Genomic DNA, 57,671 nt, shown 5'->3' with positions numbered 1-57,671 from the left:
TGGCCCAATTCGTGGGCAACTACCGATGCAAACTGGTCTTCACGCTCTGCAAACAGAAACAGGCCGGTATGGACCCCCATGACTCCACCGGGGACTGCAAAGGCGTTCATGGTTTTGTTGTTTACTACAACAACATCAATTTCTTTGTCTTCCAGTGGGCTGTACTCGGCCAATTCCTTGACCATGCCCTCGACAAATTGCTGGATCAGGGCATCACTGGAGGTGCGAACCTGACTGCGAAAAATACGCAGCCACATCTGCCCCAGTTCTTTTTCCTGGGTGTGGGATACGACACCGCTGGTTCTGTCACCGAGCTCCGGGAGGCGGATTTCATCACTGTCCGCTATGGCAGCAAACGGGACTGCGCCGAGTAACAACCCCATACCCAGGCTTCGCAGTCCTGCGCGAAGTCGGTGGAGGATAGCTGGGGGGCGCGTTCGGTGAAGCAGGCTGTTTTTGGAATCAGTCATCTTGATTACTGCTCGGTCTGTCCATGAAGGATCTATAGTCCAACTCTATACGCTACCCCGTTGGACTGTCGAGGGTTGGACTTAGTGGACCATAAAAGGTTCACGCTTGCGCCAGGCGGAAAGTTAAAAAGCGTAAAGCCTGTGCGGGTTATGGCGTCTGGTTCGCGCTATAATCCCCGGCAATTCTGGTTTGTGACTAAAAAGGCAATGTCAGTAACTTCTTCTACCAATCAGCCCGATACCCAGATACCGAACTGGGACGCGGCCACTATTGTGGATGCAAGAAATCTGCCCTGCCCACAACCGTTACTGACCATGCGCCGGGCATTGCGGGAATACCCAGAGGGAACGCTGCTTTGTGTGCTGGCCACTGATGAAGGGTCCTGGCGAGACTTCCACAGTTTTGCGTCTTTAAGTGGCCGGTCCCTGCTCCGCGCTGAGCGACGTAATAATACCTTTCAATATTGGCTGTACGCTGGCAAATGAATAAAGATAAATCCCGAGAGTCTATGTTATCGATTGTAAAAGGCTGGGTGAACCGCTACTTCAGTCAGGAAGAAGTGGTGCTTCTGGTTTTAATATTGACCCTGGCCCTGGTGGTCCTGGCGACTCTGGGCGCTGTGCTGGCCCCGGTATTCACCGCGCTGGTGATCGCCTTCCTGATGCAGGGTATGGTGCAAAAGCTGAAGTCTTGGCGTGTGCCACACTGGCTGGCGGTTACCCTGTCCTGCTTGGTGTTGGTGGGTACTATTGTGGCTCTGTTATTTGTGGTACTACCTATTATCTGGCGTCAGTTGGTGCGGCTTGGGGCAGAGTTGCCCAATATGGTGCAGCGCGGCCAAGAACTATTATTGTTACTCCCTGAGCGCTACCCACGATTAATTTCAGCCGGACAGATCGATGAAATCTTCAATACCCTTGGCAGCGAATTGGGCGGCCTGGGACAGACACTGCTGGCCTTCTCCCTTACCAATCTACCCATTTTTGCCGGCTTGCTGATTTACGTTGTAGTGGTGCCGATCCTGGTGTTCTTCTTCCTTAAGGATGCGGAACAGTTGATCCGCTGGTGCACCTCTTTCCTGCCCAAAGAGCGGCCCATGCTCCACCAGATTTGGCATGAGATGAATGATCAGGTGGCCAATTATGTACGCGGTAAGGTAATAGAAATTGGCATTGTGGCTGCTGTCAGTTATGCCGCCTTCCTGTTACTGGGGGTGAACTACGCCCTGTTGCTGGCGGTAGCTGTGGGTTTCAGTGTGTTGATTCCTTATATCGGTGCAGCGGTTGTCACTATCCCCGTTGCGGCTATTGGGCTTTTCCAGTGGGGGTGGAGTAATGAGTTTCTCTACCTGATGGTGACTTACGGCATCATCCAACTGCTCGATGGCAACGTACTGGTACCACTGCTGTTTTCTGAGGCAGTTAACCTGCACCCGGTTGCTATTATCCTCGCGGTATTGTTCTTTGGCGGCATCTGGGGCTTCTGGGGCGTCTTCTTTGCAATTCCCCTGGCGACCTTGCTCAAGGCCATTATGAGTGCCTGGCCCACCCATGAGCACCAGGTGGAATGGGAGGCCCGGCGAAGCTCGGAGTAATTGCCCGATATCTTTCTTTGTCTGTAGGCTGCGGCATTTGCTAGAATGCCGCGCTTTCTTTTATTTGGTCCCTTCAAATAGGTGAGAGCTCATGAGCCTGGCTGACAAAGTTCTAGCGGTCAATAATGACCTGCCGATCCGCACCGACAAGCCAATCCACAGTGGCAAGGTCCGCTCCGTATACTGGCTGAGCGAAGAAGACAGCCGCCGCCTGATTGAGGAGAAGGGCTACCCCGTTTCTCCTGACACCCCACTTGCGGTAATGGTGATTTCCGACCGTATCTCCGCGTTTGACTGTATCTGGACTGGTGAAGGCGGCATGCGTGGCGTACCTGGCAAGGGCGCAGCACTAAATGCTATTTCCAATCACTGGTTCAAGCTGTTTAAAGAGCAGGGCCTCGCCGATAGCCATATTCTGGATATCCCCCATCCGTTGGTGTGGATCGTGCAGAAGGCGCGCCCGGTTATGATCGAAGCGATCGCCCGTCAGTACATCACCGGCTCCATGTGGCGTTCCTATGAGAAGGGTGAGCGGGAGTTCTGCGGTATCGAGATTGCCGATGGCTTGCAGAAAGACCAGAAGCTGCCTGAATTGCTCATTACCCCCTCCAGCAAAGGTATTCTCAAGGGTATCCCTGGTGTGCCAGAAGCGGACGATGTCAATGTCACCCGCAAGAATATCGAAGACAATTTCGGAGCCTTCGGCTTTCGCAATGCTGGCGATATCGACCTGTACGAGAAGTTGCTGAAGGAAGGTTTCGATTTGATTTCCGCAGAGCTGGAAAAGCTCGACCAGGTCTTTGTCGATACCAAGTTTGAATTTGGCTACGTCACCTCTGCCAATGGTGAAGAAAAGCTGATTTATATGGATGAGGTGGGCACCCCGGACTCCTCCCGTATCTGGGACGGCGAACAGTATCGCGCAGGTAAGGTTGTGGAGAAATCCAAAGAAGGTTTCCGCCAGGCCCTGCTCAACTACTTCCCCGATGCAGATATCCTGTTGAACAAAGATCGCATGAATGAGCGCTCGGCTCTGGCTCGTGATAACGAGCTGCCAGAATCTATGCTGATGGATCTCTCTAATACTTATATTGGTATTGCTGAGAAGATTATTGGTACGAATCTTGAGATATCTGATAATCCCAAAGCGGAATTGCTTGAAGTTCTCCGCAAGGATTACGGTCTGGTCGACTAACCTGGATCGAACTGCAAAAAACCGGCGTTTTCGCCGGTTTTTTTATGCCTGCCATAATTCGCCACAATTCCTCCTGTTTTGTGCTCGTATTCCTGCCGCCTTTCGCCCGCTTCCCTCTGTTTAATGACTTCAACATCCAATTTAAAAGTGGAGGTAAGTGAGTGAACAGGGTGATGTTATTCGGGCAGCGGTTCCATAAAGACGATCTGATGTTGCCGACAGAGGAATACTATCGTCGCCGCCAGAGGACCGGTGGTGCTGGGCGCTGGCTGTTATTTATTGTGGTGGTATTGGCGGTAGTCATTGCGGCAATCGGGGCAGAGGTCAATGCCCAGGAGCTTCCCTCTGTGAGTGATGCGATCCAGCAGGAGTTCACCGAGGCAGTTACTCTGGACGATGTAAAGGGCGGGGACTTACTTTTTACTGGCAATGAGTCCGGAAAGTATATTCCAGCGGTGCACCTGAAAAGTCAGGTCAGTATTTCCGTGCGGGGTCTGGTAGCGGAAGTAGAGCTTCAGCAGCAATTCAAGAATACTACCGACGGCTGGCAGGAAGCGGTGTACGCATTACCACTGCCTGAGCAAGCTGCGGTGGCGGGGCTTGAAATTCAGGTGGGCGAGCGCCGCATTGTCGGTAAGGTGCGCGAGCGGAAAGAGGCCTCCAAGATTTATAAGGCTGCTCGTGCGGCGGGTAAGCGTGCAGCTCTTCTAGAGCAGCAGAGCCCAAATCTGTTCACTAATAAAGTGGCCAATATTGCCCCCGATGAGATGGTGCAAATTAATATCCGCTTTTTGCAGCCAGTGAATTATGACGGTGGCGTTTTTTCACTGCGCATGCCCACGACATTGACCCCACGCTATATCCCTGGCAAGCCAATACCCTCCCAGGCATTGAACGGCGATCAGCAGGAGTTGGTGGCAGAGAGTAGTGGCTGGGCACTGCCCACTAATCAAGTGCCGGGTGCTGCGTCGATAACTCCGTTTATGCAGCCAGCGCAGGAGCTAGAGGCACTGGGTAGTCATAATATTTCTATCGAGGTGGATCTGCATGGCGGACTGCCGCTAGCAAAAATCGATAGCCCCTATCACCAGATTGATATTGATAACCGAGGTGACGGTCGCTATCGGATTCAGTTGCGAGATGAAACAGCTGCAATGGATCGGGATTTCTTATTGAATTGGCAGCCGCGCGCTTCTGCTATGCCGCGGGCGGCATTGTTTAGCGAGAAAATCACAGCGCAAGAGGGGGTAGAAGAGCAGGCTGGTGCTTATCTGCAGGTCATGCTGCTGCCACCCAGCGACGGTACCTCTGCGCAGCGTTTACCGAGGGAAGTGATTTATGTGATCGATACTTCCGGCTCCATGTCTGGCAATTCTATTCGTCAGGCAAAGGAGAGTCTTACCCTGGCACTGTCTCGCCTGCACAGCAATGATCGCTTTAACGTTATTGAATTTAACAGTACAACCCGCGCATTTTTCCTGCGCCCGATAGCCGCGAGCGCGGAGAATATCCGCCGTGCGCGTCAGGAAATCGAAAACCTGAATGCCGAGGGAGGTACAGAAATGGCGCCGGCCTTGCGAATGGCACTCGGTCAGCAAATGCAGGACGACACCAGTACCGTTCAGCAAGTCGTATTTATTACAGATGGTGCGGTGGGCAATGAGCGGGCCCTGTTCGAGTTAATTAGCCAGTCCTTGCATAACGCCCGGTTGTTTACTGTGGGTATTGGTTCGGCTCCCAATAGCCACTTTATGCGCAAAGCTGCTCAGTTTGGACGGGGTACTTTCGTCACCATCGGTGATATTTCCGAAGTTCGCGAGCGTATGCAGGCTCTGTTCGCCAAGTTGGAAAATCCTATGGCTACAGACCTGCAACTCAGTTGGCCCCAGGGAGTCGTCGCGGATGCCTACCCCAAGCGTATCCCGGATCTCTATAACGGTGAGCCTATGCAGTTGGTGGCCAAGGTGCAGGGTGACCTCTTGCAGGGAGATATCCAGCTGCGGGGCCGAATGGCGGGTAAACAGTTTGTGCGCAAACTAGCTCTGAAAGTAGAGAGTGATAGCGATACTTCAGGCATCGGCAGTGTCTGGGCGCGCAGCAAGATAGATTCTCTGCGGGACCGGCAGCTTCAGTCTGGAGAGCAGTCGGATGCGGGCTTGGCTCTGCGCGAACAGATTTTACAGATTGCCCTGAGGCATCAACTTGCCAGCCCCTATACCAGTTTTGTTGCAGTTGAAGAGGAAGTTGTACGCAGCGCTGAAGAGAAGTTATCTCGCAGCTCGGTCACCAATATGATGGCTAAAGGGCAAGTGCTACAGCGCCAGGCCTATCCGCAAACTGCTACAGGTCTCTACGGGCAGTTATTGGCAGCGGCGGTATTGTTGATGTTTGCGGCGATCTTCCAGCGCGGTCGGGCCTTGCGCAGCAACTTGACCCGAGCCCTGCGCTCCTTCCTGCGCAGGGTTTTACCGGACCCCCGTCAACCCAGCGGCGCTAATCCTCTGCAACGGGGAGGTGTGTAAGCGTGGCTCGCTCACTGCTCTTTATGCTTTGCTTGGGAACGGGCTTGTGGCAGCTGGGTTCCGCCAGCTGGCTCCTGGCCAAGGCAGAATTGGCCCAAGTGTTGATTAATAGTGCTTGGGAAGAACAGCTACAGGGCGGGGCTCTGCAAAAGCCCTGGCCCTGGGCGGACACCTGGCCAGTGGCCAAGTTAAAGTTGGAAGGACAGTCGCCATTAATTGTTCTCAGCGGCGGTAGTGGCCAGGCGTTGGCTTTCGGCCCTGGTCTCTTAGCTGGGTCCGGCAATCCTGGCGAGCCTCGCACCACGGTTATTGCCGCACACCGGGATACTCACTTTGCGGGATTAGAGCGTGTCAGGCGGGGTACCTCCATTTACCTGCAGGATAAACGCGGACGCTGGCATACTTATCGGGTTGCGGAAATGCGAATTGTGGACAGTGAGAGAGAGCGTTTGCCGATCTTTGCCGAGCGGGGTTTATTGCTGGTGACTTGTTACCCCTTTAATGCCCTGGCGGCTGGTGGCCCGCTGCGTTACTTGGTCTACGCTGAATATCAACCCGGTGGGGAGCTGGTTCAGCTGTGACTGATGTCTTTGTTTGAGACTCGATTTTGTAGTTCATTTTCTCAAAAATTCCACTAAATGTTCCGGTGAAACGGCCAAACGGCAAATAATTGTTTTGCTCTTTTGTTTTATTTGTTACTAACCGTCCTATCTGGAAAATTTTTTGTAGTAATACTACAATTCCCTCCGCTAACAACCGGGGATGGGGTTTTGTCCGCCAGTCTGCGCGGGCCCCGGAACAAATAATCACAGTCAAACTAGGCACTTGCGGCAATTAATTGCGCCGCTTTCCTCACCGTCATATTCGAGTAAAGATTCACAAACTTTGCATTTACGCCAACAAAGTTGGTGAATTGGCGGAACCAAGAAAAAAAGGAAGCTTTTTTTTGCTCGCGCTGTAGTTTGCCCGCGTACCGATTTTTGAGAAATAGACCGACTCGACGTCGCCTAATTCGCCGAGGAGCACTTGATGCACGAAGATACCGATAACCTCGAAACGCAGGAGTGGCTGGACGCGCTGCAAGCGGTTATCCGCTATAGCGGCAAAGAACGCGCAGCCTTCCTCCTGAAGCAGCTGTCTGACCGCGCTACCGATGTAGGCGTACAATTGCCTGCGGCAATCACCACTCCCTATCGCAACTCCATTCCGCCCAATGCGGAAAAGCGTATGCCTGGCGACTTATTTATGGAGCGCCGCATTCGCTCCCTGATTCGCTGGAATGCCCTGGCGATGGTGGTACGTGCCAACCAGAATGACGATGGCCTCGGCGGCCATATCTCCAGTTTCTCCTCTGCGGCCACACTCTACGATGTGGGCTTCAACTACTTCTTCCGTGGCAATGAAGGTGAAGAGCGCGGCGACCTGATTTTCTTCCAGGGTCACAGTGCACCGGGTATTTATGCCCGCTCCTACCTGGAAGGGCGTTTCGATGAAGAGCAGCTGGACAACTTCCGCCGCGAAGTGAACGGCAATGGCCTTTCCTCTTACCCGCACCCCTGGCTGATGCCGGAGTACTGGCAGTTCCCCACGGTCTCCATGGGATTGGGGCCGATTCAGGCGATTTACCAAGCGCACATTATGCGCTACCTGTCTGCCCGCGGCCTGTCCCCGCGCGGCGATCGCAAGGTGTGGGCTTTCCTTGGTGACGGTGAGTGTGACGAGCCGGAAACCCTGGGCGCAATTTCCCTGGCCGGCCGCGAGCAACTGGAAAATCTGGTGTTCGTGGTTAACTGTAACCTGCAGCGTCTGGACGGCCCGGTACGCGGCAACGGTAAGATCGTGCAGGAGCTGGAAGGCGTATTCCGCGGTGCCGGTTGGAATGTTGTCAAAGTACTCTGGGGCCGCCTGTGGGATCCGCTGCTAGAGAAAGATGACAAAGGCCTGTTGCAGAAAGTCATGGACGAAGTGGTCGATGGCGAGATGCAGAACTTCAAGGCCAACGGCGGTGCTTATACCCGCGAGCACTTCTTCGGCAAATACCCGGAGTTGCTGGAGCTGGTTAAGGATATGTCCGACGATGAGATTATGAAGCTCAATCGCGGCGGCCACGATCCTTACAAGGTATACGCAGCTTACGCAGCGGCGATGGCCCACAAAGGCCAGCCCACCGTGATCCTGGCCCAGACCGTTAAAGGTTACGGCTTAGGCTCCGCCGGTGAAGCGGCGATGGATACCCATTCTGTGAAGAAGCTGGATCTGGATTCCCTCAAGCGTTTCCGCGATCGCTTTGCCATTCCGCTCACCGATAAAGAGCTGGAAGAGGTCCCTTACTACCGCCCATCTCCGGACAGCCCGGAAATGAAATATATGGCGGAACGCCGCAAGGCCCTGGGCGGTCCGGTTCCCCGTCGCCCGGTTGAGTGCCCGAAACTGGAAGTTCCCGGTCTCGATGCCTTCAGCGCACTGACCAAAGGCTCCGGTGAGCGCGAAATCTCCACCACCATGGCATTTGTCCGCGCTATCGCGGCCTTGGTAAAAGACAAGAATATCGGCAAGAACATTGCGCCGATCGTTCCCGATGAAGCCCGTACCTTTGGTATGGAAGGCCTGTTCCGCCAGCTGGGTATCTATTCCTCCCAGGGGCAGCGCTACACCCCGGTGGATCACGGCCAGATCATGTATTACAAGGAAGATAAGAAAGGCCAGGTGCTGGAAGAGGGCATCAACGAAGCCGGTGCTATGTCCACCTGGATGGCGCTGGCCACGGCCTACAGCAACCACGGCGTGCCGATGGTGCCTTTCTATATCTACTACTCCATGTTCGGTTTCCAGCGTATCGGCGACCTGGCCTGGGCCGCTGGCGATATGCAGGCGCGCGGCTTCCTGATCGGTGCTACTGCTGGCCGTACCACTTTGAACGGTGAGGGTCTGCAGCACCAGGATGGCCACAGCCACGTACTGTCCTCCACTATCCCCAACTGCCGCAGTTACGACCCGGCTTACGGTTATGAGCTGGCGGTGGTTATGCAGCGCGGCTTGAAAGAGATGTACGAAGAGCAGAAGAACCTCTTCTACTACATCACTATCGAGAACGAAAACTACCTGCAGCCGGAAATGCCTCAGGGCGTGGAAGAGGGCATTATTCGCGGTATCTACAAGCTGCAGTCCAACGTCAAGAAAGGGGCCAAGGGCAAAGCGGCGAAGAAACATGTACAGCTGATTGGTGGCGGTACTATTTTGCGCGAAGTACTGGCAGCGGCGAATATCCTCGCCGACCAGTTCGGTGTGACCTCCGATGTCTGGAGCCTCACCTCCGCTGTGGAATCGGCCCGTGAAGGCCAGGATGTGGCGCGCTGGAATATGCTGCACCCGGAAGCCGAGCCGCGCAAAGCCTGGATCACCGAGCAGTTCGAAGGCAATACCTCTCCGGTTATCGCCTCCACCGACTACATCCGTTCCTATGTGGAGCCACTGCGCGAATTTATCGACGGTGAACTGACCACCCTGGGTACCGATGGTTTCGGCCGCAGTGACAGCCGCGAGCAGCTGCGTCGCTTCTTCGAAGTGGATCGCAACTACGTGGTAATTGCCGCACTGAATGGCTTGGCCAAGCAGGGCGTTATTGATGCGAAAGAGGTTGCGGAAGCAATCGTGAAGCTCAATATCGACGCCGAAAAAGTTAACCCGCGCATCAGCTAAGAGAAGGCAGAACTCCTATGGCAAAAAAAGTCATTAAAGTGCCTGATCTCGGTGGTGCCGATCAGGTGGATGTGATTGAAATTTCTGTTGCTGTCGGCGATACCGTCGCGCAAGAGGATTCACTGATTGTGGTGGAGGGCGATAAAGCCTCCATGGATGTGCCAGCCCCAGTGGCTGGCAAAATCCTCAGCATCAGCGTGAAAGAGGGCGATAAGGTCTCTGAAGGCGACGTGATTGGGGAAATCGAAACCGATGTGGCGGAAGCGCCGGCAGAGGAGCCCGCTGCGGCCCCCGCCAAGCAAGAAGCTGCACCAGTTGCAGAGCCTGTGGCTGAAGCTCCTGCGGCAGCGGCGAGCGGCGAGCCGAAAGAGGAAACGATCCAGATCCCGGATCTGGGCGGTGCCGATGCGGTTGATGTGATCGAGATCAGTGTACAGCCCGGTGATGTGGTTGAAGAGGGGGACTCCCTGATTGTGGTGGAAGGCGATAAAGCCTCTATGGATGTGCCTTCCCCCAGCGCCGGTACCGTGGTTTCTATCGCGGTTAAAGAAGGCGACAAGGTTTCCACAGGTGACACCTTGGGCGTGTTGAAAGTAGTTACTGCAGGCGCCGCCGAGTCTGCGGCTACAGCTGCAGCCCCTGCAGCGACAGCGCCTGCCGAGAGCGCGCCACAGCAGGCAGCTGCGTCTGTTGAGCCCCCGGCAGTGCCGCAGAAAGACTATCAGCTGGAGCGCAACCTCACCGCAGCAGCCCAGGTTTACGCCGGCCCCGCCGTGCGCAAACTGGCCCGCGAGTTGGGTGTTACCTTGAATAAGGTGAAGCCTACCGGCCCGCGCAACCGGGTCTCCAAGGACGATCTGCACAATTACATCCGCGAGCAGGTGAAGAAAGCTGAGAGCGGCGCGGTTGGTGTCGGCGGTGGAATTGGCATCGCCAAGATGCCGGATATCGACTTCAGCCAGTTTGGCCCGGTGAATGTGGAGCCGATGAGCAAGATCCACAAGATTACCGCAGCCAACATGTCACGCAACTGGCTCAACGTGCCTCACGTCACCCAGTTTGACGATGCGGATATCACAGAGCTGGAAACCTTCCGCAAGTCCATGAAGGTCGAGGCGGAGAAGCGCGGAGTGAAGCTCACTCCAGTGCCTTTCCTGCTGAAAGCGGTAGCTGCGGCCCTGCGTGCAGAGCCGAGCTTTAATGTGTCCCTGCACAACGATGGCGAGCACATTGTGCGCAAGGACTATGTGCATGTGGGTATGGCAGTAGATACTCCAAAAGGCTTAATGGTGCCGGTTATCCGCGATGTGGATAAGAAAGGCCTGTACGAGCTGGCGGCAGAGGCCACTGAAATGGCCCTGAAAGCCCGCGATGGCAAGCTGAAGCCCAACGAGATGCAGGGTGCCTGCTTTACCATTTCCAGTTTGGGGGCTATCGGCGGCACCGGATTCACCCCGATCGTCAATTCTCCGGAAGTTGGTATCCTCGGTGTTTCCAAGCTGGCGATGAAGCCGGTGTGGAACGGTAAGGACTTTGAGCCTAGGCAGATGTTGCCCTTGGCGCTCTCCTACGATCACCGCGCGGTAAATGGCGGAGATGCCGGACGCTTTATGACTTACTTGGTCAGCGTGCTGGCGGATGTGCGCAGACTGTTGCTGTAATTGCCAGCGAGTTAAAGCCAGTAAAAAAAGCGGCCAATCGGCCGCTTTTTTTATAGTCAGGACTAAGGAGCCTTTAAGTGGAAATGAAATATTCGCCGCGTAAAACAACAATAAGATGATTTACGCGCAAATCGATTCTGGGTTGCTGGCTGCTAATGCCTCGGCAGCTAGACTCACAGAGAGGCTACTATCATCGCAGCACTGAAAATGTGAGGTGTCGGATTATGGGACCTACAAGGAAATTCGCGTTGCCGCTTGTGGCGGTATTTGCGATGCAGGGCTGCTTGTTTTTGCCTGCGGACGAAGTGGAGGGTGAAGACCCTTTCTTTTATGAGGCAGAGGCTGCCGGACAAAGCGCCAGCTTTGTGGAAGTCGGCAGTAACCACACAAAATACCCACAACCCCTTACCGCCAAAAGCGAATGCGAGGCGGCGGATTGCGTAGATAGCTTGCAGGACTCCATGGCCTGGTTTTTCCCTATATTGCGGGTTTACTAACGATAGTAGCCGAGCCCAGTGTGGAGCTGTTGCGAAATAGCCGGATCTAAAAGTGCGTGGACTCTGTCCGCGCGGTGCTGATACGGAGCGCTACCATGCAAAAGTTTGCGATATTTATTTCTGCATTGTCGATGGGTGTATTCCTTGAGGGTTGTGGAACCCCCGATACGCGCAATCAAGTGGTTTATCCCGTAAGCCCGCCAATTCCCCGCCATGCGGAATACCGGGGTTATCCCTCTTCTCACTCTTCTCATTCCTCCCATGTGCCAGATGCGCCTGCATCTCCAACAAGCTGCCCGGGGGATTCTGAGGAGCTGGCGCCGGGTTCTATTTGCCCACCCAGTGCCCGTTGTTTTGACATTTCCGGTGGAAGGCGTTGTATTTCCTATGAAAATTAGCGTTGTTTTTATTCTTATTCTTGTAGCGCAGTCCCTGGCGGGCTGCGTGGCTGACGGTTTCGGTTATGACTTAACCGGCACGGCAACTTACTACACCTACAAAACCACTCCGGTGCCACCGGATGAACTTACTGCATTCCCGCGTTTTTGCCTGGCCGGTGATCCCTATATGGGAAGTCTCGATAACTGTATTGCCGAGGGTGTGCACTGCTATCAATTGGATACCGGTGATTGGTGTGAAGGGCCTTATTCACCGTTTGAATTAAGTTATAGCTTTTATTGATCGATATAAAGGTTATCTGCGATTGAAGGGAGTATTGGCTGGGTGATTTGGGGCTATTTTAATAGTGTTTTGATACTCTCTTTAATCGAGGTGCCAATATAGTACTTCAGGCCATGGAAAGTACCTTTGATGTTAATTCCTGGGTTGTATTCGTACCCGAGTTTTTCCAGAAGCACATTGAGTTTTTTCTTGATGCCAATAGCAAACCAGCTGCAAGGGAATGAAATAATACTCGGAGTTTCTCCATTGTGTAGGTATATTTCTTCGTTGTGAATTTTGCTTACTTGGCTTAGTAGATTGAAACTTGGATTGGCGGCATCAAAGTTAAAAAAAAGTTGGCTTTCGCCGTCGATACCTATTTGTGTGCAGTTTTGGTGTGCATAATAGTGCCTAAGAATTTTTTGGTCATCAGAGTAATTGGGGTACATCTTACGAGCGGTCTGGAAAAGGTTTTGTAGCGCTATATTTTTGCCTATAAAGACACCTGTAGAAAAAACACACTCGCTGGGGAAAAATTTTCTTTCAAAAAATCCTTGTATACCGCTATGTTCGTAATCATTGGAAAAAATAATTTCCTTGCCAAAGGTGAGAAATTTTTTTTCTAAGTGTTTGATTGATGGCAGTATTAGTGAATCGAAACCATCCAGGTAGCAGACGATATCCTCTTCCGGTAGGGATCTAAAGAAAGGCATTAAGATGTCTATTTTGGAAGAGAAATCTTTCCAAGGATAATTGTGCCCAAGGATAGATAATGACACGCCGTTGCGGTTGGCGGATTCCAGCAGGACAGGAAGCATCCTTTCCGAGTGGGTGGCAATCGTGGCGACATGCAACATCTTTTAGGAAGAGATCTCGATAATCTGAAGTATTTTTTAACGGCATGGATTTATTGCCGTTCGGAGAAAGTCTAGACGAACGCGGCTTTTGCCACTGAAGTTCGGCGGAACTTGATTTTCTTACGAAAAAGCGTTTGTGTGCACGCTCGTGTTTTTATGGATTATTCTTTCATTGGTGATTGTTTTACTGTGGATGCCAAACCCTAGGGCTGGGGGTATTAGGGAGGAGGGTTATCCGTCAATAAATAGGCTGGTAATGAAAGGTGCCAATAAAAGCTGGCTTTGGAATGTTATTGTTGCGGTGGATCAATTGGGCAATGCCATTGCTGGCGGCAATCCTGATGCAACTATATCTGCGCGCTGTGGCTATTTCTCAAGGGTGACAGAAACACGTTTTCGGCGTTACTGGAGGTTTCTGGAGCGGGTAATTAACTATACCCTGAAGCCGATTGATGGGCCCGATCACTGTTACCAATCCTACCTGTGGGATCACGCTGAGAAACACGAAGAAGGCAGTGATTATATGCGTGCTGTTTTAGGAGTTATTGTGATTTTGATTTGTGTGCCAATGGGCTTGTTGATCCGCTTGTATGTGATTGTTTTTCCTGGAGCCCGCTGGAAAAAGGAGAAGCGCAAGTAGAAAAAGCCCGGGCGCATAGTGTTGGTGCGCCCGGGATAAGCGGGGTTAAGTATTAGTCGCGTGCTCTAAGGGTAAATTGCTTTCTTGACTATCTGCGTGACGGGCAGCTGATAGTTTGCCGCCGGCAATCTTGCGCAGGGCAACATAAAATACCGGAGTGAGGAACAGGCCAAACAGGGTTACACCGATCATGCCGGTAAATACGGTAATGCCCATGGCATTGCGCACCTCAGCGCCAGCGCCGCCGGCCAATACCAGTGGAACAACACCGGCAATAAAGGCGACTGAAGTCATAATGATCGGGCGCAGACGCAGGCGGCAGGCTTCCAGTGCAGCCTCGACAGTGCCTTTGCCTTCCATTTCCAGTTCGCGAGCAAATTCCACGATTAAAATAGCGTTCTTACAAGCCAGCCCCATCAGTACAACCAGCCCGACTTGAACAAATACATTGTTGTCGCCGCCAGTAGCCCAGACACCGAATAGTGCAGCCAGCAGACACATGGGCACGATCAGGATCACCGCCAGTGGCATTACCCAGCTTTCATAGAGGGCGGCCAACACCAGGAATACCAGTAGTACTGCGAGAGGGAAAACCACCATGGCGGCATTGCCCTGGTTGACCTGCTGGAAGCTGAGGTCGGTCCACTGGATTTGCATGCCCGGTGGCAGGGCTTGGCTGGCAACCTGCTCAACCGCTGCCAGTGCCTCGGAAGAGGACAACATGCTGGGATCGGACTGCCCCATCAGGTCGGCTGCCGGATAGCCGTTGTATCGGATCACCGGGTCTGGTCCGTAACTCTGGCGCAGGGTCACCATGGTGCTGATGGGCACCATCTCCCCATTCATATTGCGGGTGTAGAGATTATCGAGATCCTGCACTTCATCGCGGAAGGGTGCATCAGCCTGGGCAACGACCTGGTAGGTGCGGCCGAAAAGGTTGAAGTCGTTGATATACATAGAGCCGAAGTAGAGCTGCAGGGTGCCGAACAAGTCGTCCATGCGCACACCTTGAGCCTTGGCCTGTAGTCGATCCACTTCCGCGTCCATCTGCGGCACATTGGCCTGGTAGGAGCTGAAGGGGTAGCTGAGGCCGCTGGCTTGGCTCAGGGCGCCAGCCAACATATTGGTGGCGTTTTGCAACTCACCGTAGCCAGCACCGCGACGGTCCTGAACATAGAGGGAGTAGCCGGAACCGGCACCCAGTCCGAAGATGGGCGGCGGCATAAAGGTCATGGCAAAGCCTTCCTTGATCTGTGAGATCTTGCCATTTAGCTCCGCAGCGATTTCCTGGGCACTGCGCTCACGTTCATCGAAATCGTCGAACAGGATAAATACCGTGCCCACGTTGGGAGTGTTGGTACCTTGCAGGGCATTGAAGCCGACAAAGGCCGCGGCGTTGGCAACACCTTCTGTTTCCAGGGCCAATTCACTCACGCGGCGAGCAACTTCCTCGGTGCGATCCAGGGAGGCACCTTCCGGCAGGCGGATACTACCCACCAGGTAAGTCTTATCCTGAACCGGAATAAAGCCGCCGGGGACCTGTTGGAACAGGGCGAAAGTACCGCCGAGCAATATCAGGTAAACACCAAATACGATACCGCGACGCTTGAGGCTACCACCAACGATCCGCTGGTAACGCTCGGAATTGCGCTGGAAGAAGCGGTTGAACGGGCGGAATATCCAGCCGAACAAACGCTCAATAATCCGCGCGGGCATATCCGGTTTGGCGCCGTGAGGCTTCAACAGAGTTGCCGCCAGAGCCGGAGATAGAGTCAGAGAGTTGATCGCGGAGATAATGGTGGCGATGGCAATAGTGGTGGCAAACTGGCGGTAGAACTGGCCGGTGATGCCGTCCAGGAATGCCATGGGCACAAACACCGCGCAGAGCACCAGGCTGATCGCGACAATTGGACCGCTCACCTCTCGCATGGCCTGGTGGGCAGCGGCTAAAGGTGTCAGTCCCTCCTCGATATTCCGCTCGACGTTTTCCACCACCACAATGGCGTCATCCACCACAATACCGATGGCCAGCACCATAGCGAACAAGGTCAGGGTGTTGATTGAGAAGCCCAACATCAACAGCACCGCAAAGGTGCCGACAATAGATACCGGCACGGCCAACAGTGGGATCAATGAGGCGCGCCAGGTTTGCAGGAACAGGATAACTACCAGAACCACGAGCAGCACGGCTTCCAGTAGGGTCTTGATCACTGAGCTGATGGAGGTGCTAACAAAAACCGTGGGGTCGTAAGCGACTTCCCACTTGAGGCCTTCCGGGAACTGATCATCCAGTTCAGCCATTTTCTCCCGTACCGCCGCAGAAACCTCCAGTGAGTTGGAGCCGGGGGATTGGAAAATAGGGATGGCGACAGCCTGGCGGCCGTTGAGCAGGGCGCGCAGGGAGTCCTGGGAAGAGGCCAGCTCTACACGGGCCACATCTCTCAGGCGGGTGATCTCACCATTATTGCCGGTCTTGAGTACAACATCGCCAAACTCCTCTTCACTTTCCAGGCGGCCTTTGGCGTTAATGGAAATCAGGAAGTCGGAGCCGTTCGGCATGGGGGAGGCGCCGATCTGGCCGGCGGAAACCTGTACGTTCTGCTCACGCACGGCACTGACAATATCGGCAGCAGTAATGCCTACGGCGGCGGCTTTCTGCGGGTCCACCCACAAGCGCATGGCGTAGTCACCGGAACCGAATACGGCGGCAAGACCCACGCCGGGAATGCGCGATAGCTCATCGCGAATATGCAGTACGGCGTAGTTGCGAATATAGGTAGCGTCGAGGCTGTCGTCCGGTGAAATCAGGTGCACCGCCATCATCAGGTTTGGCGACTGCTTCTGGGTAGTAACACCTTGCAGGCGGACATCTTCAGGCAGGCGCGGCAGGGCCTGGGATACCCGGTTTTGCACCTGTACCTGGGCTTGGTCCGGGTCGGTGCCCAACTCAAAGGTCACGTTCAAAGTCAGGGTGCCATCACTGCCAGCCACTGACTTCATGTAGATCATATTTTCCACGCCGTTAATCGCTTCTTCCAGCGGCGTGGCCACAGTTTCTGAGATCGTCTTAGGGTTAGCGCCAGGATAGCGAGCACTCACTTGCACGCTGGGGGGTACAACTTCGGGATATTCGCTGACCGGCAGTGAGGGAATACTGATCAGGCCGACGACGAAAATAATGATCGACAACACGGATGCAAATATCGGTCTGTCGACAAAGAAACGGGAAAAATTCATATACTGCTACTCCGAGAGCGACTCAGTCAGCCGCTCGGATTCCATTGATAGGATTAGCTGAATGTATGGGCTCACTTCGGCAAGCCCCTTGCTCTTTGTTTAGTGGCCAGCGACTTGGGTCGCCTTTACCTGCTCCTGCATGGCCACCATTTCCGGTGCGACGGGCATGCCCGGGAAGAAAATCTTTTGCAGGCCATTCACCACAATTTTCTCGCCGGGCTCCAGGCCGCTGCGGATAACCACAAGGTCACCTTGGCGTTGGCCAGCGACCACGGGGCGCTTTTCGGTGACATTACTGTCGTTGACGATGTAGACATAGCGGCGGTCCTGATCGGTAAGAACCGCTTTGCTATTGATTAAAACTGCCTGTGAAACCTCTTCAATTGGCATTTCCACCCGGGCAAATTGCCCCGGTCTGAAAAAGCCGTCCCTGTTGTTAACCACAGCGCGGAACTGAATAGTGCCGGTATGGCTGTTCAAGCGGTTATCAATAAAGTCCAACTCTCCACTGTGTGGATAGCCCTGCTCACCGGCGAGACCTACGCGCACAGCAGGTTTTTGCCCGCTATTAAGTAAGTCGCGGCCCTTAGCAAAAGTCTGTTCGTCACTTTCGAAATACACGTACATTGGGTCGACAGAGACCAGCGTTGTCAGCAGGGTGCTGTCGGCATTGGCGAGATTGCCTTGAGTAACCAGGGCGCGGCTTACTCGGCCACTTATTGGTGCTTTAACTTCAGTGTATTGAAGGTCCAAGTGGGCATTTTCCAGTGCTGCTTCGGCGGCGCTGAGAGCCGCTCGGGCCGAATCTCGCGAAGCGATACGCCGGTCGTATTCCTCGCGGGAGATGGCTTTGCTGTTGAGTAGCTGTTTTGCCCGGCCGGCTTGCTTCTCGCTATAGGAGAGGTCGCTGCGAACCCGAGCCAGGTCTGCGCGGGCGGCGCGTTCGCGGGCCTGGTAAGGGCGGGGGTCAATGGTGAACAGGATATCGCCCTGCTTGACCAGAGTTCCCTCGGCAAATGAAACCTTGTCGATATAACCGCTAACCCGTGGGCGCAGTTCAACGGTTTCTGGGGCTGCCACACGGCCGGTAAAGCTGCGCCACAATGTCGTATTTCCTGCAGATACCTGGGCGACCTCCACGGCTGGGGGAGGCGGTTGTTGACCGCTGGGTGCGTCACTGTTGCAGCCGGCGAGTACCAGTGCGGATACGCCGAATAAAACCGTCGTTAATTTTCTTACCATTACGCGTGTACTCCCTTTGCTACGGAGGGGGAAGGGCTATTGGGTGCTTCTCCCAGTAAGGGTGTAACTCTAGCGGTGGCCAAGTTGGTTGCGGTATCCGGGAACTGTTAATTGATTGCCTATTTCTACTTAAGACGTGCTTTTGGGTTGGAAGGATCACATTCTGTTGGATGTGTAAAGAACTGGATATATAACTAGTTATCGCAAAAAGTGATTAAGATATTACAGTGACTGTAGGGCTATTAATCGGTTATAGTTACCTATTACTGCACAGTGATTGCCCAATCCTGCAAAACTACACGGAAATTGCCTAAAACTCCGTATACTCTGTGCCACTTCGTGTTGAGTCGTGGAATTGTTAGCGGGCACAAGGGGAGCATATGAGCATTGAAAAAAGAGCGGAATTTAACTCTGTCGCCATGGATATGGAGTCGATACGGCAGAAGCTGATTGCCTCCCTGATGCGTCAGGCACCGGAACAGGGATTAAATGAAACGGTACTGGGTGGTCTCTCCCTGATTCGCTGCAATGAGCCGGGAGCCTGTGCGGCATCGGTGTATACACCGTCCCTGAATTTTATTATTCAAGGCCGCAAGACCTTGGAGCTGGGAGACCGGGAAATTTCCTATATGCCGCTGAGCTATGTGGCAACCTCAGTGCACTTACCGATCCTGGGGCGTGTTGAAGATGCTTCCCTGGATACACCGTTCCTCGGGGTAAAGATAACGATCGACCCGCAAGAGGTGGCAGACCTGGTTATGGAGCTGGGTGATAAGGCGCCGGGTGTGGAGGCTGGCTACGACTGTCCCGAAGTCAGCTGCGGCCTGTGCCTGACCAAAATGGATTACGGTATGCTTGATGCGCTAAACCGGCTGGTCTCCTTGCTGGATAGCCCTAAAGATGTCCCGATACTGGCGCCATTAGCCCGGCGTGAGATTATCTATCGCGCCCTGATGGGGGAGATTGGCGCGCGGATGCGCAAGTTTGCCATGGTAGATAGCCAGGCGAACCGGGTATCCCGCGTGATTGAGGTGCTAAAAGACCGTTTCTCAGAACCGCTGCGTATCAGTGACTTGGCCGACCAGGCCAATATGAGTGAGTCATCTCTGTATCACAGCTTTAAGCAGATCACGCGCATGTCCCCGTTGCAGTTCCAGAAAAAGCTGCGTTTACATGAGGCGCGACGCCTAATGTTGACTGAGGGACTGGAAGCGGCTTCCGCCAGCTATCGGGTTGGCTATGAGAGCCCCTCTCATTTCAGTCGTGAATACAGCCGTATGTTTGGTCTTCCGCCCCGCGCGGACGTGATTAAATTGCGCGGTGAACAGCGGGTCCCAGCTTAATTTGAAACTGGGTTGCCCTGCTTCAAAACAAATAAGCTACACCACCCTTCGGGACTGATATCGCCCTCCACAACCAGGCAGGCATTGGGGGGCTCAAATAGCTGACAGTCCACGCACTTTTTCCCATCCTTGGGAGTATCCTGGTAATTTACTTTGTCTTTTTGCGCTTTGATTTGGGCCTGAGCTGAGGGTGCTGCGATAAATGTGGCAGGAATTAAAAGTAGCGATGTTCCTGAAAGCTTAAGAAAGTGGCGGCGGGAGTTGTCTAGAGGCTTTTCCATAAATGAACGCCTGAATGATGAAAATAAGTTTCTGGCATTCAGGTTAGCTGGAGAGGGGAGTTTTGCTCAAATTAAAGGCTTTGTTTTAAGCGGGAATCTTATTCTATTTGTTAAATTGGAGACGGCGCCATGTAGGCGCCGTCTGTTTTTACTTCTTTACTTGGTTACGCGTATTTTAGCTACAGATTTATCTCCGCTGCGAGATACGACCCGAACCTTTAAGCCGTAAGGTGTGATAGCGCGGCCGGCATCTGGTATTTCTTCGCTGCTATAGCTCCGGGTGTCATTAAACAATGGGTAGCGGCGGTTGTGAGTGTCACTTAAGAGTATGCCGTAGTCCTCGAGTAAATCCAGAACCATGTCGTCGGCTCTTTCGATGTTAAATGTGGCATCGTGAACCTGATAGCGGGTACTGGCAACGGAATCATCACTCCATCTCAATACATTTTGGTCGGCATCAACAACTCCGAGGAAGCCGTTTCCTGGGTGTACGCCAACCCAGTTATTATCGTAGCTGGAATCTACGTACCAAACCAAGAGGCCTTCTGTGAAAGTGAGCATCTCGCCGGCTACATTCACATGTGCCAATCCGGCATCAACGCCGCGATGCGTACGCCATTCGAGTAAGTAGTAGTGATCGTGCTCGAGATAGCCTGGGTTTCGGCTAAAGCCTGCAAGGCTAAAGTTGCCATCAGTTTCAGCATCATCGAAAAGGAATGTTGTGTCATCAATTTCGATGCTGATGTCATCGGCAAAAAGACCTGAATTCGCTACGGCGCCATCAGTAATATAGGCAAGTGAAAGGCTAATTTCTTGCCCGGCGTAAGCGCCTAGATCGAATGCAACGTCAATCCAGCCCTCGGAGCTACCAGTAATACCATTACCTGGGTTGGTGCCGTTGGGGTTGGTATCTGTAGTTGCTGAACCAGGAATGGAGACAAAGCCATCACCGGAATCTACCATGATCGCGGCGTAATCCCAATCCAGCTCAATGTCGTACCAAGCTTTGAAAGAGAGGCTTGCTGTTTCTGCATTGCTCAGATCAACAGATATTGTCATAGAGTTTTGCAGGTTGTTGCCGCTACCGCTGAAGTAGGCGTATTCTCCACTGCTGGGTTCGGTAACTATTTCTTGTTTTGCCGGTAGGTCAATTCGGACTGCATCGTTATTGGTCCCCTTATTAACCGCTTCATCGAGTAGCAACTCGATACCGCGGCGAGGAATTTCATCTAGTGCAATAGTTTCACCATGAAGCCAGTTCCCACCATGGTTGTGTTGCAGGTATTCCTTGGCATAGGCAGAGAAGCCGGTGGGCTCTGAACCCGGAATAATACCGGCCCAGCTACCACTGGACATAATGGACCAGGAGGAGACGGGTTCACCGCGACCGCTACCATCGGTATCGTATTCATCGGGCAAGCCCAAATCATGGCCATATTCATGGCTGACAACCCCTGCAGCGGCGTCCGCCGGCTGAATGGTGTAATCATAAGCAGCCATAGTGCCGCCCCAGTAATCTACCTCCGCAGTAGTTCCTTCAAGTGAATAGACTCCGCCAAGGTTCCAACGGTGAGACCAAATGGCGTCTTCACCCAGTTGCCCGCCACCTGCTTCTTCACCAACCGAGGAGTGGAAGATCATGATGTGGTCTACCAAACCATCTGCTTCCCAAAAATCGCCATCACCATCCAAGTCGTAACGGTCTTCAATATCAAAATCTGACAGGTTTACTGTGGGGTCGGCAGCTGCAGCTTCCAGGGCCTCACGTATTAGGGAGCGAGCATCACCATCAGTGTTATTGCCGTAAAAAGCTGCAGGTTGGCTGGCCATATACCAACCTGCTACAGAGCCTTCAACTGAGTAGCTGTTACCGGATTGCTGCCAGTAAAACTGTTGCATGGATAGCATGTTTTCCCCATTGGGGCCTTCAAAGCCGTTTTGGGAGAAAAGTAAGTCAGCGTAATGTTCAGCGGCGTAATCCGCGTAGTACATATCACTTTCCCCGGGCTCGATGCTGTTATGGGGAAAATCGGGGAACTCCATCAATATAGCGAGAACCCGTGCAGTTTGGGCTTCACCGTCGTAGCTCTCTAGTTGAATGTTTCTAGGGTGGCGGCTGCCATGGTTGCGGTGAAGGGGGCCTTTGCCCCTTTTAAGCCGGGGGTGATGTCCTCCTCGGGCATCGCGCATCATCGTTACGGTATCGCTGGAAAGATCTTGAGCCCCATTAATGCTATGGGTGGCCCGCTCTTTTAAGTAAACCTTTAAAGTGCGTTCAGCTTCTGCAATAGAGGCATCTTGGCTGATGCGCCCAGAGCGCTTGAGCATATCAATTAATTTGGCTTCATTGGCAATAACCAAGTCGACTTGATCACCACCCTTTTGAGATGAGTTAACGGCGTGGGCATTGACTGTCATCAGGCTCAGTGCAAGCGTGCCGACGGAGAGCAAACTGTTTATTTTTAGCATGATCCCTTCTTGTGCGTTCCGAGATAATTATAAGTTCCGAAATCAGACATAAATAAAACTTACTAAAATAGTCAGATTTCGAGTTGTGGCAGCTCAGTTTTTTTATTATTAGCTACAGAGGGATGACGTTTTAAGATGATTAGGCCGCAATAAAATTATAGAGATTTGGCATAATTTTAAACTAAAGTGTGACGTTCATTTGATCACTGAGAAATTTTCCCGTTGACACTGTTTGAAAATATTTCCCCGTCTGGATGGCTTTTGTAGCATAACTTGTTGCACATTTAATTTTTATTGTTTTTCCATGGTAGCCAGAGGCAAATTTGTAACCCTCCACCGGGGCGGTTCAAGAGTTGTATGTACCCATCGTGTGCATCAATGATTTCTCGGCAGAGAGCTAAGCCCAGGCCGACACCTTGCTCTTTAGTTGAGAAAAAGGGGAGCAAAGCCTGCTCGAGCACTTTCTCACTCATGCCACAGCCACGATCGGAGAGTACTAACTTTTGCCCAAGGATATCGGTGCTGACTTCAAGCTCAATATTCTCACTATCACTACCAGCTTCTCGTGAATTTTTAATCAAATTTAACAGGGCCTGTTCAATTTGAATGGGGTCAAAATAACCGGGTTCATCCGGTAAGGCGCCCTTAATTGAGAAGGCCTGAATTGGCATTATACGATCGACTAGATCTTGCCAAGTTATGGCCTCGCAGCTAGGGGGAGGGAGTTTTGCAAAAGAGGCATATCCTTGGGTGAACTCTGTTAGATGCTTACAGCGATCTGCAATAATATCGAATACTTTTTCCAGGGCTTTCTCTTTGCCGGGCTTTGTTACCAGCATTTTTCCTGAGTGGGCGAGAGACGAGATCGGGGCAAGGGAGTTGTTCAGTTCATGGCTTATCAGGCGAATAACTTTTTTCCAAACTTCTACTTCCGCACGAGTTAGTTCGCGGGTCATTTCCCGCAAGACGATTAAGCGATGCTTTTGGGTATTCAATATAAATGTATTGTTCCCGATATGCATGGAGTGCGGTCCATTACTATCAGTGTAATTAAATAGTCCATTTTTCCAGCTATTAATGGCGCTAGCTATTTCTTTAGGGCTTTTGGGTAGGAGGTTTTGTAACATTAACCCTTGTATAGGCTTACCATTATTGAGTAGTTGTTTGGCACTACTGTTTGAGTAAATAATACGATCGCTTTGATCGACCAGTAAAAGAGCTTGGGGAGATGTCTGGATAACGGTGTCTAAAAGGAGTTCCCGTTGATAAATATGAGCGCGCTCTTTACGTAAATGTTCGCCAATTTCATTGTAAAGCAGTGTTATTTTTCTGAGCTCGCTATCCTTTGGATGTACAAGGGAAATTGAGAAGTCGCCGTCACGAAAATTTAGCAGGCCATTTTGTAGTGATTTTAGGGTGCTAGTTAGGGGGGTAATTATAAGGCGAACCAGTATAATTAATAACGGCAATGAAATGATAAGCCCCACTGCCCAGGATAGCGAGGGGTTAAAGCCAGCCCGAGTGCCGAGCCAGGATATGGTAATACCAGCGACTAAGGGAATGGCCGCTGTTGTAATAAGGCGGCCTTCAAGTGAAAAATATTTCGACATCAATAGGGTATACCGTGTTTTTCCAGGCGGCGGTATAGCGCTTGGCGGCTCATACCGAGTTCTCGTGCAGCCTGGGCAATAATGCCATTGCAGTTGGATAGTGTCTCTTGTAGCAACTCGCGGCTGGGCTCAAAACTCACTTCCACTTTATCGGTTGTCATTTGCTCAGGAAGTGCCAGGACGGCTTCATCGATAGTATCCTCCTGACTTAGGACGGCCGCTCGCTGCATAACATTTTGCAGCTCCCGTACATTGCCGGGCCAATGATAGCGAGTAAGGGCATTTAATGCTTGAGGAGATAGTTTTTTGGAGTTACCACTTTCTGCGAGGAAGCTCATTGCGAGGGGGGCGATGTCCTCAGGGCGCTCATGCAGTGGCGGAAGGCGCAGCTCTATAACATTGAGTCGATAAAATAAATCCTGGCGAAACTTGCCTTCCTCGATAGCCTTGTGGAGATCCCTATTGGTAGCACTGATTACCCGAACTTTGGTTTTGCGGGTTTGGCTGCTGCCTAAACGCTGGAATTCCCCGGTTTGTAGTACGCGCAGTAATTTCACCTGGCCACTGGGTGACAGCTCGCCAATCTCATCGAGAAACAGGGTGCCGCCATCGGCAGCTTCAAACCTGCCTTCCCGTGCCCGATTGCCGGCGCCGGTATAGGCTCCAGGTTCGGCCCCGAACAGCTCTGCTTCCATCAGATCTTCTGGCAGTGCACCTACGTTAACTTTAATAAAAGGCCCTTCTCTAGATGAAGAGTTCGCCTGGACAATCTCAGCAATCTTTTCTTTGCCTGCCCCATTTGGCCCTGTGATCAGGATGGGAACTTCAGATTTCGCTACTTGAGTGGCCATCTCCAACAGCTTTTGCATTTTATCGCTGCGGTAAATTATGTCTTGTAGTAAAAAGTCCTCCCGTAATTGGCTGCGAGCATTCAAAGCTTGTTGCTGGGATGCCTGCTGGCGCTTTTGTAATTCTCCCAACTCCAATAAATTGTTAATTGTGGATATTAGCTTATTATCATCCCAGGGCTTACCCAGGTAATCAGCAGCACCAGCTCTGACTAACTCAACGGCCATTTCCAGTTGAGTCCAAGCGGTCAGCAGGATAATCGGAAGGTCCGGATTTATTTCCCGAATCGCAAAGAACAGTTCTTTGCCTTCTTCTCCAGAAGTTGTGTCAGCGGTGAAATTCATATCCTGGATAACCAGGTTGATATCGCTATTCTCTCGTAGTAGCTGTAAGCCGGCTTGAGGAGTAATCGCACAAAGTGGCTGCAAGTCATGCAGAGACAACAGGATCTCCAGGGCAGAAACGATACTGCTGTTGTCGTCAATAATAAGTACTTTGTCCATAGTTTCTAAGACACGCTATTAAGGCGCCTATTATGCAATGTGTTGATGGCGAGGGGGAGTGCTTGTGGCAGGTTTTCCCTGCCACAAATAGATTAGGGAGAGTTAGTGGGCGATATGTTGCTCAGCAGGTTTATGGTCGAAGCTGAGTACCCTCGCGAGCTGCCACTTTCCGTCTACCTGTTTCCAGAGATGAGTAAACTGTGAACTTTCCCGTAAGATCTCAGATTTGTCGTCATTGATGCCATAAAATCGATGGGTGCCTGACTGAATAGCACCGTAATGGTTAACAGGGTAGATTTTAGTACTCTCGATTACCAGTTCACGACGTGCACGAATACCATTTCCATTCTCACGCTGTTTACACATATTGGTAATGGCATTGACAAACTCCTCTCCAGACTTTGCTGTTTGACCCCACTTGTCATGGTACATTTCAAAGTCATCGGTAACCAAGTTTTGTGCTTCTCTTAGATCACAATTATTGAATAATGCATCAAATAAACGTTGGTCGGCTCTAGTAATTTGTTGTACTAGTTCTTCAGTTACTAGTGGGCCAGCAATAACCGGATGTTTTTCAGCTTGTGAGTTTGGGCTAATGAAGGTTAGCCCCACAAAAAATAAAGAAGATATTTTTTTTAACAAGATCAATGTCCTTATTGTTTATTTTCTGTAGTCTGGGCATGTCCGCCGGATGTGACAAATAAATCATGCGAAGTGAATAAAAAATTTTGACCTTTATTTGGGGGTGAGTATGTAGTTCACCCCCTCAAGGTTGTTGTTTAAATACTTCGAGTGGCTGTTGCCGGTGATATATTCGCTGCTCGCAAAGCTGGGGCAAGTGCAGCAGCAAGGCTGACCAAAAGGACAAGTAGTGCACAAACAACTAGGGGAACAATCGTTAAAGCAGGCTGTGAGTAATCGCGAACCATATATTGATTGGCAATCAGTGCCGCTGCACTTCCCACTGCGATACCCAGACTCGCTATCATTCCATTCTCAATAAGGAAATATCGGCTGATATTAGTACGGGTGGCCCCTAATGCACGTCTAACACCAATTTGCTTGGCCCTTTGATTAATCCAGAAAATGGTTAGACCTACAATGCCAAGAGCTACAATAAAGCTCAACATGGCTGCAACAATAGAAAGTACTTTAACCATCATATTGTCGATAGCATAGCTGCGCTTGACATACTTAGAGAGTGGTTCAACAGAGATTACTCGCTGAGGGTCCCGTTCAGACAGCTTGTCAGCTAACACCTTCATTACCTCATCGCGTTTGCCCGGCTCTGTACGTACTATATATTTTGCATAACGCCTATTTTTTATTTCTGGGTAAAACATCACATTGCCAGCTTTGGACCATCCAACCCAGGCTCCCAAGTGCCGTTCTACAACTCCGACTATTTCCATCGGTTCAGAGCTACCACCGGAGAAAATTGGCCGCCCTATAGGATCCTGATTGGGGTAGAACTTGTCAGCAAGTTGCTGGGTGATAATGACAACAGGTTTTTTTGTAGCCTCGTGAGAGTTGCTGGCCTGCATATCTGCCTCGGTAAAGTTGCGACCTGCGACTAACTCTAAATTTAGGGTGTTAATAAAGTGTGGATCAACCTGATAGTAGTTGGCTCCCTCACCGCCGATCTCCTGATTGGCTTTATTGTGATATACCGAAGACGATCCTGATTGCGATAGAGGGATTTGTTGAGTGATCGAAGCATCGACAACATTTGGAAGTTGGCGGAGAATCCCCAAATCGGCTCTTACCGCCCCAATTGTGTCGTAGTCTTTTGGTATTGCCATGAACCCAATAGTAATAATGTTGTCGACATCGATTCCTGTGGGCCGGTTTATCTTTTCTACTCTATCTTGGATTATTATTGCTGTGTTGCTGATAATTGCCAGGGTTAAGCCAAGCTGAAGGGCAATCAGCAGTGCAGAAACTTTGTTGCGCCAGAGGGCGGACAGCATCGGTTTTAATTCAAGCATGGTCAGGCCTTACTGGGTTTTCAGGTAGATAGAAGGGTTGGTTTGACTGATCTTCAATGCTGGATAGAAACCTGCCAATAGGCTTGCGACAATAGCCAGGCCAATAGCCGCAACCATCATGACCCAATCCATAGTTGGGAGTGTGTCGATTTGGCCCATGGCCAGGTAGCGAATGCCGCTAAGGCCGAGTATGGCGAGAAAAATACCTGCTACTCCGCCGATGATTCCTATGGTTGCGCTTTCAATTAAGTGCTGGGTGAAAATCGCACTTCTACTTGCTCCCAAGGCGCGACGTACACCAGCTTCTGGTGCTTTGCGTAGAAATTTTGCCAACAATAATGCAACGGCATTGATAATACATACCAAGAGAAACGCCAAAGAAACCCACCCAAGAATGCGGTTGTCATCGCTGAGTACCTCATTGAGAACCAACCACTCAGATGGCTTACTCAAGGCAAACTTTAGTGGTCGCTCGAAACGTCCTTGAGCTTTCTCTTGCTGAATATAAGCGTGAAGAAAATTTTCGTACTGTGCTTTTTGTTCGCTAGTTGTAAGTTCAACCCAGTATTGAACCCAGAGATATTCACTCTGTAGAAACTCTTCATATCCCTGCGGATCGGCATTGTCCCAGCCATTGGTGTTGCCCCAGCTGTGAATTTCCAACTTGCGGTGTAAGCCAAAGGGTATGAATAACTCTTCTACTGTATCAAACGGGCTGTTGTTGACATCATATACCTTTGGTGAGGGCTCCCAAGTGTCGATAACGCCCACTACCGTATAGGGTTCGTCGTTGAGTTTTATTGTCTTTCCAACGCTATTTTGACCAGAGAAAAGCTTGTCATTTGTCGGCTTGGAAAGCACAACTACTTGAGTAGGAGAGCTATCAGCAGACTCCTCCCAGGTGCCGCCATAAATAAAGGGCACATCGAACAAAGCGAAAAAGTCTCGGGTAGTTACCCGGGTATGTGATTCAAAAGGTCTAATAGCAGAGTTTTCAATCTCAACGGTAAAACCGTAGCGATGCATGGCAACTTGGCGGGTGGGAATATCTGAGCGCAATAACGCTTCGGCGTCCCGATAGGTCAGCTGCCAGGGTATTTCATTCTTACTTTTGTAAGCTTTATTAACATCCCAACTGTCTAGCTGTACGGCAAAGAGAACGTCGTCTTTGTGCTTTAAAGCATTCTGGGACATAGTGTAGTTCAGGGTCAGCACCGTCATAGAGGCGCCGACACCGACTGCAATAGCGGCAACCATTAAGCTGCTTAAAATCGGGGTTCCGCGCAAACTTCGTAGGGCGAGGGAAATATAGTATCCAAACATGGTGCAGACTCCTTAAGCAGTAACGGCAGCAGGCTGTTCGGGGACCGCACGTAAATCACACACCTGCCCATCCACGATCTGGATGTTGCGATGGGCACGGCGAGCGAGTTCTGGATCGTGGGTAACCATCACGATGGTGGTTCCCCACTCGTTAATAAACTCCAGTAGCTCCATTACCTGGCGGGCCATTAAGGAGTCGAGGTTACCGGTGGGCTCGTCCGCAAGCAGAAAACGGGGTTCGCCAGCTAAAGCGCGGGCGATAGCGATACGTTGCTGCTGTCCACCGGAGAGCTGTGCCGGCAGGTGTTTAGCACGTGCAGAAAGGCCTACCTGCTCGAGCACTTTTTCAATACGCTTGCGACGTTCTTTTGCATTGAAACCACGATAGCGCAGGGGAACGTCGATATTGTCGAATAAGGTTAGGTCGGGAATCAGGTTAAACCCCTGGAAAATAAAGCCTATTTTTTCGTTGCGCAGATGTGAGCGCTGGCGGTCATTGAGATTACTGACATTCTCACCGTCGAGCAGGTACTCTCCACTGGTGGGCGTTTCCAGTAGGCCGGCAATATTGAGAAAGGTGGTTTTACCGGAGCCACTGGGGCCGGTTACAGAAACAAACTCACCCTCCTTAACTTCAAGGCTGAAATCGCGCAGCGCATGAGTTTCGATAGTATCGGTACGGAAACTTTTACGGATATTGTTCATTTTCAACATTGCAATATTCCCTTTTTCTTTAACTTTAAATTATTGATTGATTTACTAGGGAGCTATACCGAGCTCCAATTTGAATTCGGGGTTAATCTGTCAGCGCAATTAGCTGGGCATTTTCGAGTTCCTCGGAAGAGGAGATAATGATTCTGTCTCCCTCTTGTAGGCCTGAGATAATCTCTACCTGTTTTAAGCCAAAGGCGCCTATCTGGATGGAAACTCGCTCTGCCTGTTGTTCGCTGTTCAAACGAAAGGCATGGTTGCCACCGCTTTGATCGAGGAAGCCACCGCGTTTGACCAACAGTACGTTATTGCGATTTTCCAGCAGTATGCGGGCGGTGAGGCGGAGATTTTGTCGAAGCTTTTTCGGCTGACTCTCAGTGAAACGAACCCGTGCGACCACCTGGCCGTTTATGACCTCGGGGGAGATTGCAGTAATTTCCCCTGGTAATTCTTTTCCACCGAGCTTGATTACCACGGCCATGCTGATACCCAGGTCGTCGGCATAGTTTTCCGGCACTTTGGCCTCGAGTTCAAAACTGGTGAGATCGACAACTGTAATAAGAGGCGCATTGGCGCCCACTGCGCTGCGCTGCGCCACAGCTAAGCTACCGACGGTGCCGTTGACCGGTGAGATAATGTTCAGCTCGCGTACACGGCGCTCAGTTTCTTCTACCTGAAGGCGTTGTTGTGAGACCTGGAGTTCCAGGTTTTGGGTTTCAAAGGTCAGTGATTCTTTTTCCAGTCCCGCATTTTGTACGGCTTGTTCGTACTCCAGCTGGGCGCGGGCCATATCGTCCTTGGTTTTTTCAAAATCCAGCCGCGAGATAATTTGCTTTTCCATAGACAGCTCTGCACGTCTCAATTCTCGTTTGGCAGCGGTGAGGTTGACTTTGGCTAGGTCGGCCTTTTGCTGGTTTTCCATATGCTGGCGTTTGGCCTGGATTTTTTGGCGCTGCAGGTTCACCGTCAGCTGGTTGAGTTGGGCGTTTTCCTGGGCCAGCTGATTGGATAGTTCCGGGCTGTCGACGGTGGCCAGCAATTGCCCTTCGTCAACGGTATCCCCAGCTTTCACTGCAAACTTCACAATGCCCTGGGCTGGGCTGAAAAGCGTGGGGCTGTTTGCGGCGACCACTTGGCCCTGAACCACCAGATCCCGCACCAGGTCTCCTCGCTGGACCTGGGCGATATTGACTTGAGACAGGGAGAGGGTGCTGTCGGCAGAGCTATTGCTGTGCCAGGAGTTGATACCCCAGGTCAGGAATGCCACTGTCAAACCGGCAAATACCGAGGCTTTGACGACCTTTTTGTTCTTCCAAATCGGCACGGCTTCTATCTTGGTATCTTGTCCGGAAGTATCTCTAATCATTGCGGCTTTCCGTTTCTCTTACTGTTTTGCCTGTCATTGCTATTTGGATGCAGGCTTTTAGAAATTTGGATTCAGAGTTAAGAATCTGCTTGTTAGGAGGGGTATCGCAATAAGCATGCCAACAATTAAGTTTTATTTAACCTGTTGAAATAAAAGGAATTTTTTGAAATTTTGTAGTTTTTGGTTTTCTTGATGGTGTCCGCAAAAAGTGTCCGGTGTCCGCTTTGTCCACGGTCGTACGGCAGTGGACAGTTCTGATATTTGTCAGCGGAAAAGTGGTGAGAGGGAGGCTACGCCATGCGGGGTTGCTGCCGTTTATGGTAGAGTGCGCGGCCTTTTTTTGATCAATCTCAATTTAATTAGCTGTCTCCTATGTTTCCTTCGCTGCTCTCATCGACCAAAGCCGACTGGTTCGGCAACATACGTCGGGATGTTCTCGCCGGCCTGGTAGTGGCCCTGGCTTTGATACCCGAAGCCATCGCTTTCTCGATTATCGCGGGCGTTGACCCCAGAGTCGGCCTCTACGCCTCTTTCTGTATCGCCGTTGTGATTGCATTTGTCGGCGGTCGCCCGGGAATGATCTCCGCTGCCACCGGGGCCATGGCTCTGCTGATGGTGACCCTGGTGAAAGAACACGGGTTGCAATATCTGCTTGCGGCAACCTTATTGACGGGGGTACTGCAGATTATTGCGGGTTACCTGAAGCTGGGGAGCTTAATGAGTTTTGTCTCCCGGGCTGTGGTGACAGGGTTTGTCAATGCCCTGGCAATATTGATATTCCTGGCGCAAATGCCGGAATTGATCGGCGGCACCTGGGAAGTCTATGCAATGACTGCGGCGGGTCTGGGGATTATTTACCTGTTCCCTTATATCCCCGTGATTGGCAAGGCTGTCCCATCACCACTGGTGTGTATTCTGCTCCTCACCGCAGTGGCAGTGACTATGGGATTGGATATTCGCACTGTCGGCGATATGGGTGAGCTGCCGGATACTCTGCCTGTTTTCCTCTGGCCAGAAGTTCCGCTTAACTTTGAAACCTTACAGATTATCTTTCCTTACTCCGCAGGCCTGGCCGTTGTGGGCTTGCTGGAATCCCTGATGACCGCGACGATTGTCGACGACCTGACGGATACTACCAGTGACAAGAACCGCGAGTGTAAAGGTCAGGGTATTGCCAATATTGCTGCGGGCAGCCTCGGTGGTATGGCTGGCTGTGCCATGATCGGCCAGTCTGTTATTAATGTGAAATCCGGTGGCCGCGGCCGTCTTTCCACTCTGGTGGCCGGTATCGGTCTGCTGACACTGGTAGTGTTTATCAGTGACTGGGTTGCTGTGATCCCCATGGCGGCGCTGGTGGCAGTCATGATTATGGTCTCTATCGGCACCTTTGACTGGGGCTCCATCCGCAACCTGAAGCACTACCCACTCTCTACAAATTTGGTAATGCTGGCCACTGTGGTTGTGGTAGTGTGGACTCACAACCTGGCCTATGGTGTATTTGTCGGTGTGCTGTTGGCATCGCTCTTCTTTGCCAACAAAGTCAGTCACTTTATGTATGTGAGCAGCTCCCTGGATGAAAAGCAGAGTCGCCGCACTTACAAGGTCATTGGGCAGGTATTTTTCAATTCAGCCGATAAGTTTACCGCTTCATTTGATTTCAAAGAGGTGGTGGATACGGTGGTGATCGACCTCAACCGCGCGCACTTCTGGGATGTTTCCGGGGTTAATGCGCTGGATAAGGTGGTGCTTAAGTTCCGCCGCGAGGGAGCACAAGTTGAACTGGTAGGACTGAATGAAGCCAGTGAAACGATCGTCGACCGTTTTGGCGTACACGATAAGCCCGAGGAAATTGAGCGGGTTCTTGGAGGACATTGATGGCCGTAAGCAACAGCGAAAATAACAATGAGAACACAGGTAATGGCGGCAAGGCGCCATTGATACTCTCTTGTATCGATGGCTCTCATTACACTGGAGCGGTGTGTGATTACTCGGCCTGGCTGGCCAGGAGCCTGCAAGCACCGCTGAAGCTGTTGCACAACATCGAAAGAAGCAGTGTCCCTGCGGTAACCGATTTTACCGGCAGCATTGGCCTGGGAAGTCAGGAGGAGTTGCTGGAAGAGTTAACTGCGTTGGAGCAGCAGCGGGCGCAGTTAATGGTGCAGCAGGGCAAACTGATGCTACAGGCTGCCCGCAGCCGCGCCGAAGATGCCGGTGTGCAAAATATTAAAGCCTGCCAGCGTCACGACAGCCTGACAGAATCAGTGGTGGAAATGGAAGATTCCATTCGCGCGCTGGTGTTGGGAATTCGCGGTGAAGAGCACGGGGATTCCGAGCGTGGGCTGGGCGCTCACCTGGAGACAGTAGTGCGCTCACTGCACAAGCCGATTCTGGTGGTCAATCGGGACTTCACAGAGCCCAGCAGGGTGATGCTTGCCTACGATGGCAGTGAGGCCTCGTGCAAGGCATTGGCGATGGTTGCAGAGAGCCCATTATTTCGCGAACTCTCCTGTCACCTTGTCTATGTAGGGCCCGCTGAAACTGCGGAGAATTTGTTGGCTGAAGCCTCGGCCAGACTGGATTCTGCAGGACTCACTTGCACTGCCAGTAATCTTACCGGCAATACCGTTGAAGCTTTGGTGGCTTACCAAACCGAGCACCAGATTGACCTAACCGTGATGGGAGCTTTCAGTCACAACCGCCTGCACGACCTTCTGATGGGAAGTATCACCGTAAAAATGTTGTTGAAAGCCCGTCAGCCTCTGTTGCTGTTGCGGTAGAAGCCCCTTCGCCTTCCACCTAAAGTGCCAGTGCCGCTTCCCGGGGACTGGCAAACCAGCGTAAGGGCTCTGTCTCATCGGGTAGCCTTAAATCGTAGAAATGGGCTTCGCGACCAACTTTGCGAAGCTCTTTTTCTCCCATCATTAAATAGCTCTTAAGATCTAAGTTGCAACGGTTTTCCTGCTCTTGTTGCGTGTCTTTCTCAGTAAATGTCAGCTGAGAAATATCAAGTGATGCCCTCATTTTCTTATCCTGATATCTCCATACGCCGGTGAGTGGGTCAAAACGGTAAAACGGCAACAATCTCCAGCCGTAGTTGGCGACCAGGGCCACTGCCTCCAATAAGTATTCGAAGACTTCCTCGCTGATAAAATAGTTAAAATTGAGTCTTATCCAGCCGGGTCTCAGTACCTTGTGACCTTGCAGGATTTGTTCTTCCAGGGATTTACTGTGGGCCATATCGATGCCCAATAAAGCGTGCCCATAGGGACCGGCACAGGAGCAGCCTCCGCGAACCTGAATACCAAATAGGTCATTGATCAATGCCACTACAAAACCGTAGTGAAGGTCCTTATTGTTCCATTTAATTCGCAGGGAGATGATGGATAGTCGCGCAGAGTCAGTATTGCCGAGTATCTCAATGGCCTCTTCCTCCGACCAGCGTTGCAGTGCCTGCTGTAAAAATTGGGCTTCGCGTCGACCAATCTCTTTTGCGCCCACCGTCTGTTGAAGTTTGAAAACCATACCGGCCCTGATCGACTCGATAATGGCTGGAGTGCCGCCCTCTTCACTGCGCTCGGCGTCTTCCAGATAGCGGTGATCTTCCGGCGTGACATAAAGGACGGTACCTCCTCCCGGTGTGGCAGGTACCGAATTTTTCAGCAGATCTTCGTGTACAACCAGAATACCTGGGGTGCCAGGTCCTCCGATAAATTTGTGCGGGGAGATAAACACGGCATCCTTTTGGTAGTGGCTATCCGGCGTTGCAGGCCCTTGCATATTAATTTGCACATAGGGTGCTGCGGCGGCGTAGTCCCAAAAAGATAAAGCTCCGTGTTTTTTAAGGAGTGCAGTCACTGCCTCTACATCTGTTTTGATTCCGGTTACGTTAGAGGCCGCAGAAAAACTGCCGATTTTAAATGGTCTATGGGCATGGGCACGCAGTTCTGATTCCAGTACTTCAAGGTCAAGTTTGCCACTTTGATCCAGTGGAATAGCGATCAAATCGGCAATGCTCTCTCGCCAGGGGAGTTCATTGGAGTGGTGCTCGTATGGGCCGATAAAAATAACCGGGCGATCATGTTCGGGAATTCTACTTAAGAGCTGGTGTTGCCTATCCAGGTCTGCGGGCAGGCGCAAGTTGAGAATATCGATCAATTTGTTGATCGCGGCTGTTGCACCAGAACCACAAAAAATCACTTTATGGTTATCGCTGGCGTTGATTGCCTGACGAATTTCTTCACGGGCCTGCTCCCGTAGCGCGGTGGTATGGGCACCGGTATAGGAGCTCTCGCTGTGGGTATTGGCATAGAAGGGCAGTACCTGCTGGCGGATAGTCTCTTCGATAAATGTCAGCGCACGACCGGAAGCTGTGTAATCGGCGTACACCAGAGGACGTTCTCCAAACGGCGTTACGATTGCTTGCAATTCGCCGATTACCGAGTCGCGGATGTGCTTTATCAGGTCTGTCATGATTTCCTTTCCCCTGTTTTGTGGGGCTCACTTTAGTCCCGAATGCTTGAAACAATGTCTCTACTTGTATCTTTTATTGTGTAATTTATGAGTGACTGTGCCGATAATAAGGTTTAAATCGTAAAAATGTGCCATAAGGCGTCATTTTGTATGATTGGGCGAGGCGGGGACTGAGTGATGACTGAAGGATTAAGCAAACTGGATAGGGCAATACTCGAGCTGTTGCAGGCTGATGCGACCCTGTCAGTGGGGGATATTGCCGAGCGGGTTGGGATGTCCAAGTCGGCGTGCTGGCGCCGCATTCAGCGTCTTGAGAATGAGGGGGTGATTTGCGACAGGGTTACCCTCCTCGATCAGCAAAAACTGAACTTGCCGCTGACGGTTTATATCTCAATTCGTACCAACCAGCACAATGATCAGTGGGCCGCCCGTTTTAGCGAACTGGTACAGGGGGTGGCTGAAATTCTTGAGGTCCATCGTATGAGTGGAGATTTGGACTATCTGATCAAAGCGGTAGTCACCGATATGCCTGGCTACGATCGTCTCTATAAGGAACTGATCAAGGCCGACCTGTTTGATGTCAGCTCCAGTTTTGTTATGGAGACGATGAAGCAGACAACCCGTTTGCCGCTAAATCATGCAGTGTCGAAATAGGGGTGGACCCTAGCCGCGTCGATTACTCCACCAGTGGCGCAATCGGGTTTCTCCCAGAGCGCTGTCACCCGGGGGGGCCTTAAGGCTGTTGCGAATCTCACTCCAGGCGTTGGAGTTCAACCACAGGTTCAGGGCGAGTACCACCAGCATGGTGGTGATAGAGCCGAGCCCCGCCAGCAGCATGTCTTTCTGCGCATCCCAAATATCTCCCTGAGAGCCGAGGAAAGCTGCGCCCAATTCTGGAGAGACAGCTTTTGCCGCTTGCCACTCGATGATTTCGTAGATTGATGAGAGCGCAAAAGTCACGTCTACCGGGAAGAAATAGGCCCAGAATCCACGTAGCTGCGCCAGGCGCACAAGAACCTCTCGCACCGGATAGGCCAGGAGAAGGCCAAAGCTGAAATGCACCAGGCGGTCGTACATATTGCGATCGGAGCCCAGCCATTCCTGCAAGGTGTAGCCAAAAGGCGTTTCGGCATAGGTGTAGTGAGAGCCGATCACATGAAGGCACATGAAGATGGTGATCAATGTATAGGAGATATTCGATAAGGGAAAACTCCGTGCACTGATCAAAATGATCGGTAGAGCGGCAAATACCAGATAGTTCTCCAGCAACCAGTCATCGGGGTGCAGGGGGTTCCAGGCAGACCAGGCCCAGGTAATGGCAAATGTGGTCAATAAGAACAGGTGGAACCAGTGTTGGCGAAGGAAAGTCTGCATATGTTTGGCGCCTCTACGTCGGGCTAGAGATTGGCGCCAGGATACACCATTGGAGGGGAATAGGAATTGCGTTGAATTACGGTCCGCTAATGCAATGCCGCGCGGTGTGGGAGTGCGGCAGTAATCGCGGCTTCCTCGTCGAGTAATTCAGATAGCCTAGCTTCCACTTTTTCACGGGGAAAGTACTCCAGGGCGAGTTCGACAAATAGTTCGTGGTGGCGAGCTTCACTATCGGTGATGACCTGGTAGAAGGTTTTCAGGGGGCCAGATGGCAGTGCCTCAGCCACCAGTCCAAAGCGCTCGCACCCCCGCGCTTCGATGATCGCTGCGGTGAGCAGGCGGTCCATCAAATATTCATCTGGCCCCTGGCGAATCAGTTGGCGCAGGGTGTTGATATACGGATCTTTCGCATCCGGTGCTTGGTAGATCCCTCGATCATGCATAATCTTGATAACCTGGCGGAAGTGGTTCATTTCTTCCAGTGCCAGGTTGATCATGGCTTCCACTAAAACGGGTTTGTCGGGATAGTGGGAGAACATGGATACCGCCATGCCGGAGGCCTTTTTCTCTGCGGCAGCATGGTCCTGCAGGAATCGATCAAAGTCGGCGAGCACCACTTGAGCCCAGGGTTTGGGGGTGTGAAATCGCGGTTCAAACATAGTCGATGGCGGTTAGTGCAAAGCGTCAGTATACCGCCACCGTTTCACTGCTCTAGAGCGTTATTGCTCCGGGGTAGAGTCAGCTGGCAATTCTGCGTTCGCGAACCTCCCGCTCTTGTTGAGTAACAATTCGGGCCTGTTCCAGGGACATGCCGGCCTTTGCGTGAGGGGTGGGCTTGCCATTTGCGTCCAGCGCGACAAAAACAATTTGGTCCACTTGCACAATCAGCTGTTGTGACTGTTTGTTGCGAACCTCGCAGTGGACTGTGAGCGAGGTTTGGCCGATACCAACCACCTCGAATCCAAACTCCACCACATCACCGCAGCAAGCGGAGCTGACGAAGTCAATTTCCGACATCAGTTTGGTGACCAGCATTGGAGTACCCATCTGGCAGCCGGCAAAGATTGCTGCTTCCTCATCAATCCAGGACAGTAGCTGTCCGCCAAACAGGCGCTGGGCGGGATTGAGGTCTCCGGGTTTCACACAGTGTCGCGAATAGTATTTCACTCTGACCTTCCTAACTTACTACAGGTTTAACAACGCTCGAGCCATCCCTGGCTTGCTGTATGACAGCGAAAAGCTTCCTTCACTGGTGAGACTGCATACAGCGTGCCAAGCCAGAAAAAGCGCGGTTGATGAATTTTCCCGTGGAAATATGTCAATTAGCCCTTTTGTGGCACCGGCTTGGCGCGACATTAATCACTGTAGCCCCTTTTATGTGCAGGAAAGTCAGGAAATATCGATTTCCTGTTTGGGTTTTGAACAGGATATGGCGCTTTGGCCGGGATAGTAGATATTTTGGACGTCATCTATCGATTGTGGGAAATACCGCTATGGGACTCCTCGGCGACAGAGATTAGAATGGCCCACGAACCTGACCCAGGCGTCGCACTCACGACCTTGGGTTGATAGTTCTCCGGAGCGCCACCAGCGTATCTGTAATCAGGTAACAACGATTCCCAAAAGACGAAGGGAGAGACTGTAAGGATGATCATCCAGCCGAAAGTACGCGGTTTTATTTGTACCAATGCCCACCCGCAGGGCTGCGCTGCTAACGTACGCGAGCAGATTGAGTATATTCAGTCCCAGCCAGCGGTCGAAAATGGGCCCAAAAAGGTGCTGGTGATAGGTGCCTCCACAGGCTACGGCCTGGCATCACGAATTACAGCTGCTTTTGGTTGCGGCGCGAGCACCCTTGGTGTGTTCTTCGAGAAGCCGCCTACTGAAAAGCGCACGGCTTCTGCGGGTTATTACAATTCCGCAGCTTTTGAGCAGGAGGCCCACAAAGCGGGGCTTTACGCAAAGAGTATCAATGGCGATGCTTTTTCTGATGAGGTGAAAGCCCAGACTGTAGAGATGATCAAAGAAGACCTCGGTCAGGTTGATCTCGTGGTTTACAGCTTGGCATCCCCGCGTCGCACAGATCCGAAAAGCGGTGAGCTGTATAGCTCTGTCCTCAAGCCCATTAACAAATCTTACACTGCCAAGAATCTGAACACTGACAAGCTGGAGATCTCCGATATTACTCTGGAGCCGGCGAGCGACGAAGAGATCGCAAATACCGTCAAGGTTATGGGTGGTGAAGACTGGGAACTGTGGATGCAGGCCCTCGGTGGTGCCGGGGTATTGGCTGATAACTGCAAAACTGTGGCTTATACCTATATCGGTGAAAAGTTGACCTGGCCAATTTATGGTCACGCGACTATCGGTAAAGCTAAAGAAGATCTTGATCGCGCGGCAAAAGCGATCACCGATAACGGTAAGGCTGCGGCTAACGTTGCCGTTTTGAAGGCGCTGGTTACCCAATCCAGCTCTGCTATTCCGGTGATGCCACTCTATATCTCTCTTGCGTACAAAATCATGAAAGAAGAGGGGACTCATGAGGGCTGTATCGAACAGCTATACCGCCTCTACACTGAGGGGCTCTATACCGATACTCCACGTCTCGATGATGTGAACCGTTTACGTATGGACGAGAAAGAGCTGCGCCCTGAGACTCAGGCGAAGATCGAAAAGCTCTGGCCAGAGGTAACTGCTGAGAACCTGTTTGACTTGACTGACTTCAAGGGCTATCAGGCGGACTTCCTCAAGCTGTTTGGATTTGGTGTTGATGGCATTGATTACGATGCAGACACCTCACCCATGATAGATACCAAATTCAGCTGATATTTTACGGGACTCCATTTGGGAGTCCCGTTTCCCCTTCCGTAACGCACTCCTACAACTCTTCCTAGCAAAGCTGCATAATCCGGTTTTTCGGTTTATGGGGGCTTTTCAATGGAGTATCGCCAACTCGGCACCACCAACCTAAAGGTAAGCCAGATTTGCCTGGGCACCATGACTTATGGTGAACAAAATAATGAAGCTGAATCCGCTGAGCAACTCGACTATGCAATATCTCAAGGGGTTAACTTCATTGATTGCGCGGAAATGTATCCCGTACCGCCACGGCCAGAAACCCAGGGCCGAACCGAGGAATATATCGGCAACTGGTTGGCTGCGCGAGGAGGCAGGCACCAGGTTATTGTCGCAACTAAAGTGGCGGGCCGTAGTGCCGCCAATTCAGGTGTCGGCCATATTCGCTCGGGTCCCCGCCTGAGTCGAGAGCAGATTTTGCAGGCCTGTGACGACTCCTTAAAACGTTTGCGCACTGACTATATCGACCTCTACCAGGTCCACTGGCCTGAAAGGCAAACTAATTTCTTCGGGCGCCTGGACTATGTCCACGGCAGCGACGATGGTGTGTCTATAGCTGAAACATTGGGCGCGCTTGAGGAGTTGGTTGAGCAAGGTAAGGTTCGTCATATCGGTGTTTCCAATGAGACCCCCTGGGGTATGTTTGAGTACCTGCAGCAGTCGATTGCCTACGGAAAGCCAAGGATTGTATCGATTCAAAACCCCTACAGTCTTTTAAACAGGGCTTTTGAAGTTGGCTGCGCTGAAATTGCTGTTCGCGAGAGGTGTGGCCTATTGGCGTACTCCCCCCTCGCATTTGGGGTTCTTTCGGGCAAGTATCTGGGGGGAAGGAAGCCTGAGGGTGCACGACTTACCCGCTATGATCGCTTCCAGCGCTACTCTGGAGATCGAACCCTGGCTGCGACCCAGGCCTATGTGGATTTGGCCCGGGAGTTTGGTCTGGACCCTGCGCAGATGGCACTGGCATTCGTGAATCAGCAGCCATTTGTCACTTCAAATATCATTGGCGCCACAACTATCGAGCAATTGCGTTCCAATATTTCCAGCGTTGAAATTACCCTGGACAGTGAGCAATTAGCGGCTATCGAAGCTATACACCAGGGGAATCCCAACCCGGCGCCCTAAATGGGCAGAGTCTGAGTTCTATTGATTAAAGCCTGTGATTCCTCTGAAAGCCCCGCAGGAATAATGCGGAATGAATCAGGGGCTGCCCAACTATAATTGGGGTAGCCGCCATGAAAATATGGCTGCCAGAATAGATAGCGGTAATCGTTATGGAAACTACTGGACATCACACACTGAAGGACCTGTTTTCCCAGTTGGGGCTGGCGTCTGAAGATGCGCAGATCCATGAATTTCTGGTCACGCACTATTTGCACCGTCACGAGAAGCTCTCCTCCGCTTCCTTCTGGAGCGATGGGCAACGAGAGTTCCTGGAGAATGCCATCTTGGATGATTCGGATTGGTGTGTCGCAGTGGATGAGTTGGACACCCTATTAAGGCACTGACCTCCTGTGGCTGTTACGCGCTCCCCGCTCTCTTCGCATAGGGTATACTACGTCGTTTTCAACCGACTTAGGTTGCGCCTCGGCGCCACACCCTGATATAGATCTGATGGAAAAACCCCGATTTCGCGCGGCGCTGCTGCATCCTCGCTACTGGCTGACCTGGCTGCTTTTTGCACTATGGTTTTTGATTGCGCAATTGCCCTATCGCTGGCAGTTGGCCATGGGCCGTGCGTTTGGCCGTCTAATGCTAAGAGTAGCTACCAGCCGGCGCACGATTGCTGAACGTAATCTCGCGCTGTGCTTCCCCGAGCTGGGGGAAAATGAGCGAACTGAACTTCTTAGGCGTAATTTTGAGTCCAGTGGTATCGCCTTGATGGAAACCGGCATGGCCTGGTTTCGCTCTGCAGCGTGGTTACGGAAACGCTTTACCTTTGAAGGGCTGGAAGCCCTTCAGGCCATCCAGGCCCAAGGCCAGGGCGTTCTCCTGATGGCCATGCATTTCACTACCCTGGAAATCGGCGCCGCCATGATGGGGATGAGTATTACTCTCGATGGCATGTATCGGCCGCACAAAAATCCGGTTTATGACTACATGCAGCGCAAAGGGCGAGAGCGCCATACTGACAATGGCAGTGTTTATCAGCGTAAAGATGTGCGCGGGGTATTGCGAGCCCTGCAGCGCGGGCGTGCGGTCTGGTATGCTCCGGATCAGGATTACGGGATTAAGCAGGGGATCTTTGCTCCTTTCTTCGATGTTCCGGCGGCGACTGTGACGGGAACCTCACGGTTCGCCAGGGTCGGCAAGGCCAAAGTGGTGCCCTATGTGGTGACACGACTGGATGATGGCTCAGGTTACCGTTTGAAGATTTACGATCCTATTGATCAGATCCCTTCGGGAGATGAGTTGCAAGATGCCATTTTGGTGAACCAGTTTATCGAAGCGCGTATTCGCGAGGCCCCAGAACAATACATGTGGGTGCATCGCCGTTTTAAGACCCGTCCTGAAGGGGCAGAAAACGTGTATCACGGGGTACGCAAAAAGAAAAAGAAACGCAAAAGAGTGGCGAGCTAGTCGCACTGGCGCAGATACCCTGGCCTAAGTAACATACTGAACTGACTCTGGCGGTGGTATTCCGGGTGGAGTGCAAAAAATAAGGAGTGAGGATGTTAACCGGTAGTATGGTGGCCCTGGCCACCCCAATGTACGCAGACGGAAGCCCGGATTGGGACAGCCTGCACAACCTCGTTGAGTGGCATATCGAGCAGGGGACCCGAGCACTGGTTGCGGTGGGGACTACCGGTGAATCTGCAACCTTGGACTTCAATGAGCATATTGAGGTTATTCGACGTGTTGTGGACCAAGTGGCAGGTCGAGTGCCAGTGATTGCTGGAACTGGCGCAAACTCTACTTCTGAAGCGATTGACCTTACAGAGAATGCCGCCCGATGTGGTGCAGATGCCTGCCTGCTGGTTACACCTTATTACAATAAGCCCACCCAAGAAGGCCTCTACCAGCACTATCGTGCGGTGGCCAAGGCTGTCTCCATTCCCCAAATTCTCTACAATGTTCCCGGCCGCACAGCAGTTGACATGTTGCCGGAGACGGTACAGCGCCTGGCGTTGGTCGGCAATATCGTAGGCATCAAGGAAGCCACCGGTGATCTGGAGCGGGCTAAGGTTTTAATAGATACTCTGCCCGAAGGGTTTGCCGTTTACTCTGGCGACGATAGTACCGCGGTTGAACTAATGTTACTGGGTGGTCATGGAAATATTAGTGTAACCGCTAATGTGGCCCCCGCAGCAGTGGCCCAAATGTGTGAAGCTGCGCTGGCCGGTGATGCGGTGACTGCACGGACAATTGACCAGCGAATACAAATATTGCACAAAGTGCTGTTTTTGGAGTCCAACCCGATACCGGTGAAATGGGCTCTCCGGGAGATGGGTCGTGTCGACGGTGGAATACGCCTACCTCTGACAAGTTTATCCCCTGAGCACCACGGAACAGTGCGCGAAGCTCTGCGTAGTGCCGGTGTACTCTAAACCCGCGAACTGAGAATTAACCAGGATAGCTTTAATGAAAAAATTGACCGTTGGAGCCGGGCTCTTTATCTCCAGTATTACGCTGGCAGGGTGCGGTGTGTTCGGCAACGATGGCTATTTCCGCGATCGCAGTAATGATTACCAGCATGCTGATAGCCTGACGCCTCTGCGGATACCTGAAGGTGTTAATACCAAGCACCAGGAGGAACTCTATGAGATCCCTCAGATTGCAGGGGAGCAGCTGGCCCAGGGGGAATTTGAAGTTCCGCGTCCTCAAGCGCTTTCAGTGAATGCGGGTCTGGAGAGAGTAAAGATTCAAAAGCTCGGCGGAGATCGCTGGGTGCTTGTATCCCAGCCTCCTGAAGAGGTGTGGCCCCAGTTGCACCAATTCCTTCGCAGCTCAGGCTTGAGTATAGAAATGTCAGATGCCAATGCGGGTGTGATGGAAACTACCTGGATGGCCTTTAAAGAGAGCCCTGACACGAAAGATAAGTATCGCTTGCAGGTAGAAACCGGTGTGCAACCCGATACGACAGAGATTCACGTACGCCACTTGTCTGTGCCTTCTGCTGCCCCGGTTGGCGGTAGCGTTAATTGGCCGGACCGCTCTTCGAGCCCTGAGCGAGAAGGGTGGATGATTGATGAAATGTCCACGGCTCTGGCGTCAGAAACAGCTGCTGCTACAGCCTCTCTGGTCGCCCAGGCAATTGGTAGCAGCTCTCTTAAAGTCCAGTTGAGGGAACCTGCTGGTCACGAGCCTTATATTGCAATGGGGCTCGAAATGGACCGGGCCTGGGCTACTGTCGCTCATGCTGTGAACTCCGGTGCTTATCGTCTGCACCGTGAAGATTCCGATATTGGACTTCTTTACGTCACCTACGATGAAGATCGTGCACTTGCTTCTGATGAAGAAGATAGCGACGGAGGCTGGTTCTCCTGGGGGAGCAAGAGCGATGAGGATGAGCTGGCAGAGAGCGCTGATCAGGTAAGCCTACAACAGATCTTGGCTGGTATTGATATGACTGAGGGTACTGAACCTGCTCTCTTCAAGGAAATCAACGGCCTGGGAGTAGGAACCGCTACAAGCGAGGCTTATCCCGGTTATCTGATTGTTATTCGTGGCAATGACGATGAGATTGAAGTGCGCGTGCGCGATACTCGCGGACAGCCGCTTTCAAAGAATGAAGCTTCCCAGCTGCTTCAATCTATCCAGCAGAACCTTATTTAATGGGCCTGCGCTTCGCCTCTTTGGGAAGCGGCAGTAAAGGCAATGGAACAGTGGTCGCCAGTGGCGACCACTTTCTTTTGGTTGACTGCGGTTTTACCATCAAGGAAACCGAGCGTCGTATGGCGCGGCTCGGTATGTCTCCCGCTGATATCTCTGCGATTGTGGTTACCCACGAACACAGTGATCACCTCTCTGGTGTAGGTCCACTTGCGCGCAGATATGGCCTGCCTGTCTACCTGACGCCCGGTACTTTTAAGGCGCGTGATATTGGCAAGTTACCGGAGTTGCACTTAATTGAGGGGCATCAGCCTTTTGTTGTCGCTGATATTGAAATAACCCCGGTCGCGGTTCCTCACGATGCCCGTGAGGCGGCGCAGTTTGTGTTTCGCTGTCGCGGTAGCAGTCTGGGCTTGTTGACGGACTTGGGGACTATCACCCCTCATGTTGAAGCGCACTTTGGTGATTGTGATGCCTTGGTTCTAGAGGCAAATCACGATCCTCTGATGCTCGCTCAAGGACCCTATCCACCTTCGTTGAAGCGACGCGTTGGAGGTGCCTATGGCCACCTGAGTAATCAGCAGGCTGCAGGCTTTCTACAGCGCGTTGGCTATGAACAGCTACAGCACCTGGTTGTAGCCCATATCAGTGAAAAAAATAACAGCCTTGCCCTGGCAAAGGAGGCCCTGGCAGAGGTTACCGAAACAGTGGAGAGCTGTATTTTTGCCTGTCAGCAGGAGGGATTTGACTGGCTTACAGTGGAAAGCCGAAGTTAAGGTCGCTATCTATTCCCAGCTTATATCTGTTTAAATGCGACAAAATTGTTTGTCGTATTTAAACGGGGTGGGCTATGGAAATACTACTGGTTTATTTGTTGGTCGGTGCTGCTGCTGGAACTATTGCCGGACTATTTGGCGTAGGTGGTGGCCTGATCATTGTTCCTGCCTTGGTTTTTGTTTTCACCGCCATGGGGATATCCCCTGAAATCCTCACCCACATGGCTGTGGGCACCTCCCTAGCAACAATCATTGTCACTTCAATCAGTTCAGTGCGCGCTCACAATAAGAAAAGGGCGGTGGACTGGAAGATCTTTGGAATTATGGCTCCAGGCATTTTAATCGGCTCCTGGGCCGGTGGTGCCACTGCTGAGTTACTCCCCGGTGCCTGGCTGCAGCTGCTGATAGGCGTCTTTGCGATCGTGATTGCGGTGAGGATGTGGCTTAGTGGTGCCCGGCACGATCAATTAACGGAGGGGGCCGGCAACTTGCCAAGGTCATCTTTATTGCTATCTGCTGGGGGAGTTATCGGCTGGGTATCGGCGATTTTTGGTATCGGTGGGGGCTCACTAACCGTTCCATTTTTATCCCGTTGCCGGGTGAAGATGCAGCGTGCGGTTGCTACGTCGGCGGCTTGTGGTCTTCCCATTGCGGTTGCGGGTGCGCTGAGCTTTGGTTTCCAGGGCTGGGGCAATCAGCTTCTACCAGAATGGAGTAGTGGCTATGTGTACTGGCCTGCGTTTTTTGGAATCGTTGTCACCAGCACGTTTTTTGCCCGCTTTGGTGCCAATCTCGCCCATCGCCTTTCTCCCAAAATGCTTAAGCATTGCTTTGCCGTTTTGCTGTTTATTATTGGGGCGCGCTTTATCTGGTTGAATGTCGGTCTGTTACAAGGCTTGCTTTAGGCGAGGGAAAATAAAAAAGGCCACTGTATAGCAGTGGCCTTTTTTTTGGAATACAGCTAAGTATTAGGCCGTTTTAGTAGAGCCTTCAGCTGTCGCAGTATTCTGGGGTGCTTCTGAGTCAGTTTCCCAGTACTTGGACTTGAGACTGATCAGGGCCAGGATGATACCCACTCCGATTGTGAACAAGCTGATTTGCAGGAATAGGTTTGGCATCTCAGCAACATTGTTCGGATCAAAGTTACCTGACAGAAGACCGGCAAAGAGGTTGCCGATAGAGTAAGTCAGAACAAAGACACCCATCATCTGGCCAGCAAAGCGGCGAGGAGAAAGTTTACTTACTGCACTCAGGGCCACCGGGCTCAGGCAGAGTTCACCGACAGTGTGCAGGAAGTAAGTAGCTACCAGCCAGTAAGGAGCAACTTTCAGGCCCGCTGCTGCGTATTGAGCGGCAAAGAACATTACCAGGAAGCCACTGGCCATGATGATCAGGCCAAGTGCACATTTCAGCCCATAGGATGGGGTGATCATGCGTTTGCCCAGGTTAATCCACAGCGCGGCAAAGAAGGGGGACAGGGTAATGATAAAGATGGAGTTAAAGCTTTGTAACCAGGAGGTTGGCATTTCAAAGCTGCCAATCAGGCGATCCGTGTAGTCGCGGCCGAATAGGTTCAGTGAGGAGCCCGCTTGCTCGAAGCCCGACCAGAAAAAGGTAGAGGCTACACAGACTAGGAATAGCGCCCACATTTTCTTTTTCTCTGACCCGCTCAGCTGGCCGCCAAAGTAGATAAAGCCAAAGTAGGCAAGGAAGGTCAGGGTGAAGGCTACAGCTACGTACTTGGCTATTTCTACCGGGTTGATGGTGATAGTGCCATTCATCACGAAGCCGGTAATCACTGCAACACCGACTACAACAGCACCAATTATGCGCCAAGCCAGTTTTGCCTTTTCTGGCGAAAGCGGGTTCTCGGGATTGAGGCTTGCGCCCCCCAGATTGTGGATAGTGCGGCGATACTGGATCAGGCCAATAGCCATCCCCACAGCAGCGGCACCAAAGCCCCAGTGCCAACCGACATTTTCACCGAAGTACCCGCAGACGGCATAACCGATGATTGAGCCCATGTTGATGCCCATATAATACAGTGCGTATCCACTGTCGCGGCGAACATCATCTGGTTGGTACAGGTGTCCAACTGCTGCACTGATATTGGGCTTGAGGAGGCCTGTGCCGGTAGCAACAAGGATCAAGCCTATAAAAAAGCTCCAACTGGTTGGGATCGCGAGCACAATATGGCCACACATAATGATGATGCCGCCGTACCATATGGTGCGTTGTCCTCCTAGTAGGCGGTCTGCAATCCAGCCACCGGGCAGGCCGAGGAAGTACACGGCGCCAGTGTAGAGCCCATAAATAGCTCCCGCTGCTGCAACGGTAAAGGCCAAGCCCTCTTCCTGAAGGCTGGCTGTCATAAACAGCACAAGCAGGGCTCGCATACCGTAGTAACTCATCCGCTCCCACATCTCAGTGAAGAAAAGTGTCGAGAGCCCTTTGGGGTGGCCAAAAAAGCCGGCGTCATTTTGGTCTGTATTTGACGACATAAGCTGAAATTCCAGTTGTTATAGCTCTAATGCAATATGCTGTTGCATATTAGGAAGGCAGCCTGGCCAGGGAACTGAAATTTCGGTGCCCTTTGGCTAGCCAGGTAATTCATCCGTGTGTCAGAGTACTATTTTTTTCCTGTATTGCTCTTGTTTAAAGAGGTCGGAATCGATCATTGGTTTGGACTGGGTGTTTCCAGCCAGCTCAAAGGTCCAAATGTTTGTAGCGCCTACCTCCTGCGTAACTTGGAAAGTTTACCAGCTGTCTATTTAACAGGCGAACTGTTGTGGGGCATTTTAAGCAAATGGTACCAGGGCACTCTATTTGCCCCTAAATTGGTGATAAATCCTGTTACAGTTCAAAATTTAGGGGGAGAAACGCTGTGAGGGTGCTATTCATAGTCGCTTTGATACTGGCTATTGTTGGTTGTTCCCAGTATCCAATTATCCACACAAAACAAGTAGATACCGACTCTGTTTTGAGTGGACAGGCTGTTTTTAATCGATCTGTTCGAACAAATGAGCTGCCAGACGAGCAGCTTTTAGAACTTGATACGGAAATTCGCTCATATCTAAATACTCTTTCTCCTGGTTCGATACCTGATAACCGTCTTCAGGCATTGACGAACGCGGTGAGTAAAAGGGAGCTGTTCTTTGAGTATGATGCGAATAGTACCCTCTCTGCTAGGGAAGCCTTTTATCAGCAGCGGGGAAACTGCTTAACTTTTACACTGATGATGGTTGCTATGGCTAGGGAGTTAGGGGTTGAGGCCTTCTTTAATGAAGTCGATGTCCCCCCTGTCTGGAGTCAGGAAGAGGCGGAGACTTTTGTTATTTATCGTCACGTGAATATGGTATCTGAGCACCCAAGCGGTCAACGAATTATCGATCTCAATCTCGAAGTTTACGATCCTATTTATCAGCAGAGAACTTTGGACGATATTACGGCATTCGCTCTTTATTACAGTAATAAAGGTGTGGAGTTCCTTCGTGAAGGAGATGAGGAGCAAGCATTTCTATATTTACGTAAAGCCTTGCAATTACGTCCTGAAAGAAGTGATTTCTGGTCTAACATGGGGGCTTTCTATAGTCGTTTTGACCATCTTTATGAGGCTGAGCAAAGCTATCTCCAATCCCTTGTTTTACAGGAGGATAACCTGGTTGCCAGCAGCAACCTAGAGTGGTTATATCGCGGCACGGGGCGTGATGAGTTAGCTGGGGTCTATGCTGACAGGGTGAAATTTCACAGGGAACGTAATCCTTACTACCTGTATTACCAAGCTCGCGAATCTTATGAAAACAAAAAATACCAGGATGCAGAAAAACGTCTAAGGCGAGCTATAAAGACTACTGATGATGATCACCGATTTCATTTTTTACTTGGGCTAACGCAATATAACCTTGGTGATTTATTGGCTTCCAGGAATAGTTTTGAGAAAGCATTTTCGCTGGTGAGTAGCTCAGAGGTGAAAAGTGTATATCAGCAAAAGCTGGATCGTTTGTTGAATAGTGATGATTAATTTAAGTCGTTAGTAAAAAGGGTACCTATGGCACCCTTTTTACATTGGTTCTCGGCCTGACTTTAGAACTGGTAGCTAATACCAGCCCAAGCGTAACGACCTTGGTAGTCATAGCTGCTGTTCACGTCATACCAGCTAGAGGTGTACGACGGTTCGCGATCAGCGATGTTATCGATTCCTGCAGTGAGACGCATGTTGTCGTTCACATCCCAGCCTGCCTTTAAGTTCAGATAGGTGTGTGAAGGAACATCAACATATGGACTCTGGCCATCACTCAAATACTGCGCGTCAATACCAAAGTCCCAGTTATCAGCATACCAAGTTGCACTAGCAAGGCCGCGCCATTTCACGTAGACGCCGCTACTGGTACCGACGTAATCCAGGTAGTCAGAAGTGGCTTCAGTCTCGGTATTGTAAATTTCATACTCAAGGAGACGAGTAGCCTGGGCACGCAGAGCGAGTTTACCTGTGTCAAAGTAAAGGTTTTGAACTACGTCGAGGTCAATACCCTTGGTTCTAATTTCACCGATATTGAGCAGAGAGCCTTCCAGATATGTGATCTGGCCACTGTCTCCGCGTTCGATCAGGGCGCAAGCATCGGCAATACCATCGCGGTAGCAGTCGTCCAGAATTTGCTGAAGATCGGCACTATCGATTGCGTTGGTGATTTCAACGTCGTAGTAGTCCACTGTGATGGAGAGATCTTCAGCAAAAGAGGGTGTCCAGACGATACCAGCAGTAAAGGTACGTGCTTCCTCAGCTTCTAGGTCCTCGTTACCCCCAACATTGGTAGCAATTTGAGATCCTGCCTGGGTAAAGCTTGACCCGACTTCACTACAATTAGCGCCTTGCCCGGAAGTATTTGAACTGCTGGTATCACAGGGGTCGAGCAGGTACTCGTAGCTCTGAGAAGTACCGCTGTAGAGCTCGTAAATACCCGGTGCACGGAAAGAGGTTGAATAGCTGGTACGGAAACGGAAGTTTTCAGTTGGGGCGTAGACAATACCCAGTTTCCCTGTGCTCTGGCCACCGAAGGTGTCAAAATCGGAATAGCGCAGGGCGATATCCATAGACAGTTCGTCAGCGTATTTTTCACCGGCGAGAATCGGCAGGTTGAACTCGGTGAACAACTCGGTTACTGAGTAGTCGCCAGCAGTAGCGTCTTGCTGGTTACCAAAAGTATCGCCGTTTTGGGTTTCCTCACTAGGGTTAAACTCACCGGATTCTTTGCGGTATTCAATACCGGCTGCGAATCCGAGAGGGCCGCCAGGAAGCTGAACAGCATCAATATCACCGGTTAAACTTGCACCAAAATTAATCAGATCGTACTCATTATCTTCGCGATCTGTGTAGCTGATGTAGTTGGTAACATCATCGCTCATTCCGCCGAGGAAGGATATATCCTCATCAGCGATGCCACTATTTCCGTCGATAACTTCTTGCAGTAGGGTTTTGTTGTAAGAGTTGCCGATGGTGTTTTCGCCCTCGTTGCGGCCATAGCTCAGGAAAGTATCCCAGCCCCAGCCATTCGCCAGATCACCGCGGGCACCGCCCAGAAGGCGGAAGGTTTCCGTTTTTTGTTCATAGTCTCGAGTGCCGCCTGAAACGGGGCGGAGACGAATATCAGAGATGCCATCTTGCCAGCTGTCGCCGTGGGTTGCCTCAGGGGCGGAGGGCTCCAACCCGTCAGGGCTGCCCTGCGATTCCCACTCGTCATAGGCGGCTTCATAAGCAGCTAGTTCAATCTGATACTGGTCTTCCGCTTCCTGCCAGGCTTCTTCTAACTGAGCGGCAATTTCATCTGATACGTTATCTGAGGTCAGGTTTAAGCCGTTCCCACTGTACATGGGTTGGGCTGCCAACTGTTGGTTGGTGGTTTTTACGGTATAGGAGCCTTCACCGTATAGTTCTACGGCATCGGTGATTGAGTAGCTGCCGTTAGCGGTCAGGCTGGTACGTTCCATGGAACCGGAGAGCCACATAAATTGACCGATATCGTATGAGGAATAGTCGGTTAGGGTTTCACCATCATCAGCAACACTAAAAGAGCCGTAGTTGGTGAAGATATTGCCGGTGGGCGACATAGAGCTGTAGAGCTCTGCCCAATCGCGATCGTTGTAGGTAATCTCATCACGTTTACTGTGGCTGAGGTTGGCGATAAATTTGCCGCGATCGCTTTCACCGCCAAAGGTGATCGAAATTTCACCATTTTCACCGCCGCCAGCTTCGGTTGCGCCTGCGCGGGCATTGATGCGAACTCCCTCAAAAGAGTCCTTCATTACGATATTAATAACGCCAGCAACCGCATCAGAGCCGTATACCGCTGAGGCACCGTCAGTCAGAACTTCAATGCGGTCAATCATATCCACAGGGATGTTGTTCATATCCACAGCCGAGCTAACGCCAGAACTGGAGGATACAAAGCGGCGACCATTGACCAAAACCAAGGTACGGGCAGAGCCCAGGTTGCGCAATTCAACGAAAGACAAACCGGCACCGCCGTTGTTGTCGTTGGAGTTGATGCCTGTGGTACCCATGGATGGCAGCTGGTTTAGCAGCTCGTCAATGGTGCCAACGCCAGAACGCGCAATGGTTTCTGAGTCAACCAGAGTGATTGGGCCAGTAGTGGACAAAGGGTCACGAGCAATACGTGAACCAGTAACAATTACTTCTTCTACTTCTGCGCCAACATCAGTGGACTCCTGGGCAAAAATGCCAGTGCTGGCGAGGGTGCCAAGAGCAGCGATGGCAATGCTCAGTTTGGTCTTGATCATAATATAACCTTCTTATACTTAAGGTACTTATAGTGCTTTTTATGATATCGATTAAAAGCTGTCAGACCTGACTTTAATGCATTATTTTTGGATATGGAACTACTCTTGGACTTTTGGAGTCTCTCGACGCCCGGTTTGAGAGTATGTTTATTAGCTAATTTGGCTAATTCTTATACTTTTTACGGGGGCTCATCTGCCTCAAGCCTCCTGTACTGGTAAAACTGTCACTCAGGGAATTCGCTTGTTAGGAAATTTGTCTTTCTTCTGAAACTTATAAATTTAAGGCTTGTGAAGCTGGCTGAAGCATTGAGCTACTACTTGTTAGTCGATATTTTTTTCTAATTCACCGCTTCTTCTCTTGGAAAAAGTGGCTTGGATGAGGGGTAAAGTTGGGGGGCTTTGTGGGGGAGTACTGTGTTGGTGATCGCTAACGGGATTTAGGAGGTGATGTTTAAAGAGTGGACCCGGCTAAACAAAAAAGGGCCGGCAAAGCCGACCCTTTCGATCTTCTTAGAGGTTTAACTCTTAGAAGCTCATAGTGTACTCAGCGTACAGCACACGACCAGTATTGTCATACAGGTTGTAGTGGTCACGAGCAAACTTACCATCTTTATCCAGAACAGGATCTTCGTTGGTCAGGTTACGAGCACCCAGCTTGAAGATACCGTAAGAATCGGTATCAATGCTGTAAGACAGGTTCATGGTGGTCCAGGAATCCAGATCTTCGCCGCTCTTAACCAGCGTGCCACTATCGGTAACGTCGGTAAACTCATCGTGGCTAGCAACGTAGTCGACAGTCAGGTCTACAGAGTGACGATCCATGCTCCAACCGATACCGAACTGAGCGCGCAGGTCTGGGTACAGGTTGAATCCAGCAACATCCTGGACAGGGCCTTGGTAGTAGGCATCAGTTTCGTAAGACAACTGATGGCTGATCAGGGTGTTGAGGTTCAGCATGCCGTATGGGAGTTCGAAGCCGCCGTCAACTGCAATGTCTAAACCGCTTACGTCCAGAAGACCAGCGTTAGTGGTCTGGGAGTAGAAGGTGGTTTGGGCACCGGTGCCAGTTGTGTAAATGCCTGAAGCTTCAGAAAGTTCAACACCAGCTGCAGATGCATAGAAGATGCTCTGAGCGGTAGGCTGGATGATTACATCCTCAACTTCTACGTTCCACAGGCTAACGTCAAGTGTCCAGCCATCGACAAACTCCCAGTTACCGCCGATAGACATTGAAGTGGAAGTTTCAGCTTCCAGGTCTTCGCTGGTGGAGTAGTAGATATCCCACTGACGGCTCAAGCCACTAACAGGATCTGTTGCGTCTTCAGCAGAGAATGAGGAAGGACCATACAGCTCATCCAGTGCCGGGGCACGGAAGCCCTGACCAACACGGGCGCGCAGAGTCAGGCTGTCAGTTACACGGTAGCTAGCAGAAAGAGATGGTGCTACGTTGGAGCCGAAGTCACTGTAATCATCGTAACGAACAGCGGCATTCACTTCGATAGCATCGGTAACAGGTATGATGGCTTCTGCGAACAATGCAAATACATCGCGGTCGCCTGCAGAAGAGTTACCAGAGCTACCACCTACAAGTCCAGCTTCAGAAGCTGCGTCGTATTGGTTGCCATACTCCAGAGTGTAAGCTTCAGCACCGGTCAAGAGCAGAGTCTCACCAGCGCCAAAAAAGTCGCCTACGCCAAACTGTACATGACCGTAGGCCTTGGACATGGCGGTGAAGTTATCTTGAGAAGAGGTCGCCTTCATTGCAGCGGCACCTTCTTCGGAGAATGGATCTATGCCTTCAGCCAGTACATAGTCAAGACCGGTGTAAGAAAGGTAGTAGGTTCCAAACTCTTTAGACTCGTAGCGGCCGCTTTGAACGTAGGTTTCATAACTTACGTTGTCAGACAGGTCGCCGCGCAGACCCAAGGTTAAGTCATATTGAGTGTCGGTAACAACGTTGTCACGAGCACCAATATTGGTCCAGCGGTAGTAACCGTTGATCTCGTAATCTTCAGTAATAGAGCCGTCGGCTAGCAGTGCATCGATGTCATAAGGAACATCAGAGTAGTCTGCTGGCATGTCATACCAGGTGGCAGCGGGAGGAGCGTAACGGCCAAAAGACTCAACTTTGGAGAAGAGTGCGTTAGCAAAGAACTCTACCTTGTCAGAGATCTCGTAGTTCGCATTGAGGAAGGTGTTAACACGTTTCAGCTCTGCTTTGTTTGCAGAGATATTACCATACGGGTAAGTACAGAGAGTGCCATCCGCTTCACCGAAAGCCGCCGCGCCTGTTTCCAAGAATGTGGAATCATCACCACAGCTGGATGCAGCTTGGATATCGTAGTATTCAGTAGTGGGATCATAGATCTCAATGGTCTTACCGTAGTAAGAGTAACCGTCGGTATCTAAGTAAGCGTCCAGGCGTCCATCACCGTTGTCTTGAACCCAAGCGGCAGTGTAGTCGCGATCTCTATCAAAGATAGGGTCGCGGCGGTCAAACTCAGCGGCAAAGGTGATGTTGCCACGGTCGCTGCTTACGCCGGTAATAAAGCTAAAGGACTCTTCGATACCGTCGTCTTCTGAGCGGTCGCCATGGCGAACAGAAAACTCAAGGCCGTTGAAGTTTTCACGCATGATCATGTTAACAACGCCGGCAACAGCGTCGGAGCCGTATACGGCAGAAGCACCGTCGGCCAGGATGTCGATGCGCTCAACAGCTGCCATCGGGATCATGTTGAGGTTTACCGTTGCGGCACCCAGGTTCGGGGAGCCAGGCAGGCGGCGACCGTTAATCATTACCAGGGAGCGCTGCTCACCCAGACCGCGAAGGTCAACAGTGGCATTGGACTGAGCGGAGCTACCGGAGCGCTCACTGAAAGAACCCAGAGAGTTCAGAGGAGTATTGCGCAGGGTGTCAGCAATCATCAGGCTGCCACCGGCGTCAATGTCGGCACGGTCCATGCTCACTACTTGAGCAGCTTCATCGAAATTGGTGCGCTTAATGCGGGAGCCAGTAACAACAACTTCCTCAACGAGGGTAGCGTCATCTTGTGCAAAGGCAGGCATTGCCGGAACCATGATCGCTGCTGCAGTCAGACCCAAGGCCCCTTTTACAGCTGCGGACAGGAGATTCTTTTTCATTGTCAATCCTCTCTTGATCGTTGGATTTATAGTCTTTTGCCATAAGTGGCGATCGTTAAAAGTGACTACCCCCAAGTGGCCACTTTCCTCCCAACAAAGAACAAGACGATTGGCGGGCAGAACCCCTCATAAGAATCGTATTTTTTTTCTAATACTACGTATTGTCAGGTTTGTTACGTATAAGGGTGGTTGCTATTTGAGCAATTAGGGTGTTTTCTGAGCTTATTACTGTTTCTACTGGGCTTCTAGGCAGTGGAATCAAAGCTTGAAGGAGAGGCTGCCGTAGAAAAAGCGGCCGGTGAGGTCGTAAGTTTGATAATCGTAATTATTGCTTACGGCAGTTGAGGCAAATGGTGGCGAGCGGTCTAGCAGATTGTTAACACCAGCTGTCAATTTAAGTCGCTGATTGGCAGTAAAGGTGAGTTGTAAGTCGTGCGCGGACCAGTCACTGATCGTGCGGTTGTCTTCAATACCTTCAATATTTGTATAGGACTCTTCAAGGCTGCCTACGTAATGAATGGTGTACCCTGCTCCCCATGGACCTTTCTTCCAGTAAATCCCTGCATTTGCTTTCCACTTGGGAAGTGAGCCTGCACCGCCGGTCAATATGTCAGTAAAGGTACCCGTGAGATCCTGTTTGGTTGATTCGGGAGAACTTTGGTTGAGGTAATGTAGTGTGCGGCTGATATTCAAGGCGAGTTGGATGTGGCTATTAACGCCAGGGTGGAATTCATAGCGGAAGGCTGTGTCGTAGCCGCGAATTTCTCGGTTGCCCTGGTTTATACGTGATGCGTAAATTTGGGTGACATCACCATAGTCATCGCGAATAACGAGATCCGTATAGCGGTTGAAGTAAGCATTTTGCTCTAGAAGAAATTGGGGGTTGGTAGCGATGACCTTATCTTCTTTGATGTCGTAAAGATCGAATGTCCCACTGAATCCTTCAATTGCAGCTGGTTGCCAGGTGACTCCCAGTGATAGTGTGCGGGAAGTTTCTGGTTTCAGGTCCGGATTGCCACTGAACTCAGTCAGGTACTGTACCCGAGAGCTGTCTGCTTGACCTTGGCATCCTGGAAGACTGATTGCGTTAGAGCTTGTGCAGGGGTCAAATAAAAACTCTTGGGTCTGATAACCTTCCTGGTTCATATCCGTCAGGGTGGGGGCCCTGAAGCCGGTCGTATAACTGCCGCGAATGAGTACTGATTCTATTGGCTTCCATCTCACAGCAAGTTTTGGGTTGCTAGTATCCCCAAAGTCATCGTAATGCGAGGTTCGGATAGCTCCGTCCAGCCATAAACTGTCCGGCGAAAGCGGAATTGAGATCTCGGCAAATGCCTCCTTGATTATGCGGCTGCCTTTCGTCGAGCCGGGGGCGTGACCCCCAATAAACGAAAGTCCTGAGCTGTCATTGGAGTATAGGTTTACACTCTCGCGTCTGAACTCAAGTCCGGCTGCGGCGAGAATGTTTCCTGCCGCTATCCTTTTGATGATGCCGTCAGTGATAAAAGTTAGTGAGGTCATGCGGGAATTACTGGTCGTAACGCTCTTGCCCCGAATGAAATTCAGTTGCTCTTGGCTGATGCTGCCGCTAGGGCCTAGAAGGTTAATTGGGATGCAGGAGGTGGTTTCATTGCAGGTATCGGGCCCTTTAAGTCCAATTGATAGGGCGTATGGGTCTATAACATTACTCAAGCTCTCCTTCTTGTGGGTTTGGTGAGTTGAGGCATTTAGCTCCCACTGCCAGTCATCCCAGAAACCCTTTAGCCCTGTGTTTATCCTCCAGGTGTTCGCCCGGTTTTCTTGAGTTCGGGCACCTAGCTCGACGATACGTCGACGTACATCGTAAATGTCCTGACCGAAGCTGTTATAAATATTGTCTGCAGATATCGTCAGATCGCCATTGTCGAATCGGGTAAAGACGGGGGTGGGGGACGATGCTGCTTCTCCTGTTGAGCGCACTCCCATAAACTCAGAGAAGGCAAGGGTGCTCTCTCCAATATCCAGATTGCCAGCTATATAGAAGGAGTCACTCTGCGTTGCTGGAATAGCTGAAGAGTAGTCGCTATAGTCGAACTTATCCTCCGGCGACCAGTCCTGATATGTACCAGATGAGAGGTTGGTTAATATTTCATCCTTGCTTATAGCAATAAACCCTTCAGGGATTGCTGACGATCGCTGATCAGAGCCACCTTCCTTGCGGCTGTCGGCCGACTCCGAAACCCCTCTGTTGCGACTCATAACCTCTGCTTGGCGGGTCTGCGAGAGGTTGAGCATCACTTGAGCGCGATCATTTTTCCAGCCCCAGGTTAGTTGATGAGATTCGCTGCGGCGATCACCCTGTTGGGCTTGTCCGTAGTAGCTTTTTACAGCAAGGCCTTCAAAGTTCTTTTGCAGGATAATATTAACCACCCCGGCAATGGCATCAGAACCATAAACAGCTGAGGCTCCATCTTTTAAGATTTCTACTCTCTCGACAATCGACAAAGGGATGGTATTTAAATCCGTTGCTTCACCGTTAAATCCATCACTGATAATCCTTCGCCCATTAATTAACACTAATGTACTACTTGCTGGAAGGTTGCGTAGAGAGACTGTGGCTGTCCCGTCACTTTCCTGGCTAACAGATGTGCTGGTTGAGTTGCCCGATATTGCAGGTAGGAATTGAAGTAGATCCGCAATAGTTTGGGCGCCAGTCATTTCAAGTTGATCGCGAGACAGTCTATCGACTGGCAGGTATCCGTCGGATTGAAAATGGCGTAAATGGCTGC

46 protein-coding genes (2 of these 46 cut by a window edge) are annotated in these 57,671 nt (G+C 51.3%); 25 read left to right on the top strand and 21 right to left on the bottom strand.

Annotation, left to right across the window (positions count from 1 at the left end):
• Positions 1-470, bottom strand: the beginning of a protein-coding gene (locus ACYX4J_RS17940) for a M48 family metalloprotease (RefSeq protein WP_445359434.1). It extends 1,039 nt beyond the left edge of the window; 470 of the gene's 1,509 nt are visible here — the first part of the coding sequence; it begins with the start codon at positions 468-470; its stop codon lies beyond the left edge, outside the window.
• A 192-nt stretch (positions 471-662) separates the two neighbouring features.
• On the opposite strand from ACYX4J_RS17940, the gene ACYX4J_RS17935 reads away from it, so the two are divergent.
• The 10 genes from ACYX4J_RS17935 to ACYX4J_RS17890 all read left to right on the top strand — a co-directional run bounded on the left by ACYX4J_RS17935 (position 663) and on the right by ACYX4J_RS17890 (position 12,320).
• On the top strand, positions 663-956 hold the full coding sequence (locus ACYX4J_RS17935) for a sulfurtransferase TusA family protein (RefSeq protein WP_445359435.1): 294 nt from the start codon (positions 663-665) through the stop codon (positions 954-956).
• Between the two features lie 23 nt (positions 957-979).
• Positions 980-2,065 (top strand): AI-2E family transporter, encoded by a 1,086-nt coding sequence (locus ACYX4J_RS17930; protein ID WP_445359658.1) that lies wholly within the window; start codon positions 980-982, stop codon positions 2,063-2,065.
• Positions 2,066-2,156: 91 nt separating this feature from the next.
• Positions 2,157-3,260, top strand: a complete 1,104-nt coding sequence (locus ACYX4J_RS17925) for a phosphoribosylaminoimidazolesuccinocarboxamide synthase (RefSeq protein ID WP_476177236.1) — start codon at positions 2,157-2,159, stop codon at positions 3,258-3,260.
• A gap of 161 nt (positions 3,261-3,421) precedes the next feature.
• Positions 3,422-5,782: a marine proteobacterial sortase target protein gene (locus tag ACYX4J_RS17920; RefSeq protein ID WP_476177235.1), complete on the top strand. Its 2,361-nt coding sequence runs from the start codon at positions 3,422-3,424 to the stop codon at positions 5,780-5,782.
• A 2-nt stretch (positions 5,783-5,784) separates the two neighbouring features.
• Complete coding sequence (locus ACYX4J_RS17915) at positions 5,785-6,363, top strand: class GN sortase (RefSeq protein WP_444895154.1); 579 nt, start codon at positions 5,785-5,787, stop codon at positions 6,361-6,363.
• Positions 6,364-6,811: 448 nt separating this feature from the next.
• A complete protein-coding gene (gene aceE / locus ACYX4J_RS17910) occupies positions 6,812-9,481 on the top strand; it encodes a pyruvate dehydrogenase (acetyl-transferring), homodimeric type (protein ID WP_444934907.1) in 2,670 nt (889 codons plus the stop codon).
• Between the two features lie 17 nt (positions 9,482-9,498).
• On the top strand, positions 9,499-11,142 hold the full coding sequence (aceF, locus tag ACYX4J_RS17905) for a dihydrolipoyllysine-residue acetyltransferase (RefSeq protein ID WP_476177234.1): 1,644 nt from the start codon (positions 9,499-9,501) through the stop codon (positions 11,140-11,142).
• A 224-nt stretch (positions 11,143-11,366) separates the two neighbouring features.
• A complete protein-coding gene (locus ACYX4J_RS17900; RefSeq protein ID WP_282934208.1) occupies positions 11,367-11,639 on the top strand; it encodes a hypothetical protein in 273 nt (90 codons plus the stop codon).
• 95 nt (positions 11,640-11,734) lie between these two features.
• The gene (locus ACYX4J_RS17895) at positions 11,735-12,037 is read left to right on the top strand and encodes a hypothetical protein (protein WP_282934207.1); all 303 of its coding nucleotides are present in this window, start codon (positions 11,735-11,737) and stop codon (positions 12,035-12,037) included.
• Positions 12,027-12,320: a hypothetical protein gene (locus tag ACYX4J_RS17890; protein WP_444906377.1), complete on the top strand. Its 294-nt coding sequence runs from the start codon at positions 12,027-12,029 to the stop codon at positions 12,318-12,320. Before ACYX4J_RS17895 ends, ACYX4J_RS17890 begins: the two co-directional genes overlap by 11 nt.
• A gap of 53 nt (positions 12,321-12,373) precedes the next feature.
• On the opposite strand, the gene ACYX4J_RS17885 is transcribed toward ACYX4J_RS17890, so the two are convergent.
• On the bottom strand, positions 12,374-13,156 hold the full coding sequence (locus ACYX4J_RS17885) for a glycosyltransferase domain-containing protein (RefSeq protein ID WP_444895149.1): 783 nt from the start codon (positions 13,154-13,156) through the stop codon (positions 12,374-12,376).
• Between the two features lie 256 nt (positions 13,157-13,412).
• On the opposite strand from ACYX4J_RS17885, the gene ACYX4J_RS17880 reads away from it, so the two are divergent.
• The gene (locus ACYX4J_RS17880; RefSeq protein WP_444895148.1) at positions 13,413-13,796 is read left to right on the top strand and encodes a hypothetical protein; all 384 of its coding nucleotides are present in this window, start codon (positions 13,413-13,415) and stop codon (positions 13,794-13,796) included.
• 45 nt (positions 13,797-13,841) lie between these two features.
• On the opposite strand, the gene ACYX4J_RS17875 is transcribed toward ACYX4J_RS17880, so the two are convergent.
• Entirely contained in the window at positions 13,842-17,033 is a 3,192-nt protein-coding gene (locus tag ACYX4J_RS17875) for an efflux RND transporter permease subunit (protein WP_444895147.1), read from the bottom strand.
• 99 nt (positions 17,034-17,132) lie between these two features.
• Positions 17,133-18,275, bottom strand: a complete 1,143-nt coding sequence (locus ACYX4J_RS17870; protein WP_476177233.1) for an efflux RND transporter periplasmic adaptor subunit — start codon at positions 18,273-18,275, stop codon at positions 17,133-17,135.
• Between the two features lie 380 nt (positions 18,276-18,655).
• Here ACYX4J_RS17870 and ACYX4J_RS17865 point away from each other — a divergent pair, with 380 nt between their 5' ends.
• Positions 18,656-19,618 carry an AraC family transcriptional regulator gene (locus ACYX4J_RS17865; RefSeq protein WP_282934202.1) on the top strand — a complete coding sequence of 321 codons (963 nt, stop codon included), beginning with the start codon at positions 18,656-18,658 and terminating at the stop codon, positions 19,616-19,618.
• On the opposite strand, the gene ACYX4J_RS17860 is transcribed toward ACYX4J_RS17865, so the two are convergent.
• From ACYX4J_RS17860 to ACYX4J_RS17820, 9 genes are all read right to left on the bottom strand, one after another.
• The gene (locus tag ACYX4J_RS17860; RefSeq protein WP_282934201.1) at positions 19,615-19,899 is read right to left on the bottom strand and encodes a hypothetical protein; all 285 of its coding nucleotides are present in this window, start codon (positions 19,897-19,899) and stop codon (positions 19,615-19,617) included. The genes ACYX4J_RS17865 and ACYX4J_RS17860 overlap by 4 nt on opposite strands.
• 156 nt (positions 19,900-20,055) lie before the next feature.
• Positions 20,056-22,368, bottom strand: a complete 2,313-nt coding sequence (locus ACYX4J_RS17855; protein WP_476177232.1) for an immune inhibitor A domain-containing protein — start codon at positions 22,366-22,368, stop codon at positions 20,056-20,058.
• 284 nt (positions 22,369-22,652) lie between these two features.
• On the bottom strand, positions 22,653-23,978 hold the full coding sequence (locus tag ACYX4J_RS17850) for a sensor histidine kinase (RefSeq protein WP_476177231.1): 1,326 nt from the start codon (positions 23,976-23,978) through the stop codon (positions 22,653-22,655).
• Complete coding sequence (locus ACYX4J_RS17845; RefSeq protein ID WP_475708761.1) at positions 23,978-25,330, bottom strand: sigma-54-dependent transcriptional regulator; 1,353 nt, start codon at positions 25,328-25,330, stop codon at positions 23,978-23,980. The genes ACYX4J_RS17850 and ACYX4J_RS17845 overlap by 1 nt, the downstream gene beginning before the upstream one ends.
• A gap of 102 nt (positions 25,331-25,432) precedes the next feature.
• Complete coding sequence (locus ACYX4J_RS17840; protein ID WP_444895141.1) at positions 25,433-25,972, bottom strand: nuclear transport factor 2 family protein; 540 nt, start codon at positions 25,970-25,972, stop codon at positions 25,433-25,435.
• A 137-nt stretch (positions 25,973-26,109) separates the two neighbouring features.
• Positions 26,110-27,318 carry an ABC transporter permease gene (locus ACYX4J_RS17835; protein WP_445360443.1) on the bottom strand — a complete coding sequence of 403 codons (1,209 nt, stop codon included), beginning with the start codon at positions 27,316-27,318 and terminating at the stop codon, positions 26,110-26,112.
• Positions 27,319-27,327: 9 nt separating this feature from the next.
• Positions 27,328-28,641 (bottom strand): ABC transporter permease, encoded by a 1,314-nt coding sequence (locus ACYX4J_RS17830; protein WP_476177230.1) that lies wholly within the window; start codon positions 28,639-28,641, stop codon positions 27,328-27,330.
• A 12-nt stretch (positions 28,642-28,653) separates the two neighbouring features.
• Complete coding sequence (locus ACYX4J_RS17825; protein ID WP_108731860.1) at positions 28,654-29,355, bottom strand: ABC transporter ATP-binding protein; 702 nt, start codon at positions 29,353-29,355, stop codon at positions 28,654-28,656.
• Between the two features lie 82 nt (positions 29,356-29,437).
• Positions 29,438-30,718, bottom strand: a complete 1,281-nt coding sequence (locus ACYX4J_RS17820; RefSeq protein ID WP_476177229.1) for an efflux RND transporter periplasmic adaptor subunit — start codon at positions 30,716-30,718, stop codon at positions 29,438-29,440.
• 372 nt (positions 30,719-31,090) lie between these two features.
• Between ACYX4J_RS17820 and ACYX4J_RS17815 the strand changes: the two genes are divergently transcribed.
• Positions 31,091-32,593 carry a SulP family inorganic anion transporter gene (locus ACYX4J_RS17815; protein ID WP_444936626.1) on the top strand — a complete coding sequence of 501 codons (1,503 nt, stop codon included), beginning with the start codon at positions 31,091-31,093 and terminating at the stop codon, positions 32,591-32,593.
• Positions 32,593-33,495, top strand: a complete 903-nt coding sequence (locus tag ACYX4J_RS17810) for a universal stress protein (protein WP_476177228.1) — start codon at positions 32,593-32,595, stop codon at positions 33,493-33,495. The genes ACYX4J_RS17815 and ACYX4J_RS17810 overlap by 1 nt, the downstream gene beginning before the upstream one ends.
• A 19-nt stretch (positions 33,496-33,514) precedes the next feature.
• Here ACYX4J_RS17810 and ACYX4J_RS17805 read toward each other — a convergent pair whose 3' ends face one another.
• Positions 33,515-35,188, bottom strand: a complete 1,674-nt coding sequence (locus ACYX4J_RS17805; RefSeq protein WP_476177227.1) for an aminotransferase class V-fold PLP-dependent enzyme — start codon at positions 35,186-35,188, stop codon at positions 33,515-33,517.
• Between the two features lie 177 nt (positions 35,189-35,365).
• On the opposite strand from ACYX4J_RS17805, the gene ACYX4J_RS17800 reads away from it, so the two are divergent.
• Positions 35,366-35,842 carry an Lrp/AsnC family transcriptional regulator gene (locus ACYX4J_RS17800; RefSeq protein ID WP_476177226.1) on the top strand — a complete coding sequence of 159 codons (477 nt, stop codon included), beginning with the start codon at positions 35,366-35,368 and terminating at the stop codon, positions 35,840-35,842.
• 9 nt (positions 35,843-35,851) lie between these two features.
• Here ACYX4J_RS17800 and ACYX4J_RS17795 read toward each other — a convergent pair whose 3' ends face one another.
• From ACYX4J_RS17795 to ACYX4J_RS17785, 3 genes are all read right to left on the bottom strand, one after another.
• Positions 35,852-36,562: a DUF2238 domain-containing protein gene (locus ACYX4J_RS17795; protein ID WP_444906365.1), complete on the bottom strand. Its 711-nt coding sequence runs from the start codon at positions 36,560-36,562 to the stop codon at positions 35,852-35,854.
• Positions 36,563-36,648: 86 nt separating this feature from the next.
• Positions 36,649-37,221: a tRNA-(ms[2]io[6]A)-hydroxylase gene (locus ACYX4J_RS17790; protein WP_476177225.1), complete on the bottom strand. Its 573-nt coding sequence runs from the start codon at positions 37,219-37,221 to the stop codon at positions 36,649-36,651.
• Between the two features lie 79 nt (positions 37,222-37,300).
• The gene (locus tag ACYX4J_RS17785; RefSeq protein WP_108731868.1) at positions 37,301-37,729 is read right to left on the bottom strand and encodes an acyl-CoA thioesterase; all 429 of its coding nucleotides are present in this window, start codon (positions 37,727-37,729) and stop codon (positions 37,301-37,303) included.
• Between the two features lie 480 nt (positions 37,730-38,209).
• Here ACYX4J_RS17785 and fabV point away from each other — a divergent pair, with 480 nt between their 5' ends.
• The 8 genes from fabV to ACYX4J_RS17745 all read left to right on the top strand — a co-directional run bounded on the left by fabV (position 38,210) and on the right by ACYX4J_RS17745 (position 45,872).
• Positions 38,210-39,388 (top strand): enoyl-ACP reductase FabV, encoded by a 1,179-nt coding sequence (gene fabV / locus ACYX4J_RS17780; RefSeq protein ID WP_476177224.1) that lies wholly within the window; start codon positions 38,210-38,212, stop codon positions 39,386-39,388.
• Positions 39,389-39,499: 111 nt separating this feature from the next.
• The gene (locus tag ACYX4J_RS17775) at positions 39,500-40,543 is read left to right on the top strand and encodes an NADP(H)-dependent aldo-keto reductase (RefSeq protein ID WP_476177223.1); all 1,044 of its coding nucleotides are present in this window, start codon (positions 39,500-39,502) and stop codon (positions 40,541-40,543) included.
• 149 nt (positions 40,544-40,692) lie between these two features.
• A complete protein-coding gene (locus ACYX4J_RS17770) occupies positions 40,693-40,926 on the top strand; it encodes a DUF2789 family protein (RefSeq protein ID WP_413664456.1) in 234 nt (77 codons plus the stop codon).
• A 106-nt stretch (positions 40,927-41,032) separates the two neighbouring features.
• Positions 41,033-41,998 carry an LpxL/LpxP family Kdo(2)-lipid IV(A) lauroyl/palmitoleoyl acyltransferase gene (lpxL, locus tag ACYX4J_RS17765; protein WP_476177222.1) on the top strand — a complete coding sequence of 322 codons (966 nt, stop codon included), beginning with the start codon at positions 41,033-41,035 and terminating at the stop codon, positions 41,996-41,998.
• Between the two features lie 92 nt (positions 41,999-42,090).
• Complete coding sequence (gene dapA / locus ACYX4J_RS17760) at positions 42,091-42,966, top strand: 4-hydroxy-tetrahydrodipicolinate synthase (RefSeq protein ID WP_282934185.1); 876 nt, start codon at positions 42,091-42,093, stop codon at positions 42,964-42,966.
• A 34-nt stretch (positions 42,967-43,000) separates the two neighbouring features.
• Positions 43,001-44,194, top strand: coding sequence for an outer membrane protein assembly factor BamC (gene bamC / locus ACYX4J_RS17755; RefSeq protein ID WP_476177221.1), 1,194 nt, complete (start codon positions 43,001-43,003; stop codon positions 44,192-44,194).
• Positions 44,194-44,967, top strand: coding sequence for an MBL fold metallo-hydrolase (locus tag ACYX4J_RS17750; RefSeq protein WP_444895127.1), 774 nt, complete (start codon positions 44,194-44,196; stop codon positions 44,965-44,967). Before bamC ends, ACYX4J_RS17750 begins: the two co-directional genes overlap by 1 nt.
• A 74-nt stretch (positions 44,968-45,041) precedes the next feature.
• Complete coding sequence (locus ACYX4J_RS17745) at positions 45,042-45,872, top strand: sulfite exporter TauE/SafE family protein (protein ID WP_444906357.1); 831 nt, start codon at positions 45,042-45,044, stop codon at positions 45,870-45,872.
• A 63-nt stretch (positions 45,873-45,935) separates the two neighbouring features.
• Here ACYX4J_RS17745 and ACYX4J_RS17740 read toward each other — a convergent pair whose 3' ends face one another.
• The gene (locus ACYX4J_RS17740) at positions 45,936-47,468 is read right to left on the bottom strand and encodes a peptide MFS transporter (protein WP_476177220.1); all 1,533 of its coding nucleotides are present in this window, start codon (positions 47,466-47,468) and stop codon (positions 45,936-45,938) included.
• A gap of 117 nt (positions 47,469-47,585) precedes the next feature.
• Here ACYX4J_RS17740 and ACYX4J_RS17735 point away from each other — a divergent pair, with 117 nt between their 5' ends.
• Positions 47,586-47,855 carry a hypothetical protein gene (locus ACYX4J_RS17735; protein WP_475708750.1) on the top strand — a complete coding sequence of 90 codons (270 nt, stop codon included), beginning with the start codon at positions 47,586-47,588 and terminating at the stop codon, positions 47,853-47,855.
• Positions 47,852-48,988 (top strand): tetratricopeptide repeat protein, encoded by a 1,137-nt coding sequence (locus tag ACYX4J_RS17730; protein ID WP_476177219.1) that lies wholly within the window; start codon positions 47,852-47,854, stop codon positions 48,986-48,988. Before ACYX4J_RS17735 ends, ACYX4J_RS17730 begins: the two co-directional genes overlap by 4 nt.
• A 62-nt stretch (positions 48,989-49,050) precedes the next feature.
• Here the strand turns inward: ACYX4J_RS17730 and ACYX4J_RS17725 are convergent, their stop codons facing one another.
• The 3 genes from ACYX4J_RS17725 to ACYX4J_RS17715 form a co-directional block, all read right to left on the bottom strand.
• Positions 49,051-51,762, bottom strand: a complete 2,712-nt coding sequence (locus ACYX4J_RS17725; RefSeq protein ID WP_475708748.1) for a TonB-dependent receptor plug domain-containing protein — start codon at positions 51,760-51,762, stop codon at positions 49,051-49,053.
• 525 nt (positions 51,763-52,287) lie between these two features.
• The gene (locus ACYX4J_RS17720; protein ID WP_476177218.1) at positions 52,288-54,903 is read right to left on the bottom strand and encodes a TonB-dependent receptor plug domain-containing protein; all 2,616 of its coding nucleotides are present in this window, start codon (positions 54,901-54,903) and stop codon (positions 52,288-52,290) included.
• Between the two features lie 258 nt (positions 54,904-55,161).
• Positions 55,162-57,671, bottom strand: the 3' portion of a protein-coding gene (locus ACYX4J_RS17715; RefSeq protein ID WP_476177217.1) for a TonB-dependent receptor. 406 nt of this gene lie beyond the right edge of the window; the window shows 2,510 of its 2,916 coding nt (coding positions 407-2,916); its start codon lies beyond the right edge, outside the window; it ends in the stop codon at positions 55,162-55,164.

This window comes from Microbulbifer sp. ABM4_008, from assembly GCF_056311705.1.
Note: the sequence above shows the minus strand (reverse complement) of the source record. Positions and strands in the feature narration are given on the sequence as shown.

What these genes read in the sequence shown, in the direction of transcription:
- ACYX4J_RS17745 (WP_444906357.1), top strand. Translation starts at nt 45,042, where the DNA reads ATGGAAATACTACTGGTTTATTTGTTGGTCGGTGCTGCTGCTGGAACT.
- ACYX4J_RS17880 (WP_444895148.1), top strand. Translation starts at nt 13,413, where the DNA reads ATGAAAGGTGCCAATAAAAGCTGGCTTTGGAATGTTATTGTTGCGGTG.
- ACYX4J_RS17870 (WP_476177233.1), bottom strand. Translation starts at nt 18,275, where the DNA reads ATGGTAAGAAAATTAACGACGGTTTTATTCGGCGTATCCGCACTGGTA.
- ACYX4J_RS17825 (WP_108731860.1), bottom strand. Translation starts at nt 29,355, where the DNA reads ATGTTGAAAATGAACAATATCCGTAAAAGTTTCCGTACCGATACTATC.
- ACYX4J_RS17930 (WP_445359658.1), top strand. Translation starts at nt 980, where the DNA reads ATGTTATCGATTGTAAAAGGCTGGGTGAACCGCTACTTCAGTCAGGAA.
- ACYX4J_RS17890 (WP_444906377.1), top strand. Translation starts at nt 12,027, where the DNA reads ATGAAAATTAGCGTTGTTTTTATTCTTATTCTTGTAGCGCAGTCCCTG.
- ACYX4J_RS17775 (WP_476177223.1), top strand. Translation starts at nt 39,500, where the DNA reads ATGGAGTATCGCCAACTCGGCACCACCAACCTAAAGGTAAGCCAGATT.
- aceF (WP_476177234.1), top strand. Translation starts at nt 9,499, where the DNA reads ATGGCAAAAAAAGTCATTAAAGTGCCTGATCTCGGTGGTGCCGATCAG.
- ACYX4J_RS17895 (WP_282934207.1), top strand. Translation starts at nt 11,735, where the DNA reads ATGCAAAAGTTTGCGATATTTATTTCTGCATTGTCGATGGGTGTATTC.
- ACYX4J_RS17860 (WP_282934201.1), bottom strand. Translation starts at nt 19,899, where the DNA reads ATGGAAAAGCCTCTAGACAACTCCCGCCGCCACTTTCTTAAGCTTTCA.
- ACYX4J_RS17790 (WP_476177225.1), bottom strand. Translation starts at nt 37,221, where the DNA reads ATGTTTGAACCGCGATTTCACACCCCCAAACCCTGGGCTCAAGTGGTG.
- ACYX4J_RS17850 (WP_476177231.1), bottom strand. Translation starts at nt 23,978, where the DNA reads ATGTCGAAATATTTTTCACTTGAAGGCCGCCTTATTACAACAGCGGCC.
- ACYX4J_RS17740 (WP_476177220.1), bottom strand. Translation starts at nt 47,468, where the DNA reads ATGTCGTCAAATACAGACCAAAATGACGCCGGCTTTTTTGGCCACCCC.
- ACYX4J_RS17805 (WP_476177227.1), bottom strand. Translation starts at nt 35,188, where the DNA reads ATGACAGACCTGATAAAGCACATCCGCGACTCGGTAATCGGCGAATTG.
- ACYX4J_RS17855 (WP_476177232.1), bottom strand. Translation starts at nt 22,368, where the DNA reads ATGCTAAAAATAAACAGTTTGCTCTCCGTCGGCACGCTTGCACTGAGC.
- ACYX4J_RS17835 (WP_445360443.1), bottom strand. Translation starts at nt 27,318, where the DNA reads ATGCTTGAATTAAAACCGATGCTGTCCGCCCTCTGGCGCAACAAAGTT.
- fabV (WP_476177224.1), top strand. Translation starts at nt 38,210, where the DNA reads ATGATCATCCAGCCGAAAGTACGCGGTTTTATTTGTACCAATGCCCAC.
- ACYX4J_RS17900 (WP_282934208.1), top strand. Translation starts at nt 11,367, where the DNA reads ATGGGACCTACAAGGAAATTCGCGTTGCCGCTTGTGGCGGTATTTGCG.
- dapA (WP_282934185.1), top strand. Translation starts at nt 42,091, where the DNA reads ATGTTAACCGGTAGTATGGTGGCCCTGGCCACCCCAATGTACGCAGAC.
- ACYX4J_RS17865 (WP_282934202.1), top strand. Translation starts at nt 18,656, where the DNA reads ATGAGCATTGAAAAAAGAGCGGAATTTAACTCTGTCGCCATGGATATG.
- ACYX4J_RS17795 (WP_444906365.1), bottom strand. Translation starts at nt 36,562, where the DNA reads ATGCAGACTTTCCTTCGCCAACACTGGTTCCACCTGTTCTTATTGACC.
- ACYX4J_RS17925 (WP_476177236.1), top strand. Translation starts at nt 2,157, where the DNA reads ATGAGCCTGGCTGACAAAGTTCTAGCGGTCAATAATGACCTGCCGATC.
- ACYX4J_RS17800 (WP_476177226.1), top strand. Translation starts at nt 35,366, where the DNA reads ATGACTGAAGGATTAAGCAAACTGGATAGGGCAATACTCGAGCTGTTG.
- ACYX4J_RS17815 (WP_444936626.1), top strand. Translation starts at nt 31,091, where the DNA reads ATGTTTCCTTCGCTGCTCTCATCGACCAAAGCCGACTGGTTCGGCAAC.
- ACYX4J_RS17885 (WP_444895149.1), bottom strand. Translation starts at nt 13,156, where the DNA reads ATGTTGCATGTCGCCACGATTGCCACCCACTCGGAAAGGATGCTTCCT.
- aceE (WP_444934907.1), top strand. Translation starts at nt 6,812, where the DNA reads ATGCACGAAGATACCGATAACCTCGAAACGCAGGAGTGGCTGGACGCG.
- ACYX4J_RS17725 (WP_475708748.1), bottom strand. Translation starts at nt 51,762, where the DNA reads ATGATCAAGACCAAACTGAGCATTGCCATCGCTGCTCTTGGCACCCTC.
- ACYX4J_RS17820 (WP_476177229.1), bottom strand. Translation starts at nt 30,718, where the DNA reads ATGATTAGAGATACTTCCGGACAAGATACCAAGATAGAAGCCGTGCCG.
- bamC (WP_476177221.1), top strand. Translation starts at nt 43,001, where the DNA reads ATGAAAAAATTGACCGTTGGAGCCGGGCTCTTTATCTCCAGTATTACG.
- ACYX4J_RS17770 (WP_413664456.1), top strand. Translation starts at nt 40,693, where the DNA reads ATGGAAACTACTGGACATCACACACTGAAGGACCTGTTTTCCCAGTTG.
- lpxL (WP_476177222.1), top strand. Translation starts at nt 41,033, where the DNA reads ATGGAAAAACCCCGATTTCGCGCGGCGCTGCTGCATCCTCGCTACTGG.
- ACYX4J_RS17720 (WP_476177218.1), bottom strand. Translation starts at nt 54,903, where the DNA reads ATGAAAAAGAATCTCCTGTCCGCAGCTGTAAAAGGGGCCTTGGGTCTG.
- ACYX4J_RS17750 (WP_444895127.1), top strand. Translation starts at nt 44,194, where the DNA reads ATGGGCCTGCGCTTCGCCTCTTTGGGAAGCGGCAGTAAAGGCAATGGA.
- ACYX4J_RS17875 (WP_444895147.1), bottom strand. Translation starts at nt 17,033, where the DNA reads ATGAATTTTTCCCGTTTCTTTGTCGACAGACCGATATTTGCATCCGTG.
- ACYX4J_RS17845 (WP_475708761.1), bottom strand. Translation starts at nt 25,330, where the DNA reads ATGGACAAAGTACTTATTATTGACGACAACAGCAGTATCGTTTCTGCC.
- ACYX4J_RS17810 (WP_476177228.1), top strand. Translation starts at nt 32,593, where the DNA reads ATGGCCGTAAGCAACAGCGAAAATAACAATGAGAACACAGGTAATGGC.
- ACYX4J_RS17830 (WP_476177230.1), bottom strand. Translation starts at nt 28,641, where the DNA reads ATGTTTGGATACTATATTTCCCTCGCCCTACGAAGTTTGCGCGGAACC.